Below are 56,256 nucleotides of genomic sequence, written 5' to 3' on the forward strand. Positions count from 1 at the left end.
GCACGATGGAGGAGTCTATCCAGGACATCCTGGACGGCAAGACCCAGCTCGCCGGCGCCGTTGTGGGCCAAGGCGAGGGTTGGATCACTGAGCTGGGCACCGAGGAGCTCGCCCAATTGATCAGTTACAGGGGGCAGAATGACTGAGAAGAAGAAGCGTCCGCAAGAAGACAACGTCATCTACGCCAACTTCGGCGCGCGCAAACGGGTGTCCAGCGCGGCCGAAACCGGTGGCGCAGAGATCAGCGCGTTCCGTCCGCGGTCGCTCTCGCCCGCGGCGATGATGATCTACAACGCCGCGGTGCGACAGACCGACGTGGGCCGGGCCAAGCGCGGCGCGGAGTACGCCGCCCGCGGGCACGTGGTGGAGCTGCAGGCGGTGCCCCACGGGGTGCGCGCGGAGGTGGTGGGCAGCCAGAACGACCCGTTCCGTGTGGCAATGTATCTTCCGCAGCGCCAGACGGACGACATCCGCCTCGCCACCAGCGCGATCGTGCGCGCGCCCGGCTCCATCGCTGCGGCGAAGGCCGGCACGCTCGCCGAGGACGTCCTGGAGATCCTGCTGTGCAAATCCCCGGGGGAAGTCACTTTCTACTGCGATTGCCCGGATAGCGCGGTTGTGTGCAAGCACGCCGTCGCCGTGGCGCAGCGCACTGCGGAGCTCATAGATAAGGATCCGAGCGTCATCTTCACCATGCGTGGGCTGCGCCTGGAGGAGCTGGAGAACCGCAAGCGCAACCAGGCGGACGACTTAGCCAGGGAAAACGCCGAGCCGGGCTCGGAATACTTCTGGCCCGGCCGCGAGTTGCCTGAGCTGCCGCGCCCGAAGGTGGCGCCGATGATCGAGGACTCGGACATTGATCTGCTCCACCGCGCGATGCAGACCGTGTCGTTTACCAACATCGACCAGCTGCGCGCCGTGGCGGACATTGAAGATCTCTACGACGAACTCACCCGTTAGATCATGTGTTCGAATGTTTGTGTTGGCGTGTCGGCTGCGGTGGTAGGTGTATAGGGCATGACGCACACCACCTTCATCCACACCTCCGACCTGCAGTTAGGCATGCGCCGAAAGTTTTTGTCGTCCGAGGCGCAGTCGCGTTTCGACGACGCACGCCTCCGCGCCGTCACCCGCTTGGGGGAGATAGCCCAGGACCGCGGCGCCGAATTCATCGTCGTGGCCGGCGACGTGTTCGAGCACAACTCTCTCGAGCCAACCACCCTCGGCCGCGCGCTCGAGGCGCTGCGCAAACTGCCCGTGCCGGTCTACCTGCTTCCCGGCAACCACGACCCGCTGGTGGCGGACAGCATCTTCCAGCGCACCGAAGGGATCGAAGGCGTCACGGTGCTCGCGGACTCGCATCCGATGGTCGTGCGCGAGGGCGTCGAGGTGGTGGGCGCCCCGCTGCTAACCAAGCACGCCTCGGAGGACCTCTGCGCCAAGGCCGTCCGCGGCCTGGAGCCGACGGAGGCGGTCCGCATCCTCGTCGGCCACGGCGCCGTGGAGGGCTTCGGGGAAGAGGAGGCGCATTCGCTTATCGACGTTGCTTCGCTCGACACCGCCATCGACCAGGGCACGATCGACTACGTCGCCCTAGGGGACACCCACTCCACCGCGGCACTGACCGCCTCGGAGCGGATCTGGTACTCGGGTGCGCCAGAGACCACGGACTACTTCGACCGCACCCCTGGTGTGGCCGGCGGCGAGGTGGATTCCGGCAACGCGCTGGTGGTCACCGTGGACAAGAGCAGCGGGCGCGCCGACGTTGCGGTGGAGAAGGTCCCGGTCGGTGCCTGGACGTTTGAGGCCCGCTTCTGGGAGGTCGCCGGAGCCGATGACGTGGCCGGGGTGATCGAGGACCTCAAGGCGTACCCGGAGAAGGACCGCACCGTGATCAAGTACGCGCTTTCTGGCACGCTCGGCCTGGAAGACACGCGCACCCTCGAGCGCGAGCTCGCCGAGCTCGAGCCGGTCTTTGCGGCGCTCTACCCGCGTGGTCGGCTGATGAGCCTGCACCTCGAACCCGACGACGAAGAGCTAGAAAACCTGCCGCTGACCGGCTTCGCCCAAGACGCAATGCGGGAGCTGATCGGCCAGGCTGCCGAGGACAAAGCCACCGCCCGCGATGCCGTGAACCTGCTGTTCCGCCTGTCCAAGGAGGTGGGCTAGACCATGCGCATCCACGACCTAGTCATCGACAACTTCCGCGCCATCGAGCACCTGGAGCTGCGCGACCTGCCGGATACCGGCGTGATTGTCATCCACGGCCAAAACGAGGCCGGCAAGTCCACCATCCTTGACGCCATCGGCACCGTGCTGCAGGAGCGCCACTCCGCCGGCGGCAAGAAAATCAAGGTGTTCGCCCCGGTCGGCCGCGACGCTTCCCCCGAGGTCACCATGACTGCGACGGTGGGGGAGACCACCTTCACAATCCACAAGCGCTGGCTGAAGGGCAAGCTCTCGGAGCTGGAGATCCTCTCGCCGGTGCACAAGAACTTCACCGGCCGCCAGGCGGACGACGAGCTCGCGCGCATCATCGCCGAGCAGATGGACACCAGTCTCGCCAAGACCCTGTTCCTGCGCCAGGGCGAGCTGGATCCCGGCATCGCCGCCGCCGGCATTCCGTCCATCTCCCAGGCCCTTGACGCGGAGGACGGCTCCGAGCGCTCGGGCGAGGAAGACACTGAGCTCATGGCCGCCATCGAGGCGGAGTACGCGCGCTACTGGACGGCCGCGACCCCGCCGAAGCCCAAAGCCTCCTTCAGCGCGAAGTCCGAGGCCGTGGACACCGCCCGCGAGACTCTGCGCGCCGCAGAGGCTGAGGTGCAGCAGCTCGCCACGTTTGTCGACGAGGTGGCCCGCCGCGAAGACGAAATCCGCGCGGTGGACGCGGAGCTGCCGCAGGCCCACGAAGAGCTCGCCGAGTGCGAGGCCGAGTTCGCCCAGGCCAGTCAACTCGCCGAGAAGGCCAAATCTGCGACCGAGCAGCTCGAGCGCGCGACCGTCGCCAGGAAGCGCGCCGAGCAGGACCTCGCCGAGCGCACCGCCCTTTCCGAGCGCGTGGCCAAGCTGCGCGAGGAGGAAAAGAACCTGCAGGCCGCGCTCACGCCGGCGCGGGAGGCGCGCGATGCCGAACGCGAGAAGGTCACGGAGCTGACGGCGCAGGTCGAGGAGGCGAAAACCCGCCTCGCCACCGTCCGCACCACCCTGCGCGGCGCCGAAAACGTCCGCGATCACGTGCGTGCTTCTCGACGCCTCACGGTCGTCACCGACCAACTCACCCTCATCGGCAAAGCAGAGGAGGCCTACGCAACCCTGCTGAAAAACGCCCCCGCCCTGCAGGTCACGGACGCGGACGTGCGCAAGCTGGAGAAGGCCGAAAGCGAACTGACCCTGCAGCGCCGCCTGCGCGAGGCGGCCTCCGCCAAGCTGGAGATCACCGCCGAGAAAAAGACCATCCAGGTCGACGGCGAAAGCGTGGTCGTGGACGGCACTGAGTCCCTCGCCGTCTACGAGGGCACGCGCCTGACCCTCGACGACTTCGACGTCGTCTTCCGCGCCGCGCAGGGCGCGGAGGATCCCCGCCGCGCTGTGGAGAAGGCCGAGGACGCCCTTGCCAGCCTGCTGTCCAAGCTGGGCAGCGCGGACGTCGACGAAGCCCGTGCCGCCCGCGACGCGTGCAAGGCGCACGACGCGGAGGTGAAGTCTGCCCGCCAACGCCGCGACGACGCGCTGGCCGGCACCGACGCCGACGAGCTTGAAGCCGAGCGCGACCGCCTGACCACCCAAATCGAGGAACTCGCCGAGGCGCTCGACATCGCCGAACTTCCCGACACCGAGCAGGCCGCGGAGGGAGCGGTAAAAGACGCGCAGAAGGCGCTGGATAAGGCGGAGAAGGACGTCGATGCCGCCGACGCCGCGCTCAAGCCCTACGCCGACCGCACGGCCGCTAGCGAGCTGACCGTCGTGCAGACCAAGCTCGAGGCGAAGCAGGCCGAGGCCAGCCACGCCGCCGACGAGCTGGCGCAGGCAGAGGCTACCTCGCCGAAAACGTCCCTCGAGGAAACTCTCGAATCCGCCCGCGAGCAGGAGCGCGAAGCCAACGAGGCGCACGTGGCACTTTCCGCCGAGCTCGCCGCCGCCGACCCGGAGATCGCCCAGCAGATGCTCGAGGGCGCGAAGGCGCGCCTGCAGAACCTGGAGAAGCGCCAAGCCGAGGCGAACAACCGCATCACCGAGCTGACCGGCCGCATCGAGATCGCCGCCGGCGCCGCCGAGAAGGCCGACCGCGCGGCCGCGGAGCTCGACGCCGCGGAGACCGAACTGGCCCGCACGACCCGCCGCGCCGAAGCGGTGCGCCTGCTGCGCGAGACCATGCACACCCACCGCGACGCCGCCCGCGCCCGCTACACCGCGCCGTTCAACGCCGCGATCCGCAACCGCGCACGCGTGCTGTTCGGCCCGACCGTGGACTTCAACTTCGGCGACGACCTCACCGTCACCGAGCGCACCGTCGACGGGGTAAGCGTGCCGCTGGACCAGCTCTCCGGCGGAACGAAGGAGCAGCTGGCCATCCTCACCCGCTTCGCCATCGCGGACCTGGTCACCGCCTCCGGCGAGACCACCCCGGTGCCGGTGGTGGTCGACGACGCCCTCGGCGCCACCGACCCGGAACGTCTCGCTCGCATGAACTCGCTGTTTTCGCAGGTGGGGAAGACGTCGCAGGTGCTGGTGTTGACCTGCTTCCCGCAGCGCTTCGACCGCGTCGCCGCCGCGCGCACGTACTCCATGGACGAGTTGAAAACCGGTTTCATGAGCTAAGATCTGCCGGTATGAGTACACAACCGCGGTGGCTTGACGATGAAGAACAGCAGTTATGGCGGTTGATCCTGAATGGGTTCAACAAGATCTCCCGCACGATCGACGAACGCCTTCAGGAAGGCAGCGACATCTCTTCGTCGGAGTTCTCCGTGCTGGCCGCCTTGTCGGAGGCGGAAGACCGCACCCTGCGCCTGCGAGAACTCTGCGAGGAGCTCGGTTGGGACCGCTCACGCGCATCCCACCAGGTCACCCGCATGAAGAAACGTGGCCTGCTCACCAAAAACAAGTGCCCCGGCGACGCCCGCGGCGTACTGGTCACCCTGACAGACCAAGGCATGTCCCACCTCGAAGATGCTGTGCCGGACCACGTGGAGACCGTGCGCCGCCTCGTCTTCGACCACCTCGACACGGACCGCGCCGACAAGATCAGCGAGTTCTTCACCGACGTAATCACCTCCAAGGATTTGCCCGCCAACCAGCTGTAACGGCTTTAACCCTTGCGCGCGGACACCTGCAGGGGTTGGATGGGGCCCACCAATTCCACGGACGAAAGGACCACCGAAATGTCCAGCCCCTACAACCCGCAGAACATCAACCCCGGCAACTCCCCGAAGCGCCTCGAGCGCTCCATGACCGACAAGTACATCGCCGGCGTCTGCGGCGGCATCGCCCAGTACCTCGGCGTGGACCCGACCGTCGTGCGCGTCATCTTCATCGTGCTCGTACTTGCCGGTGTGTTCCCGGGCTTGCTTGCCTATGGCGTGGCCTGGCTGATCATGCCGGCCGAGTTCTAGGGCCGGCTCCCGTCTAGGAACGTAAACCGCACCGCGTCGCCGCGCAGCTGTTCCAGCGCGCGTCGCACCCCAGGCCCCGTGCCCGAGGTGGGGTGGTTCATGTGCGCCAGCACAATCGCCCCGTCGGGGGCATGCATGATTGTCGACGCCACATGGCCCGCCGTGGCCGTCGCCCCGACGTCAGCGTTGACGCTGAAGCCCGCGATTTTTACCCCGCGCTCGCGGGCGATGTCGACGGCGACGTCGTCGTAGTGGGCCGTGCCTGAGCGAAACCACGCAGAATCCACCCCGTGCTCCGCCAGCAGCGCCCGGTTGCCGTCGATTTCCGCGATGGCCTCCGCCGGTGTCGCTGTGCCCGCAATGCCGTAGGCAACCGTGCCGTTGACGCTCAGCGGCAGGTGGCGCGTGCCGTGGTTTTCCAGGCGGAACAGGGGATCGGCCGCAAGCTTCCGCGTCGCCTCCGGGTTTGCCTCGATCCAGGTGGCGCTCAAAAACATCGTCGCGGGCACGGCATACTCGCGCAGCGCGTCTATCAGTCCCTGGTCCACTGCCGAACCGCTCGGCCCGCCGCAGGCGTCGAACGTCAGCGCAATCGCGCGCCTGCCCGGGGTGACCGGCACCGTCTCCACGATGCCGCGCATGGAGGTCCCAAACGCTTGCGGCGTCCGGCCCGCGTAGCGCTCCGGACCGGGATACGCCGTCACCGTCTCGCGGGCGGTGGTGGTAGCCGTCTCCGTCACTGTCGTGCCCCGCGGGCCGGCACACCCCACCAACGCAGAAAAGCCCGCCACTGCCGTGGCGGACATGAAGGTTTTCCTGCTCAGCACAGGCTGAGAGTCTAATGGGTGGGGGAGCGGAGTGCTCGTCGAGAAGCTACTGCTTGATCGCGGAACCCTCGATCTCGATGCCCACCTTTTCGCTGACCAGCATGCCGCCGGAGTTCAGCGGCGCCTGGAAGTCGATGCCGTACTCGCTGCGGTTGATGGTGGTGTGCGCCTCGAAGCCGAGACGGGTGTTGCCGAACGGGTCCTCCTCCACGCCGAAGGTCTCGACGTCGAAGGTGACCGGCTTGGTGGTGGTCTTGATGGTCAGGTCGCCGGTGACGGCGCCGTTGCCCTGCGCGTCCACGTCGAAGCTGGTGGCGGTGAAGGTCATCTCCGGGTACTGCTCGACTGCGAAGAAGTCCTCGCCGCGAACGTGTGCGTCGCGGTCGGCGTTGCGGGTGTCCACGCTGGCGGTGCGCACGGTGCCGGAAGCGGTGCTTGCGGACGGCTCCTCCGCGATAGTCACGGACGCGTCGAAGTCGGTGAACTCGCCGCGGACCTTGGTCACCATGGCGTGACGCACGGTGAAACCGATGGAGGAGTGGGCGGGGTCGAGGGTGTAGGTACCGGTCTGCATGATTGTCTCCTTCGAATCATGTTGATGAGTCAACAATGGAACGAAGGTAATGTTACGGCCGCTATGGTGACGTGTCAACAATGAGGGGAAAGATGAAGGGTTTTGCCACAGTATCTATGTGGCAAAACCCCTGTAAACGTGGTGTCCCCGACAGGATTCGAACCTGCGACCTTCGGTACCGGAAACCGATGCTCTAATCCACTGAGCTACGGAGACAATGCCGTCTAGGTTAGCACCCGGATCCACAGCCAACGAAATTGGAACGAACCCTAGGGCGACTCCCAGCTTCACCCCATGGATTTGCAACACCCATGTCGCATAATCATTGGTGCGCGCCGCGGGAACGGCGTGACACGGGAAACAATGACAGCGAAACGGCCGGCCCCGAAAGGGACCGGCCGCTTCGTTATTCCAGGCTAAGCGCTGGCTACTTCACAACCATCACGATCAGGTCGCGCGGGCCGTGCACGCCCTCGACGCGTACGAGCTCGATGTCGGAGGTCGCGGACGGGCCAGAGATCATGGTCGCTGGGCGCTCCGGGTCGATGCGGGAGATCATCTCCGGCACGCCGAAAACGACGGAGTCCGGGCGCACGATGCAGATGTGGCGGTCCGGCACCAGAGACAGTGCGCGGCGGCCGCACACGTCACCGGACTCCAGCACGATGGAGCCGGTCTGCGCGGAGGTCACCTTGGAGTCGGTGACTACGGCGTCGACGTCGGAAAGCTCGCGCGGGTCGGTGTCGTTGGAATCGGGGCGGGCGGTGCCAGCGAAGCCGTCGAAAAGCGAGGCGTCCAGGCCGGGGGCGTAGACGACCTCGTTGCACTTGCGGTCCGCGAGCACCTTGGCGATGTCCTCAGCGAGGGTAGCCTCGGTGGTCTCCACAACGTCCGCCTTGTAGTCCACGAGGCGGTCGATGAGGATCTCGCGCAGCTCGTCTCCGGAGATGTCGGAGGAGGTGTTGTAGTTGCGCACCACCTCAACGTGCTCCGGGGTGTTGGACAGCTGCTGCGCGTCGCGGATGCGCTTGAGGATCTCGCGCTTGGCGTCCTCGTTGCGGGCGTCGCGCGGGGCAGAATTACCGGTTACTCGAGTGGTCATTTACTTGTCCTCTTCCTCGAATCGCTTGCCGGCGACCTTCTGGCCCTCCGGGACGCCCTGCTCGCGGGCCTCGGCCAGCAGACGCTCGGCCTCCTCGGAGCCCCACCACTGGCGGAAGGACTTCTTCGGCGGCACCGCGACATCGCGGTACTCGGTCCAGCCGGAGATCGGCGGCGGCATGAGCTCGATCTTGCCGTTGAAGCCGCCGAGCACGCGGCCCAGAGCCACCATGCGCACCAGCTTGTCCCAGACGCCACTGCGGCCCCAGACCTGGGCCAAGGAAGCGAACGCTGCGCGTTCAACGTGGTTCGGCTCGTTCTTTGCCTTCTGGTAGCGCAGCTCCAGCAGAATGTCCGTGATCGGGATCTTCACCGGGCAGACCTCGTTGCAGCGGCCGCACAGGGACGACGCGTACGGCAGGGAGCCGTTCGGGTCGTCCGCGGAGTCGATGCCGGTCAGCTGCGGGGTGATGATCGCGCCGATCGGGCCCGGGTAGGTGGAGCCGTAGGAGTGGCCGCCGGCACGCTCGTAGACCGGGCAGACGTTCAGGCAGGCGGAGCAGCGGATGCACTTCAGCGCCTCGCGGCCGATCTCGCTGGACAGGGCGGCGGTGCGTCCGTTGTCCAGGAGGATGATGTGGAAGTTCTGAGGGCCGTCGCCCTCGGTCACGCCGGACCACAGGGAGGTGTACGGGTTCATGCGCTCACCGGTGGAGGAGCGCGGCAGCAGCTGCAGGAACACGCCGAGGTCCTCGAAGTTCGGCAGCAGCTTTTCAATGCCCATGACGGTGATCAGGGTCTCCGGCAGGGTCAGGCACATACGGCCGTTGCCCTCGGACTCCACGATGGAGACGGTGCCGGTGTCGGCGCAACCGAAGTTCGCGCCGGAGATGGCCACTTTGGCCTCCATGAATTGCTGGCGCAGGAACTTGCGGGCGGCCTCAGCCAGCTCCGCCGGGTCCTGGGTCAGGGTCTCGTCCGTGTTCGGCATCTTCGCGGCGAAGATGTCGCGGATCTCCGCGCGGTTGCGGTGGATCGCGGGGACGAGGATGTGGGAGGGGAAGTCCTCGCCGAGCTGCACGATGAGCTCAGCCAGGTCGGTCTCCTGCGCGAAGATGCCGGCCTTATCCAGCTCCTCGTTCAGGGCGATTTCCTGGGTGGCCATGGACTTGATCTTGACTACCTTGTCCTCGCCGGTGGCCTTGACCAGATCCTGGATGATCTCGTTGGCTTCCTTGGAGTCGCGCGCCCAGTGGACGTGGCCGCCGCGCTTGGTCACGTTCTCCTCGAACTGCTCCAGCAGCTCGGGCATGCGTGCGGCGACGTCGCGCTTAATGGTGGAGCCCGCCTCGCGCAGATCCTGCCAGTCGTCCACCTCGTCCACGACGTTCTGGCGCTTCACGCGGATGGTGGTGGTGGCGTACTGGTAGTTGCGGCGCTTGGTTACGTCGTTGAGCTCGTGGTGCGCAGCCTTCTGGAACTTCTCCTTGCCGCGCAGGTGGGAAGGGCCGCTCGCGTACGGCGGCATGGTGGGTTGACCGAGTGCGACCTTCACAGCATCTTCTCCTTCTTGTACGCCGCGGACGTCGGGGTCAGCGGGTGCTCCTTGGTGGAGGCGAGGATCTCCGCCATGTGCACAGCGCGGATGCCCTGGTGCTGGCGGGACATTGCGCCCGCGATGTTCATCAGGCAAGAGGAGTCACCGGCGGTGACGTACTCGGCCTGGGTGTCCTTGATGTGGCGGACCTTGTCGGAGACCATGGCGGAGGAGACCTCCGACATCTTCACAGAGAAGGTGCCGCCGAAGCCGCAGCACTCCTCGGAGTTCGGCAGGTCCACCAGCTCCAGGCCCTCGACGTGGCGCAGCAGCTTGGTCGGGCGGTCGCCGACCTTGAGGAAGCGCAGGGAGTGGCAGGAGGAGTGGTAGGTCACGCGGTGCGGGAAGAACGCGCCCACGTCGTAGGTGCCTGCGACATCCACGATGAACTCGGAGAGGTCGTAGGTTTTCTTCGACGCGGTCTTCGCGCCGTCGACAAGCGCCTTGGAACCGAAACGCTCCGCGAGTTCGACGTGCTGCTCGCGCACAGCGCCTGCGCAGGAGCCGGACGGGGCGACCACGTAGTCGATCGACGGATCCGAGAAGGCGTCGACGTAGGTTTCGATGATCGGAAGCGCCTGCTCCTTGTAGCCGGTGTTCACGTGCATCTGGCCACAGCAGGTTTGTTGTTCGGGGAAGACAACGTCGTAGCCCAAGCGGGAAAGCACAATGGCCGAAGCCTTGTGCGCGTCGGGGAAGAGGGCGTCGCCGATACAAGTAGAAAACAGCGCTACTCGCATGTTCGGACTCCTAAAAAGCGATGTGAGATCACAGGGAAATAATGAAAGCCCCCGCAGGCTGTGATGACCTCGAGGGCTCCGATATTCGGTTGTCAGTTACGGAACGACCGGCGCAAGTACGCTCAGAACGTTCGACTGAAGGAAGACTATCACGCACACAGCAACCAAGAAGCCGAAGCTCCAGCCGACCACCTTCTTGAAGATCTCGGACTCTTTGCCCTCCATGTTCACCGCGGTGGCGGCGATGGCGAGGGACTGCGGGGAGATCATCTTGCCCACCACGCCGCCGGTGGTGTTCGCGGCCAGCAGCAGGTCCGGGTTGAGGCCCAGGTTATTCGCTGCGGTGACCTGCAGGTTGGCAAACAGGGCGTTGGCGGAGGTGTCGGAACCGGTCACGGCAACGCCAACCCAGCCGAGCACCGGCGAGAAGAAGGCGAACGCCGGGCCGAGGTTGGCGAAGAACTCGCCGATGGTGACGGTTTGGCCGGAGTAGTTCATCACGTAGGCCAGCGCCAGCACGAGCACGATGGTCAGCGCGGACCAGCGCATCTTCCATACGGTGTCGGTGAACTCCTTGCCCACCTGGCCCCAGGTCAGGCTGTAGCGGCCGTTCTCGTTGAACACCATGTAGGCGACAGACACGATCAGGGCGGAGATGACCAGCAGCGTGCCCGGGTTGTTGATCCAGGCGAAGCTGTAGTCGCTGTTGACGGCCTCGCCGGCGGCGTCGAGAAGCTTGCCGTCCAATCCCGGCCACGGGAAGGAGATCTGGAACTTGTTCAGCCACTCCGGGATGGTGCTGCCCAGGTTGGCCAGGCCGAAGATGACCACCACGACGGCGTAGGGCATAAGTGCCATCCACACGCGGTGGCCCGGCAGTTCCGCGTCCTCCGTGTGCTCGGGCAGCTCGAGGCGCTCGCGCATCTCGTTGATGCCCTTCGGCTGCCAGAAACGCAGCAGCAGGAACGCCGCACCCAGGGCGACGATGCAGGCGACGACGTCGGTGAGCTGGTAGGCGAAGTAGTGGGAGGTCCACCACTTGGCCACGGCGAAGGTCAGGCCGATGGTGAATGCGGCCGGTGCGGTCTCGCGCACGCCGCGCTTGCCGTCGATGATCAGGGCGATGATGAAGGGGACGAAGAAGGCCAGGATCGGGGTCTGGTTACCGATGATTGCCGCGATGTTCTCGGTCTGCTCGACCGTGCGGCCGCCGACCTCGCCTGCGGTGGTGATCGGGATGCCCACGGCGCCGAAGGCGACAGGGGCGGTGTTGGCCAGCAGCACCACGGTGGCGGCCTTCAGCGGCGGGATGCCCAGAGCCAGGATCATGGTGGCGGTGATCGCCACCGGCGCGCCGAAGCCGGCGAGCGCCTCGAGCAGGCCGCCGAAGCAGAACGCGATGAGCATCGCCTGGATGCGTACGTCGCCGTTGCCCATCTTGTCGAAGACCAAGCGCAGGTCTTCGAAGCGGCCGGAGGCGACGGTGATCTGGTAGAACCAGATCGCTGTCAGGATCACAAAGACGATGGGGAACAGGCCGAACAGGCCGCCGCGGAAGGCGGCCGAGATGGCCATCGCGGTGGGCATGTGGAAGCCGAGGATGGCTACCAGCAGTGCGACAACGAGTGCGACGGCGCCGGAAGTGTGCGCTCGGGCCTTCAGACCCAGCAGCATGATGAAGAAGGTGAGCAACGGCAGGGTAGAAACCAGTGCCGAAAGGCCCACGCTGCCACCGATTGCGTCGGTGAACACTTGGAATTGATCCATGGGAGGCTCTTTCGAGTAGGTACGGGCAATGACTGGAAAACAATATGCCACTCACGCCAGTTCGTGACGAATGGAGGGGTATCGCTTTGGTGTGACCTATTGCACCGTGGTGCCTGTGGGCGCGCTGCATGCGGCGTCGGCGGGTGCTTTAGACTTGTGCCCCATGACGCCAGCTGAACTCGCAACCACCGTGAAAGAGGCCGCGACGCGCGTGCTCGCCGCCCACGAACTCGACGCCTCCGTCGTCCCTGAGACCGTGACCGTGGAGCGCCCCCGCAACCCCGAGCACGGCGACTACGCCACAAACATCGCGCTCCAGGTGGCCAAGAAAGCTGGCACCAACCCGCGCGAGCTCGCCACTTGGCTTGTCGACGACCTGTCGGCCAACCCCGCAATCGACTCCGCCGAGATCGCCGGTCCGGGCTTTATCAACCTGCGTCTCGCCGCCGGTGCTCAGGGCCAGCTCGTTGCAAAAGTGCTGGATGAGGCGGAGAAGTTCGGCCACTGCGACCTCTACGCGGACGAGAAGATCAACCTCGAGTTCGTCTCCGCCAACCCCACCGGCCCGATCCACCTCGGCGGCACCCGCTGGGCCGCGGTGGGCGACTCGCTCGGACGCGTGCTCCAAGCCGCCGGCGCGGAAGTAACCCGCGAGTACTACTTCAACGACCACGGCGGGCAGATCGACCGCTTCTCCCGTTCGCTCGTTGCCGCGGCGAAGGGCGAGCCCACCCCGGAAGACGGTTACGGCGGCGATTACATCCGCGAGATTGCCCAGGGGGTCGTCGATAAGCACCCTGATGCTCTCGACGGCACCGATGCCGAGGTGCAGGAGACCTTCCGTGCGGCCGGCGTGGAGATGATGTTCGCGCAGATCAAGCAGTCCCTGCACGAGTTCGGCGTGGACTTCGACGTGTACTTCCACGAGAACTCCCTGTTCGAGTCGGGCGCCGTGGACAAGGCCGTGCAGACGCTGAAGGACAACGGCAACCTGTACGAGAACGACGGCGCGTGGTGGCTCCGCTCGTCCGACTTCGGCGACGACAAGGACCGCGTCGTGCTCAAGTCCGACGGCGACGCCGCCTACATCGCCGGCGACATCGCGTACGTGGCCGACAAGTTCGACCGCGGCCACACCTTGGCTATCTACATGCTGGGTGCGGACCACCACGGCTACATCGCCCGCCTCAAGGCGGCGGCCCAGGCGCTGGGCTACAACGCGGACGCCGTCGAGGTGCTCATCGGCCAGATGGTCAACCTGGTGCGCGACGGCCAGGCCGTGAAGATGTCCAAGCGCGCAGGCACCGTGATCACGCTCGAAGACCTCGTGGACGCGATCGGCGTCGACGGCGCGCGCTACTCGCTGGTGCGCTCCTCGGTGGATTCCACCCTGGACATCGACCTGGACCTGTGGACGAAGCAGTCCTCCGACAACCCCGTCTACTACGTGCAGTACGCCCACGCTCGCCTGTGCTCCATCGGGCGCAAGGCGGAGGAAGCTGGCGTGTCCTTCGCCGACCCGGACCTGGCGTTGCTCACCCACGACAAGGAAGGTGACCTCATCCGCACCCTCGGCGAGTACCCGGCCGTGGTGCGCGCCGCGGCCGAGCTGCGCGAGCCGCACCGCATCGCCCGTTACACCGAGGAGCTAGCCAGCGCGTTCCACAAGTTCTACGACTCGTGCCAGATCCTGCCCAAGGCCGGCGAGGACGCCGAGCCGATCCACACCGCGCGCCTGGCCCTGGCGATGGCCTCGCGCCAGGTCATCGCGAACGCCCTCGGCCTGATCGGCGTGAGCGCACCGGAGCGGATGTAAATGACCGTTTTTGTCTCCACGCCTTACGAGAAAGACAGCGGCGACTTCAACGACCTGCCCGACCACGTCTGGCCACGCTGCGCCAAGCGCGAGGAGGACGGCGTGGTCACCATTGCCGGTGTGCCGCTTCCGGAGATCGCCGCGGAGTACGGCACCCCGGTCGTGGTCATCGACGAGGACGACTTCCGCTCCCGCTGCCGCGACATGGCTGCTGCGTTTCTGGCGCCCGGCAACGTGCACTACGCCTCGAAGGCGTTTCTGACCCGCCGCGTTGCCCGCTGGGTGGACGAGGAGGGCCTCGCCCTCGACGTGGCCAGCGAAAACGAGCTGCGCATCGCCCTGGCCGCGGACTTTCCTCCGGAGCGCATTACCGTGCACGGCAACAACAAGTCGGACGAGTTTCTGCGCCTGTGCGTGGAGTCCAAGGTCGGCCACGTGGTCATTGACTCGCATCAGGAGTTGGCGCAGCTCGAGGCCGTCGCTAAGCAAGCTGGCGTGAAGCAGGATGTCTTCATCCGCGTAAAGCCCGGCGTGGACGCGCACACGCACGAATTCATCGCCACCAGCCACGAGGACCAGAAGTTCGGCATCTCGCTCGCTACTGGCGACGCGCTGACGGCCGCCACCGCAGCCATCGCATCCGACTGGCTGGAGCTGACCGGGCTGCACTGCCATGTCGGCTCGCAGGTCTTCGACGCCGAGGGCTTCAAGCTCGCCGCCGAGCGCGTGCTGGGCCTGTACGCCGAGATCTGGAAGACGCAGGGCGTGGCGCTGGGCTACCTCGACCTCGGTGGCGGCTACGGCATCGCCTACATGCCGGGGGAGTCGCCCCTGGACGTCAACGCTGTGGCCCGTGACCTGCTCGCCGCGGTGCAGGAGGTCGCCGACGAGCTGGGCATCGCAGCGCCCACCGTGGTGGTCGAACCCGGCCGCGCGATCGCCGGCCCCTCCGCGGTGACCGTTTACACCGCCGGCGTGATCAAGGACGTGGATACTTCGTACACCACCTCGCGCCGCTACATCGCTGTCGACGGCGGCATGAGCGACAACATCCGCCCCTCGCTGTACGGCGCGCTTTACGACGCCCGCGTGGTCAACCGCTTCACCGACGGCGCCACCACAGACACGCGCCTGGTGGGGTCCCATTGTGAGTCCGGCGACATCCTGGTGGAGGATGCCTCCTGGCCCGAGGACATTGCCCCGGGCGACCTCATCGCACTCGCCGCCACCGGCGCCTACTGCTATTCCATGGCCTCGAACTACAACGCGTTCGGCCGCCCAGCGGTGGTGTCCGTGCGCGGCGGCGAGGTCACGCCGATGGTGCGCCGGGAGACCGTTGAGGATCTGATCGCCCGCGAATATTAATTGACCGGCAGTGTCATTTGCGCGATAGTAGACAAAGCGGTCCACCGCTGATCCCCGCAACGTACGACGAAGGAGCTACACGCATCATGACTTCCGCCACCGCCGAGGGATACAACGGCAACTACCCGGGCAAGGGCATCGGCACCCCCGTGGGTATCGCTGTGCTGGGCAAGGGCACCGTCGGCACCGAGGTGCTGCGCCTGCTGTCCGAGTTCTCCTCCAACCTGGAGAACCGTATCGGTGGCCCGATTGAGGTGAGGGGCGTTGCGGTATCGGACGTCGAGAAGCATAAGGACGCCCCTGAGGTCCAGGGCTTGTACTTGACCGACGACGCACGCGAACTGGTCACCCGCGACGACGTGGACATTGTGGTCGAGCTCATCGGCGGCATCGACTACCCGCGCGAGCTCGTGCTTGAGGCGCTCAAGGCCGGTAAATCGGTTGTCACCGCGAACAAGGCTCTCGTGGCCGCCCACAGCGCCGAGCTCGCTGACGCCGCCAACGCCGCCGGCGTGGACCTCTACTACGAGGCCGCCGTCGCCGCAGCCATCCCGGTGGTGGGCATGCTGCGCCGCTCGCTTGCAGGCGACCAGGTGCAGAGCATCTCCGGCATCGTCAACGGCACCACCAACTTCATCCTCGATGCGATGGCATCCACCGGCGCGAGCTACGAGGAAGCGCTGGCCGAGGCCACCCGCCTGGGCTATGCGGAGGCGGACCCGACCGCGGACGTGGAGGGCCACGACGCCGCCTCCAAGGCCGCGATCCTCGCGTCCATGGGCTTCCACACCCGCGTGACCTTCGACGACGTGTACTGCGAAGGCATCACCAAAATCACCGCTGACGACATCGAGGCCGCCAAGAAGTCCGGCCACACCATCAAGCTGCTGGCCATTTGCGAGCGGCTTGTCGACGATGCCGGCAACACCACCGGCGTCAACGCCCGAGTCCACCCGACCCTGGTGCCCAACGAGCACCCGCTCGCGTCCGTGGACAAGTCCTACAACGCCATCTTCGTCGAGGCAGAAGCAGCAGGTCGACTCATGTTCTACGGCAACGGCGCCGGCGGCGCCCCCACCGCATCCGCAGTGCTCGGCGACCTTGTCGGCGCCGCCCGCAACAAGGTCCACGGCGGCCGCGCCCCGGCCGAGAACCCCTACGCGGACTACCCGGTCGTCGCATTCGAGCAGGTGACCACGCGTTACACCATCAACATGACGGTCAACGACCGCGTCGGCGTGCTCGCCGACCTCACCGCCCGCTTCGCCAAGGCAGGCATTTCCCTGTCCGCGGTGCGCCAGGAGGAGTCCGGAGACGAAGCTCACCTGATCGTTGTCACCCACGCCGCACGCGAGGAGGACCTCAAGGCGATCGTGGAACAACTTTCCGGCCACGACGACGTCCTCGCCGTCAACTCCGTCATCCGCCTCGATTCCTAAGGTTTCCGTTTATGGCTATCGATTTGCAGCCCGGCCTGAAAGTCAAGGTCACCGTCCCCGGATCGTCGGCGAACCTGGGCCCCGGCTTCGACACCCTCGGCATCGCGCTGAGCATCTACGACACCGTTGAGGTCGAGGTCACCGAATCCGGCCACGAGGTGGAAATCTTCGGCGAGGGCGCCGACGACCTTCCCCGCAACAGCTCCAACCTCGTGGTCAAGGCCATCCAGTCCGGCCTCACCGCCGCCGACGTCTCCGCACCCGGCCTGCGCGTGGTGTGCCACAACACCATCCCGCAGTCCCGCGGCCTCGGCTCCTCCGCCTCGGCCGCCGTCGCGGGGGTGGTCGCCGCCAACGCGCTGGCAGGCTTCCCGCTGGACGAGGATGCGGTCGTGCAGCTGTCCTCCGAGTTCGAGGGCCACCCCGACAACGCCGGCGCGTCCGCCCTCGGCGGGGCAGTAGTGTCCTGGACGGACATCCCCGTCGACGGCCAGTCCAAGCCGTCTTACCGCGCCGTGCGCATCCCGGTGGACGAGTCAATCAAGGCCGTCGCCCTCGTTCCTGATTTCCACGCCTCCACCAACGCCGTGCGCAAGGTGCTGCCCAGCCACGTCACCCACACCGACGCACGCTTCAACGTCTCGCGCACAGCAGTGATGACGGCCGCGCTGCAGCATCACCCGCAGCTGCTCTTCGAGGGCACCCGCGACCGCCTCCACCAGCCGTACCGCGCCGACGTCCTGCCGGTGACGGCTGAGTGGGTCAACCGCCTGCGCAACCGCGGCCACGCCGCCTACCTCTCCGGCGCCGGCCCGACCGCGCTGGTGCTCACCACGACCGAGGTGGAGCCTTCGCTTCTCGACGAAGCCCGTTCCGCCGGCCTCCGCGTCATCGAACTCGACGTCGCAGGCCCAGCCACCGCGGAGCTCGTGCGCGACTAACTATTCCGCGAACGAGTCACCCGGCGTAACTGTGTCGCGCAGCGGACCAGTGTGGTCGCGCGTCCTCGTCGGCAGGGAGCGGTTCCTAGACACATACTGCGTTCCGTCCTGAAGTCGGAAGTACAGGTCAGGGCCGTGCGGCTGAATATAGGCGAGTCCGTGGCTAATCTTTGCGTGGCAGCTCGAGCACAGTGGGATCAGGTTGTCCATGTTCGTCTCGCCACCTTCTTCCCATTCCCGGATGTGGTGGATCTCGATGAAACGCTTGTGGTTGCAACCGGGCATCGCGCACTGGTGGCCCCAGGCCGTGAGCAAGGCGAGCACCTGGGCGTCCGTGGCGAAGCGGCGGGACCGGCCGACGTGGATAGTCAGTCCTTTCTTGTCTAGCAGGTGCAGCCGAACATTCGCGTTTGCGATGTAGCTTCGAACCTCCGCTGAGCGAGCCGAGGTGTTCTGCGGCATCCATGCCCCGCCGTCCTCCGTGAGCACAATATTGACGTGGGCGCCCGGTGCGCGCAGGGCGCTGACTGGGTTCGTACGCACCATCTCCATCATGGCAACAAAAGCGGGGTAGAGGTCCTTCCTTTCCGGATTGCCGTAGCGGGACGGGGGCCGCAAGATGCTGTCCATGTCCAACTTTGTCCGTGGGCGTTCTGTTTCCACCGTCTCGTCTGCAGGGCACGCCTCCGGTTCGTTTTCTACTGCGTCAATGAGCCTCTCTAGCTCCTCTGGGTCTGCAAGCTCGTCCACATCGGGGAGTTCTGCGCAGTAGTTCGCCAACTGCGCGATTTTCAGCGCGCAGAGCAGCGCCTGGCCCTGGACAGCCGGAAGCAGTGCGCGGAAATCGAGCATGCCGTCCGTGCGAAACTTCGCGGTGACCACTGGTTCCTCCGGCTCCCGTTCCTCGGCGGGATCGCTGCCGGCAAGGACCTGCTCGAGTTCGGAGTAACCGTGAATTAGAGCGAGGTCTACCAGTTCTTCCTCGTTCTGCTCGTGCATGTAGCGCAGCAGCAGGCGCATGGTGGAGTACGGCATGATGCCGGAGCGAAACGTCTCATACAGCAGGCGGAATCTGCGAAGACCCCGGGAGACGTGGACGTATTCGTAAGCCGTGGCCGTGGCAAGGTTGAGCTCGCGTTTGAGCCAGGTGGCGGTGGATGTCTCACCTCGCTGGGAGGCGATGTCGGCTTCATCGAGTTGGCCGAGGGCGTTAAGCATTTCGGCGCGGTGGAAGTGGGAATTGCGGTGGTGGTGCTTTAGCTCGTCGATAAGCAGAGATGTGCGCTCGGTTTCGATGGCTGCTGTCATGGCAGGTCCCCCGGGGATGGTTTGGCGGTTGCTGTTTGGCGTCGAGCGTAAACGCAAGAGTGTTCGATGTAAAGGATTTTTGTGTTCATTTTAGTGGACATCTGGGGGCGGATCCTGCAATTGCGGAACCATCTCAAGTGCACATTTAGGGAAATGTCCGATTGTGTCCGATCGTTCCGCAACTGCAGAATGGAAAATGGAAAACGGGGGTATGTTCGATATGTCCGGTTGTGTCCGAACGTTCTGCAATTGCGGAAACAGGCATAAAAACGGGCATAAAAAGGGGCCGCACGACAGCATCGTGCGGCCCCGGATCGCGCGAGCTTAGTGCTTCGCCTCGTACTTCTTCGGTTCCGGCAGGCCGCGCTCTTCGCGGACGCGGCGGGCGGTGTGCTCGAGGGTGATCAGCGCCTCGACAACCTGGGCCGGCTCGACCGGGAACGGCATGTTGTGGATGGTCTCCTCTTCGGCGGTCGCGGCCTTGGCAACAGCCTCGAGGACGTCGGTGTCCTCGGGGGACAGGCCCACCTCAGTCAGCGTGGTAGGCAGACCGACCTTGGTGGTGAACTCGATGAAGTCTTCGATCTCCTCGGAGTCGGCGCCCTCCATGATCAGCTGGGCGAGGGTGCCGATGTTGACCTTCTCGCCGTGGGAGAGGCCGTGGGTTTGCTCGGCGGCGGACAGGCCGTCGTGGATGGCGTGGGCCGCGGCCAAGCCGCCGGACTCGAAGCCGAGGCCGGACAGCAGGGTGTTCGCCTCCACCACGGCGTCAAGCGCCGGGGTGACTACGCCTGCGCGAACCGCATCGAGGGCGGCGAAGGAGTCCTTGCGCAGAATGTCAGCGCACAGCTCTGCAAGAGCAGCGCCTGCGCGAGTGGGGTGGCCGCCGTTCATGGTGGTGCCGTTGCCCCTTGCGGTCGCGCGTGCCTCCACCCAAGTAGCCATGGCGTCGCCGATGCCAGCGATGAGGAACTGCTCCGGGGCGCCGGCGACCAGCTGGGTGTCAATGAGCACCAAGTCGGGGTTGCGGGGGAAGAAGCGGTATTCGTCGAAGGCGCCGTCCTCGGTGTATATCACCGAAAGCGTGGAAGTCGGAGCGTCGGAAGACGCCGCGGTGGGCACCGAAGCCCAGCGGATGTCCGCCTCGAAGCCGGCGGCCTTCGCGGAGTCGATGGCGGAGCCGCCGCCGAGGCCGACCACCACGTCGTAGTTATTGTCCTTGATCAGCTTGACCGTGTCGTCGACACGCTCGGCGGTTGCGAAACCTCCGAACTTGACGCGGTTGACCGGGAGGCCTTCCTTTTCAAACCCGTCGGTGAGGGACTGTTCGACGAGGCCCCACACCGTGTCGTCGGAAAGCAGCAGCGGGTTCTCGCCGAGCTGCTTCAGGTACTTGCCCAGCTCGTGGATGGCATCTTTGCCCTGCACGTAGCGGGATGGACTGGAGAAAATGCTTGGCTTTGCTGTCATGCCCCTCCATCGTACCGTGACTTTTCGCTTTACGACGTCGCCTTCGGCCGGCTGCCGGGGCCGGGCAAGGCGATGATGTCGAACTCGTCTTTGGCGAGGTGCTTGCGCAGGTCCTTCTTGTCGAACTTGCCCACGGACGTCTTGTCGATGGAGTCCACGAACGTCCAGTATTCGGGCGCCATCCACTTCGGCAGCACGTCGGCGAGCCCGGCGCGCAGGCGGGCGGCGGTCTCCGCGGTGGGGGCGACCTCGGCGGTCAGCTTGGTCACCGCGAGGGGGCGCTCGCCCCACTTGTCGTCGGGAATGCCGATGACGGCGCACTCGATGACTTCCTCGGACTCCATGATCAGGTTCTCCACCTGGGCGGAGTAGATCCACTCGCCGCCGGAGCGGATGACGTCGCGGGCGCGGTCGTAGAGCGTGAGGAATCCGGCGTTGGTCACGGTGCCCACGTCGCCGGTGCGTAGCCAGCCGTCGGCGGAGAAGTGCTCGCGTTCGTCGTCGACATCTTCGCCGCGGAAGCGCGAGGCGATCTCGCCGGGCTCCTGGGTGGGCGAGTGGTAGTAGCTGGCGGCGACCATGTTGCCGCGCACCTGGATCTCGCCCTGGGTGAGGTCGGTGGGCGCCATGACTTGGCCGTCGTTGACCACGCGGTACTGCAGGGTGGGGGCGAAGCGGCCCTGGGAGACGCGGTAGGCCCAGCGGGCCTCACCCGACGCGCCCGACGGCGGCCGCGCCACGGTGCCGACGGTGGAGGTCTCGGTCATGCCCCACACGTGCACCACGTCCACGCCGTAGCGCTCCTCCCAAACCTTGATCAGTGCGGGCGGGGCGGGGGAGCCGCCAACGAAGATCTCCTGCAGGCTCATGCGCTCGGGCGGGTTGTGCAGGTAGTGCACCATCAGCTGGATCCACAGGGTGGGCACGCCGTGCGCCACGCGCGGGTGGGTGCCGGCGATGAGCTTGGCCAGGGTGGGCGCGGACATGTCCGAATCCGGCAGCACCAGCGGAGTGCCGGCCAAAAACGCGGCGAGCGGCACGCCCCAGCTGAGCACGTGGTAGATGGGGATGCAGCACAAAAAGGTCTCGCCGTGGGTCACGGCCAACGAGTCGGTCGCGCGCAGGCCCGTCGCCTCCAGCCACAGGGAGCGGTGCGAGTACGCCACGCCTTTCGGGGCGCCGGTGGTGGCGGTGGAGTACACCAGCGCGGCGGCGGTGTTTTCCGGCAGTTCGGGCCATGGGTAGGACGTCGGCCGGCCGTCGAGAAGCTGCTCGTAGCTGTACACCTGGACTGTATCGGGGAGGTGCGAAGCTGCGTCGTCAAGCGGGGCGATGCCTGTAAACGCCACCGCGCGCACGGTGGGGCAGTCCCGCAAGATTGCGCCGAGCTTCTCCGCCAGGCGCGGGTCCGCGACGATGACTTCGGACTCGGAGTGGTTGACCACGTACGCGATCTGATCCACCATGAGCTGCACATTCAACGGGTTGAACACCGCGCCCTTCGCGGCGACGGCGAACATCACCTCGATGTGCTCCGCGCAGTTGTACAGCAGGGTGGAAACGCGCTGGTCGCCGTCGATGCCCAGGTCGCTGTGCAGCGCGTGCGCAAAAGCCGCGGCGCGCGCGCCAATCTCGGCGAACGTAGTCTCCTCCGCGCCGGATGCGCGCCACGTCGTGCACTTCGTGTTGGCGTGGGCGGTGGTGCCGAACTCCAAAATCCTGGCGACGGAGAACGGCACCTCCTGCATCGTTGAAAGCATGCAGGCCATGTTAGCGCGGGCCTGATTAGCGCAGGGCCTTCTATGCGCTACACTCTTGCGTGGATCGTGCGAATTGCACCCGTCCCGGAACTTTTCCGGTCGAGGGTGCTGGCGGAGCAACCGGGAGGAACGTTTCCCCGGGCCCGCGGGATCCGTAAGACCGCACACGACCGCTACCGGTGTATGCAAACGCGAATATCTGCGCGAATAAGCAGCTGGCTTAGCGACGAAAGGAAACACGTGACCGAAACCGGCACCGCGGCCGACCTCGCCGCAATGAAGATTCCGGAGCTGCGCAAGCTCGCCGCCGAGAAGGGACTCAAGGGGATCTCTGGGCTCCGCAAGGGGGAACTCATCCAGGCCATCGCCACCGGGCAGGTGCCGCGCAAGGCCGCCGCCGCAGAGAAGCCGGTGGAGAAGCCGGAGAAGGCTGAGAAGGCTGCTGAGCCAGCTGAGCAGCAGCAGCCTGGCGACGACGACGAGTCCCGCGGGGCGTCGCGCTCCGCGGCACGCCGCGCCCGCCGCAACCGCGCCCGCTCGCAGCACGACGAGCAGCAGGGCGGCGAAAACCGGGACAACCGGGACGAGCAGGACAACCGCGACGAGCAGGACGGCAACCAGGAGCGCGGCAACAACGACCGTGGCGGCCGCAACAACCACGGCGGCAACAACAACCACGGCGGAAACAACAACGACGACCACCACGGCGGGGGCCGCCGCGGCCGCCGCGGGCGCCGCAACCGTAATCGCAACCGGGACCACAACCACGGCGGTGGCAACCACGGAAACAACGGCAACAACAACGACAACCAGAACTTCAACCCGGAGGACCTGCAGGATGTCGCGGGTATCGCGGACGTGCAGGACAACGGCTCCGCGTTCATCCGCACCACCGGCTACCGCCAGTCCAACGCGGACGTCTACGTGCCGCAGAAGCTGGTGCGCCAGTCGGGCCTGCGCTCCGGCGACGCGGTGACGGCCCAGGTGCGCGCGAACGGCCAGTCCCACTCGCAGGGCAACGGCCGCAACCGCCGCAGCTACAACCAGGTTGTGCGGGTGGATGCCATCAACGGACAGACCACTGAGGCGGCGAAGGCGCGCAAGGAGTTCCACAAGCTCACCCCGCTCTACCCGAACCGCCGTCTGCGTCTGGAAACTGAGCCGAAGATCCTCACCACCCGCGTGATCGACCTGGTCATGCCGATTGGTAAGGGTCAGCGCGCGTTGATCGTCTCCCCGCCGAAGGCCGGTAAGACGACGATTCTGCAGAACATCGCCAACGCGATCGCCACCAACAACCCGGAGTGCTATCTCATGGTGGTGCTGGTGGACGAGCGTCCGGAGGAAGTCACGGACATGCAGCGCAGCGTCAACGGCGAGGTCATTGCCTCCACGTTCGACCGCCCGCCGTCAGAGCACACCGCCGTGGCCGAGCTGGCTATCGAGCGCGCGAAGCGCCTGGTGGAGATGGGCCAGGACGTGGTGGTCCTGCTGGATTCCATTACCCGCCTGGGCCGCGCGTACAACAACTCCTCCCCGGCGTCCGGCCGCATCCTCTCCGGTGGTGTGGACTCCAACGCGCTGTACCCGCCGAAGCGCTTCCTGGGCGCCGCCCGCAACATCGAGGAGGGCGGCTCGCTGACGATCATCGCCACCGCGATGGTGGAGACCGGCTCGGCCGGCGACACGGTGATCTTCGAGGAGTTCAAGGGCACCGGCAACGCCGAGCTCAAGCTGGACCGCAAGATCGCGGAGCGCCGCGTGTTCCCGGCTGTGGACGTCAACCCGTCCGGCACCCGCAAGGACGAGCTGTTGATGAGCCCGGAGGAGGCGCGTGTGATGCACAAGCTGCGCCGCATCCTTTCTGCGCTGGATCCGCAGCAGTCCATTGACATGCTGATCAAGCAGCTGAAGAAGACGAAGACCAACGGCGAGTTCCTCATCGGCGTGGCCAACTCCGCGCCGATGGCGCAGACGGAAAACGATGAGGAGGACTACTCCTAATGGCAGACAAGACGCAGGTTTCGCTTGTCGACGACTACGTTGCCGAATACCAGGGCATCCAGGCCCAAATGGGCGACCCGGAGGTTGCGGGTGACCAGGACCAATTCCGCAAGCTGTCCAAGCGCTACGCGGAGCTGCAGCCGATCATCAACGTCTACAACGACCTGACCCAGGCACAGGAGGACCACGAGGCCGCGGCCGAGATGGCCAACGAGGACAAGGAGTTCGCCGAGGAAGCCAAGCGCCTCGAGGGTGAGATTGTCCGCCTGGAGGAGGAGCTGGCCGACCTGCTCGCTCCGCGCGACGAGCACGACGGCGACGACATCATCATGGAGCTCAAGGCCGGCGCCGGCGGCGAGGAAGCCGCGCTGTTCGCCGGCGACCTGGCGCGCATGTACCAGAAGTACTGCGAAAAGCACGCCCTGACCTGGGAGGTCCTCGACGTCGCAGAGTCCGATCTGGGCGGTGTGAAGGACATGACCGTCGCGGTCAAGTCCAAGAACCCGTCGCGCGACGGCGCCTGGTCCAAGCTGAAGTTCGAGGGCGGCGTGCACCGCGTGCAGCGCGTACCTGTCACCGAGTCCCAGGGCCGCATCCAGACCTCTGCCGCCGGTGTGTACGTCTTCCCGGAAGCCGACGAGATTGAAAGCGTCAACATCGACGACAAGGACATCCGCGTCGACGTGTACCGCTCCTCCGGCAAGGGCGGCCAGGGCGTGAACACGACTGACTCGGCCGTGCGCATCACCCACCTGCCCACCGGCATTGTGGTGACCTGCCAGAACGAGCGCTCCCAGATCCAGAACCGCGCCCGCGCCATGCAGGTGCTGCAGGCCCGCCTGGACCAGCTCGAGCGCGAGAAGCAGGAGGCCGAGGAGGCCGAAGGCCGCGCGTCGCAGGTGCGCACCATGGACCGCTCCGAGCGCATCCGCACCTACAACTGGCCGGAAAACCGCATCTCGGACCACCGCATCAACTACAAGTCCAACAACTTGGACTCGGTGCTGGACGGCAACATGGACGACCTCATCGGCGCGCTGCAGACGCACGAGCGCCAGGAGCGTCTTGAAGCGGAGTAACGTTCGCTCCCACATCGCGAGCGCCGCAAACACGCTGCGCGAGGCGGGCGTCGACTCCCCTGAGGTGGACGCACGCCTGCTCGCCGCGCACGTGCTCGGCGTCGCGCCGCTGCAGCTGATGTTCGCCGACGCTCCGGCGGACTTCGGCGAGCGCTACACCGAGCTCGTCGCCCGCCGCGCCGCGCGCGAGCCGCTGCAGCACATCATTGGCACCGCCCCGTTTTACGGCGTCGACCTCGCCGTCGGCCCCGGCGTGTTCATCCCCAGGCCCGAGACTGAGATCCTCGCCGAGTGGGCGGTGCGAAAGCTTATCGACGCACCTCCGGCCCCCACCGTCGTCGACCTCGGATCCGGCACCGGAGCCTTAGCCATCGCGGTGGCCCGCGCCAGGCCAGACGCGAACGTCTACGCCGTGGAACGCTCGGAGGCGGCGCGCGCCTACCTGCAGCGTAACGTCGAGAAGCTTGCGCCCCAGGTCAACGTGGTGGCGGGGGACATGACCGACCCGGAGCTGCTCGCCGGGATCGGCGCGGACGTGGTGGTGACCAACCCGCCGTATGTGCCGGAGACGCCCGAGCTGCAGGCGGAGGTCTACGCGGACCCGCATGAGGCAGTGTTTTCGGGCGCGGACGGGATGGCGGCGATTCGCGGGCTCGTGCCCGTCGTCAAGCAAATGCTCAAAGATGGGGGCGCGGTGGGCATCGAGCACGACGACACCACCTCCGAGGCTGTGCAGGCTGAGCTGCGCGCCGGCGGTTTCGCGGACGTGCGCGCGCTGGAGGACATGACTGGGCGGGCCCGGTTTGTCACGGCGAGTAAGCTAGCCCGGTAACTGCCCGACGGCCAAGGAGCGAACATTGAGGGAAACGTACGACTGCCTCGACCCGCAGAAGCGCATCGAAGGCGTGCGCGCGGCCGCCGACGCCGTCCGGGCCGGCCGCTGCGTCGTGCTGCCGACGGACACCGTGTACGGCATCGGCTGCGACGCGTTCAACAACGACGCCGTGGAAACGCTGTTGGCCACCAAGCGCCGCGGGCCCGACATGCCGGTGCCGGTGCTGGTGGGCTCCTGGGTGACCATCCAGGGGCTCGTGCGCGAATTCACCGAAACCGCCAAGACGCTGGTCGAGGCGTTTTGGCCGGGTGGGTTGTCCATCGTCGTGCCCGAGGCACCCAGCCTGCCATGGAACCTGGGCGACACGCGCGGCACCGTGCTGCTGCGCATGCCGAACCAGCCGCTGGCGCTCGAGCTTTTGCAGGAGACCGGGCCGATGGCCGTGTCCTCCGCCAACATCTCCGGCAACCCGCCGGCGACCACCGCCACCGAGGCGCGGCAGCAGTTCGGCGACGAGGTGCCCATCTACCTCGACGGGGGCACGGCGGAGATCGGGGAGCCGTCCACAATCATCGACATTTCCGGGCCCGCGCCGCGGATCTTGCGTGAGGGGGCGATTTCCGCCGAACGCATTGGTCAGGTCTTAGGACTTGACCCGGAGAGCTTGCGGAGGAAGTAGCCGCCGATGAACGCCTCCGGTGTTCCGCTGCGTGAGCTGGGACTTGTCCTGCTCGTGGCGGCCGCAGTCACGTACCTGGCCACCGGGCCGGTGCGGTCCATGCTCGTGCGCACGGGCAGGGTGGCGGAGATCCGCCAGCGCGACGTGCACACGCAGCCGACCCCGTCGCTAGGCGGGCTGGCCATGTTCACCGGATTCTTGGCTGCCTACGGGCTCGCGCAGCAGTTGCCGGCGCTGACCCGCGGGTTCGCCCCAGTGACCCCGGAAATGACTGCGGTACTGGTGGGCGGGCTCGCCATCGTGCTCGTCGGCGTGGTGGACGACCTGTACGAGCTGCGCGCGCTGACCAAGCTAATCGGGCAGTTCGCCGCCGCGATCATCATGACCGCGCTGGGCATTATCTTCACCGTGTTCTATCTGCCGTTCGGGGAGGGCACCACGCTCATCCTGGATCAAGCCCAGGGCATGGTCTTGAGCGCGCTGTTTACGGTGCTGCTCATCAACGCAGTGAACTTCGTCGACGGCATCGACGGGCTCGCCGCCGGGCTGGGCATGATCGCGGGCTCTGCGATCCTGATCTACTCGCTGGCGGTGCTCCACGACCAGGGCGGGGCAGTCTCCGCCTACCCGCCGGCGATCATCTGCGCGATCCTGGTGGGGATCTGCGCGGGATTTTTGCCCCACAACTTCGAGCCCGCGCGCATCTTCATGGGCGACTCCGGGGCGATGCTGATCGGGCTGCTGCTCGCGGCGGCGTCCATCTCTGCTTCCGGCAAGATCAACATGTCGCTCTACGGCGCCGCCGACCTAGTGGCGCTGGTCAGCCCGATCATCGTTGTGCTGGCCGCGATCGCGCTGCCAGTGCTGGACCTGGTGTGGGCCGTGATCCGCCGCACCGCGCGCGGGCAGAGCCCGTTTGCCGCGGACGCAGGGCACATCCACCACCGCCTACTTCGGCTCGGGCACACGCACCGCCGCACCGTGCTGGTGCTCTACATGTGGGTCTCCGCCGTCGCCTTCGGTGCAGTGAGCTTTTCCGTGGTGCCGTTCAAAGTCGCGGCGTCGTTAAGCGTGGCGGCGCTGCTGGTTGCGTTTTTGCTCACGCTGGTGCCCTTGGCCAAGGGAAAGATCGGCCCGGCGGGTAGGATGACGCAGCGTGAAACCGCTTGAAGTCAACGACGCTAACGCCATGACCGACCACCGCAAGCCTCTCGTGCGCGCGCTGAAGGTGGCCAGCTGGGCGCTCGTGGTGCTCACTGTGGTCGCGCTGATGGGGTGGGGCGCCGCCCGCGACCTGCCCGGCATCTGGGCCGCGCTGATGGGCGTCGCAGTGGGCGGAAGCTTCGTGCTGCTCACCGCCGCAACCGTGCTGGCCACCTCGAACTCCACCCCGAACGCCACGATGGCGATCGTGCTCGGCGGCTGGCTGCTCAAGATGGGTGTGCTGGTGCTGTTTTTCCTGTGGATCCGCGGCTTCGACTTCTACGACCACCAGGCGTTCGGCATCACCACGATGGCGGCGCTAGTTGTCGCCCTGGGTGCCGAAACCTGGGGTCTGATTACCACCCGCACCACCTACCTGGATTAGAGGTACGCGCAAGCTGTGACAGACCTAACAGCAGGGCGGAAAAGCGTCCGAGCTGGGTAGTTGCCCGGTTTCGTGGGTTGGGGTGGTGCGTCGGGGGGACAACTACACAGGTAAAACCTACTTTGCGCGGACGGCCTGTTAGGATTACCGCTGGGTTTGTTCCGAGTCGATATTAACCCTCGTAAGCAGGGGAAACCGGCGCAAGAACGACATCCCCTGCCCCCGCGGAAGCAGATGTGCGACGGAGTCCGCCGCGGAGGCAGTCTTTGTTGAAGACGTCCATCGCACCGCGCGCCGAGCGCATCGGAGCGCGGCCCGAGAACGGGAGAGAACGCTGAGCGTTACAACTTTGGCCATGAAGGGTGAATTCCACGCACCTTCGCTTGGTCCAGAATTTTTCCCGGGGCAGACGTACGGCCAGCTCATTGGCGAAGACTTCGCTAATGGGTGGTTCGCACTCGATCGCATCATGCTCGTCCGCCTGTTCATGGCGGCGATTTTGGTGCTCCTCTTTGTTATTGCCTTCCGGAACCCGAAGCTGGTTCCCAAGGGCTTGCAGAATGTCGCCGAGATCGGTGTCGATTTCGTCCGCGTGAACATCGCGGAGGACACGCTGGGGAAGAAGGACGGCAAGCGGTTCCTGCCGCTGCTGTGCACCATTTTCTTCACCACGCTGTTCATGAATGTCGCAACGATCATTCCGGGCCTGAACATCTCGCCTAACGCACGTATCGGCATGCCGATCGTCATGGCGGTTGCGGCCTACATCGCGATGATCTACGCCGGCGTGAAGCGCTACGGCATCGCATTTTTCAAGCACTCGACCGTGATTCCCGGCCTTCCGCCGCTGCTCCACCTCCTGGTGGTGCCGATCGAGTTCTTCTCGACGTTTATTCTGCGTCCGGTCACCCTGGCTCTTCGTCTTATGGCGAACTTCCTGGCTGGCCACATCATTCTCGTCCTGCTGTACTCCGCCACGAACTTCTTCTTCTGGCAGCTGAACGCATGGACGGCAGTGAGTGGCCTGACCCTCATCGCAGCGCTGCTGTTCACCGCATACGAGTTGATCATCATCTTCCTGCAGGCGTACATCTTCGCTCTGCTGACTGCGGTTTACATCGAGCTGTCGCTGCACGCGGATGCGCACTAACAAAGCGCGACCACACGGCCAACTGAATAACCCCACCATCTGTCACTCGCTCACCCGCACCCCGCGGGAGAGCACCTAGAAAGGGAACGACTTTCACATGAACGACATCATTCTTGCTCAGGCAGCGGAGACCGTGAACCGCTACGAGGGTCTCGGCACCATCGGCTACGGCCTCGCAACCATCGGCCCGGGCATCGGCATCGGCATGCTCGTCGGCAAGACCGTCGAGGGCATGGCTCGCCAGCCGGAGATGGCTGGCCAGCTGCGCACCACCATGTTCCTGGGTATCGCCTTCGTTGAGGCGCTTGCCCTGATCGGCCTCGTCGCCGGCTTCCTGTTCTAAAAAACACGAACGAGTAACCCGTACATTTTTTAGATCAGGAGCAACCAATGACTGACGTCACTGCATTCCTCGCTGCCGCAGAGGCCAGCGAGAAGCTGCCGCTGGAGAAGGAACCTTCCATTCTTCTGCCGGCAGCGTACGACGTGGTTTGGTCTCTTGTCGTTTTCATCATCGTCGGCCTACTTTTTGCGAAGTACGTCATTCCGAAGTTCCAGGAAGTGCTGGCGGAGCGCGAAGACCGAATCAAGGGTGGCATCGAGCGTGCTGAGGTCGCCCAAAAAGAAGCCAAGGCTGCCCTGGAGAAGAACAACGCCGAGCTTGCGGAGGCGCGCCACGAGGCCGCTGAGATCCGTGAAGCCGCCCGCACCCGCGGCAAGGAAATCGAGGCTGAGTCTCGTGCCCGCGCCGAGGAAGAGGCCCGCCGCATCATCGAGTCCGGTGAGAAGCAGCTGCTGGCCTCCCGCGAGCAGGTTGTCGCTGAGCTGCGCAACGAGATGGGCCAGAACTCCATCTCGCTGGCTGAGCGTCTGCTGGGCACCGAGCTGTCGGATTCGACCCGCCGCTCGAACACGATCGACGAGTTCCTGAGTGAGCTCGACCGCGTGTCGACGAGGAAGTAGGCGAGATGAAGGCAGCTAGTCGCGAAGCACAGTCGCACGTTACGGGCAAGCTTGAAGAGCTGATCCGGAACGCCGACAACTCCGTCGCCGTGGCTGCGCAGATCGGTACCGAACTGTTCCTCACCGTGGACCAGCTCGACACCGAGCGCGCACTGCGTATCGCCGTGGCCGACACGTCGCTGGAGTCCTCGCAGCGCGAGGGCATCGTCCGCGACGTTTTCGGCAACAAGGTTGCGGAGCCCACCTTGAGCATCCTCACCGCTGCAGCGCAGCAGGAGTGGTCGACTCCGCGCGAGTTCCGCGCCGGATTGGTCAACCTCGGCCGTCGCGCGCTGGAGCTGGGTGCCAAGGAACAGGGCCAGCTGGAGCAGGTGGAAAACGAGCTGTACCAGCTCTCTACGCTGCTCGAGGGGGAGAAGGAGCTGACTCAGCTGCTCTCCGACCGCACCGCAACCCCGGCGCAGAAGCGCGGACTGTTGGCTAGCGTGATTTACGGCAAGGTGACGATGTTCACCGAGGCACTGGCATTGCAGGTTATCGGCCGCCCCCACCACAACCCCGTCGACGACTTGGCCGAGCTGGCCGCGGGCGTCGCGGAGCTGCGTGGCAAGGCTGTCGCACGCGTGAAGTCCGCTGAGACGCTCAGCGACACCCAGCGCGATGCACTGGCCCGCAAGCTGGAGCAGATTTACGGTCGCGAGATGGCCATCCACTCTGAGGTTGACCCCAGCCTCCTCGGCGGAATGGTTGTCCGTGTGGGCGATGAGGTCATCGACGGTTCGACGCGCGGGAAGATTAACCGCCTGCGCACCGACATGGCGGCCCAGGCGACCAAATAGAAAACAACATGCTGGAAGAAACTACCGAGAGCAGGAAGAACATGGCGGAGCTGACGATCTCCTCCGATGAGATCCGTAGCGCGATAGCGAACTACACCTCGAGCTACTCCGCGGAGGCCTCCCGTGAGGAGGTCGGCGTGGTGACTTCGGCTGCAGATGGTATTGCCCAGGTTTCCGGGCTGCCAGGTTGCATGACGAATGAGCTGCTCGAGTTCCCGAACGGCGTCATTGGCGTCGCACAGAACCTCGAGACCGACTCCATCGGTGTCGTGGTGCTGGGTAATTTTGAGACCCTTTCCGAGGGCGACGAAGTCAAGCGAACGGGCGAGGTTCTCTCGATCCCGGTCGGCGAGAACTTCCTCGGCCGCGTGATCAACCCCCTGGGCCAGCCGATTGACGGCCTGGGCCCCATCGAGTCCAACGAAGAGCGTGCCCTGGAACTCCAGGCCGCAGGCGTGCTCGACCGCCAGCCGGTCGAGGAGCCGCTGCAGACCGGCCTGAAGGCGATCGACGCCATGACGCCGATCGGCCGCGGCCAGCGCCAGCTCATCATTGGCGACCGCAAGACCGGCAAGACCGCAGTCTGCATCGACACCATCCTCAACCAGAAGGAATTCTGGGAGACCGGTGACCCGTCGAAGCAGGTGCGCTGCATCTACGTCGCCGTCGGCCAGAAGGGCTCCACCATTGCTGGTGTGCGCCAGACTCTGGAGGAGGCCGGTGCACTGGAGTACACCACCATCGTGGCAGCTCCGGCGTCCGACTCCGCCGGCTTCAAGTGGTTGGCGCCGTTCTCCGGTGCCGCCCTGGGCCAGCACTGGATGTACCAGGGCAAGCACGTCCTGGTGATCTACGATGACCTGACCAAGCAGGCCGAGGCATACCGTGCCATCTCCCTGCTGCTGCGCCGCCCGCCGGGCCGCGAGGCATACCCGGGCGATGTGTTCTACCTGCACTCCCGTCTGCTGGAGCGTGCCGCCAAGCTCAACGATGAGCTCGGCGCTGGCTCCCTGACCGCGCTGCCGATCATCGAGACGAAGGCGAACGACGTGGGCGCCTTCATTCCGACCAACGTCATCTCGATTACCGACGGCCAGGTCTTTCTGCAGTCCGACCTCTTCAACCAGGGCGTGCGCCCGGCTATCGACGTGGGTATCTCCGTGTCCCGTGTTGGTGGTGCCGCGCAGACCAAGGGCATGAAGAAGGTTGCCGGTAACCTCCGTCTGGACCTCGCCGCATACCGCGACCTGGAGGCTTTCGCGGCCTTCGCGTCCGACCTCGACGCCGCTTCCAAGAAGCAGCTCGAGCGCGGCCAGCGTCTGGTGGAGCTGCTGAAGCAGTCCGAGAACTCTCCGCAGGCAGTCGAGTACCAGATCGTGTCGATCTGGTCCGCGAACGAGGGCGTTTTCGACGTCGTTCCCGTCGAGGACGTTCGCCGCTACGAGGCAGAGCTGCACGAGGCCATCCGCGCCAACGCTCCGCAGGTCTACGACCAGATTGCGGGCGGCAAGCAGCTTGACGACGACTCCCAGGCCGCGATCCTGCGCGTCAACGAGGACCTGGCCCGCAACTTCCAGGCTTCCTCCGGCGAGCGCATCGTCCGCGAGGCCGAGGCGGAGCCGCTCGACTCCAAGCACGTGGCCAAGAACCAGCTCAACGTCAGCCGCTCCTAGTGCGCGTGAAACGCGACTAGGACTACTACATAAAGGAAGGGAGGAAACACCATGGCAACGCTTCGCGAATTGCGCGACCGTATCAGGTCCGTCAACTCAACGAAGAAGATCACGAAGGCCCAGGAGCTGATCGCCACCGCGCAGATCACCAAGGCCCAGCAGCGCGTCGAGGCGGCTAAGCCGTACGCCGACGAGCTGAAAGACGTCATGGAACGCCTCGCGTCCGCGAGCTCCCTGGCCCACCCCATGCTCCACGAGCGTGAGAACGGCCGGGTCGCGGCAATCCTCGTGGTCACCTCTGACCGCGGTATGGCCGGCGGTTACAACCACAACGTCCTGAAAAAGGCGGCGCAGCTGGAGCGCATGCTCACCGATGCCGGGTACGAGGTAGTCCGCTACGTCACCGGCAACAAGGGTGTCACGCACTTCAGGTTCCGCGACATGGACGTTGAGGGTTCTTGGACCGGGTTCTCGCAGCAGCCGTCGTGGGATGACACCCACGGCGTGCGCCACCAGATCATCGACGGCTACATGGCAGGCTCCGAGTCCTCGGTGCCGCTGCGTGTCGACGGTGCCGAAGCTGGTTCCGTGCGCGGCTTCGACGTCGTGCACGTTGTCTACACCGAGTTCGTCTCCATGCTGTCGCAGGAGGCGCGGGTCACCCAGCTCCTGCCGATTGAGCCGGTGCTGGAGGAGTTCAAGTACGAGCAGCAGGACATGCTGACCACTTCCGGCGATGTCCGCCCGGACATGAACTTCGAGCCCGACGCCGACACGCTGATGGAAGAGCTGCTTCCGGTGTACGTCTCCAGGTTGCTCTACTCGATCTTCCTGGAGTCCGCTGCAGCGGAATCGGCATCGCGCCGTACGGCTATGAAGAACGCGACGGACAACGCTACGGAGCTGGCTAACGACCTGTCCCGTGAAGCTAACCAAGCCCGTCAGGCAAAGATCACCCAGGAAATCACCGAGATTATCGGCGGCGCTGGCGCGCTGTCCGGTAGTGGAGAAAGTGACTAAATCATGACTACTGCTCACTCTTTTGATGAGCGCAACGACGAGCTGGCGGGTGCGGCTTCTGAGACCGACACCGCACCGGCTCAGGTCGAGAACACTCAGAACCCGCGCGGTTCTGAGAACGGCCGCGTCGTTCGCGTCATCGGCGCAGTCGTCGACGTGGAGTTCCCGCGTGGCGAGCTGCCCGCTCTGTACAACGCGCTCGAGGTCGACATCGACCTCGGCGAGATGTCCAAGACCATCGTGCTCGAGGTCGCCCAGTTCCTGGGCGACAACCTCGTGCGCACCATCGCCATGGCGCCGACCGACGGCCTCGTCCGTGGCGCCAAGGTGGCGGACTCCGGCAACCCGATCTCCGTGCCGGTGGGCGACCAGGTGAAGGGCCACGTGTTCAACGCGCTCGGCCAGTGCTTGGACGACCCGTCGGTGGGCGAGACCGGCGAGCGCTGGGGCATCCACCGCGAGCCGCCGGCATTCAAGGACCTCGAAGGTAAGACCGAGATCCTGGAGACCGGTATTAAGGTCATCGACCTGCTCACCCCGTACGTCAAGGGCGGCAAGATCGGCCTGTTCGGTGGCGCTGGTGTGGGCAAGACCGTGCTGATCCAGGAGATGATTACGCGTATCGCGCGCGAGTTCTCCGGTACCTCGGTCTTCGCCGGCGTCGGCGAGCGCACCCGTGAGGGCACCGACCTGTTCCTCGAGATGGAGGACATGGGCGTGCTGCCGGATACCGCGCTTGTCTTCGGCCAGATGGATGAGCCGCCGGGGGTCCGTATGCGCGTGGCCCTGTCCGGCCTGACCATGGCGGAGTACTTCCGCGATGTGCAGAACCAGGACGTGCTGCTGTTCATCGACAACATCTTCCGCTTCACCCAGGCGGGCTCCGAGGTGTCGACCCTGCTGGGCCGCATGCCTTCCGCCGTGGGCTACCAGCCGACCCTGGCCGACGAGATGGGTGTGCTCCAGGAGCGCATTACCTCGACCAAGGGCCGTTCGATTACGTCGCTGCAGGCCGTCTACGTGCCGGCGGACGACTACACCGACCCGGCTCCGGCCACCACCTTCGCCCACCTCGACGCGACCACCGAGCTTTCCCGTTCGATCGCGTCGAAGGGCATCTACCCGGCCGTGGACCCGCTGACCTCCACGTCTCGTATCCTCGAGCCGGGCATCGTCGGCGAGCGTCACTACGCGGTCGCGCAGAAGGTGATCGGTATCCTGCAGAAGAACAAGGAGCTGCAGGACATCATCGCCATCCTCGGTATGGACGAGCTGTCCGAGGAAGACAAGATCACCGTGCAGCGCGCGCGTAAGATCCAGCGCTTCCTGGGCCAGAACTTCTTCGTCGCAAAGAAGTTCACCGGCGACGAGGGCTCCTACGTGCCGCTCGAGGAGACGATCGACGCGTTCGACCGTCTCTGCGAGGGCGAGTTCGACCACTACCCGGAGCAGGCCTTCAACGGCCTTGGCGGTCTGGACGACGTCGAGGCTGCGTACAAGAAGCTGCAGGCGTAGGAGGGTAGAAGATGGCTGAACTTACCGCTCAACTGGTCGCGGTCGACCGCATGCTCTGGAAAGGCCAGGCAAGCATCGTCACCGCCCAGACCACGGAGGGTGAGATCGGCATCCTTCCTGGCCACGAGCCGCTCCTTGGCCAGCTCAAGGACAACGGTGTGGTGACCATCCGCCCGGTGGACGGCGAGCGCATCGTCGCCGCCGTCCAGGGTGGGTTCCTGTCCGTTGTGGGCGACAAGGTGACCATCTTGGCCGACTACGCGATCTTCGCCGACGAGGTTGACACCGCTGACGCGGAGTCCCACCTCCACGACGAGGACCGCGTTGTCAAGGCACGTTCCGAGGCGGAGCTCGCCGCGGTTCGCCGCCAGAGCCAGTAAAAGTCTCTGGCAAGGAAGGCATAGACGCCGACCGCCACGAACGCACCCCTTCCCGGGAAACCGGGAGGGGGTGTTTCGCATTTGTGCGATATGATCACTGGCAAATGTCTATCCAGCGTGGTCGAGGAGGTTGGGCCGGGATGATGGTCGTCGCAAGTGTTGCAGCGCTAGTCCTGGTAGTCCTCGCAGCGGCCGCGGGGTGGCGCTTTGCCATGGTGCGCAACTCCGGCGCGCGAGCGATGATGCGCGAGCTGCCGGCTGAGGGGATCCACGGCTGGCGGCATGGCGTGCTGCGCTACGACGGCGAGCGGCTGCTGTTTTTCAAGCTGCGCTCGCTGACGTTCCACCACGACGTGGAGCTGGATCGCCGCGGGGTGGAGTTCGAGGGGTTCAGGGACGTGACCGAGGGCGAACGCGAGTTCATGCCGGAGATCGGTCACGTCCTCCGCTTTACTGGCCCGCAGGGCGATTTCGAGTTCGCGGCGGACCGCCACACGGAGATGGGGCTGGTGTCGTGGGTGGAGGCGGCACCGGATGTGCGCCAGGAGCGTATCGACGTACGTTCGCTGGCCCAGCGCGCGCAGCGCGATGCAAACCAGCGTTAAGGGCGGCTGTACCCTGACAGGCATGCGTCTAGTCATAGCCCGTTGCTCTGTGGATTACGTCGGCCGCCTGGATGCGCACCTGCCTGAGGCAATGCGTCTGATCTTGGTCAAGGCGGACGGTTCTGTCTCCATCCATGCGGACGCCCGCGCCTACAAGCCCCTGAATTGGATGACGCCGCCGTGCACCACCCGCGTGGAGCAGGTGGTGGACGTGGACGGCGAGGACACCGGCGAAGAGCTGTGGATCGTGGAGAACCCAAAGGGCGAACAGCTGCGCATCACCATTTCTGAGGTGCTGCTGGACGAGACGAAGGTGCTCGGCGAGGACCCCGGCCTAGTCAAGGACGGGGTGGAGTCGCACCTGCAGGAACTTTTGGCGGAGCACATCACCACGCTCGGCGACGGCGTGACCTTGGTGCGCCGCGAGTACCCGACTGCGATCGGGCCGGTGGACATTCTGGCGCGCGACCCGCGAGGAGGCACGTTGGCGGTGGAGGTGAAGCGACGTGGCGGCATCGACGGTGTGGAGCAGCTCAGCCGCTACGTGGAGCTGCTCAACCGCGACGAGTTGCTGCGCCCAGTGCGGGGCGTGTTTGCGGCGCAGGAAATCAAACCGCAGGCACGCACGCTGGCGGGCGACCGCGGCTTCGAGTGCGTGACCCTGGATTACGACGAGCTGCGCGGCATCGAGTCCGCGGAGCTGCGACTGTTCTAATGCCGCGCAGGAACCGCCGGCAGCACCAGGCTCCCCGGTACGTGCTGCCCAAAGACGGCTCCACGTTCATCGGCACCCAAGAGATGGAGGGGCCGAGCTGGACTAACGGGGAGATCTTCAAGGTCCGCCAGATCGGGTCGGCGGCCGCGACGAAGTACTACATCTGCCCGGGCTGCAACCAGAACATCCCGCCCGGGGTGGCACATGTGGTGGCGTGGCCGCGCGACACCGGCCGCCGCGCGGACGACAGGCGGCACTGGCACAAGCACTGCTGGCAGCGGCGCTAGTATTGGCCGCATGATTGCAGCGTTTTCTGTGGCACCGACCATGACCGAAAACTCCAACGCGGAGATGTCCGACATTGTCGCCAAGGCGGTGAAGGTGGTCCGCGAGTCGGGCCTGCCGCACGAGACCACGGCGATGTTCACCACCGTCGAGGGGGAGTGGGACGAGGTCATGGACGTGATCAAGCGGGCGACGCAGGCCGTGGAGGAGGTCTCCCCGCGTGTGTCGCTGGTGGTCAAGGCGGATATCCGCCCCGGCTACGAGAACATGCTGCAGCAGAAAGTCGAATCCCTGAACAAGCACTTGGAGGCGTAACATGACCAACCCGCAGTTCACCGGCGGCGCGATCGATCTGGGCGCGCTCGCGGACCGCAAGGAAGCGGCGCAGTCCGGCTTCGAGCCGTTCATCACGGTCACCGAGGCCAACGTTGAAAAGGACATCTTCGAGCGCTCCATGCAGATCCCCGTGGTGGTGCTCATCGGCACGCCGCGCAGCCCGGATTCGGAGAGCCTGAAGGCGCAGTTTGCAAAGCTTTCGGCGGGCCAGCGGGCCTTCATGGTCGGCTACGTCGACGCGGATTCCACCCCGCAGGTCGCCCAGGCGATGGGCGTGCGTGTGCTGCCCACGGTGGTCGCGCTCGCGGGCGGGCGTCCGGTGGCCAACTTCGAGGGCAACCAACCGGCTGACGAGCTCAAGCAATGGGTGGGTGCCCTGGTGAGCCAGGTGGGCCCGCAGCTGCAGGGGCTTGCCGACGACACCACGCCGGCCGAGGAGGCCGAGGACCCCCGCCTGGACCGCGCGACGGAGGCGCTCAACGCGGGCGACTTCGACGCCGCCACGGCGGTCTACGACGAGATCCTCGCGGACGATCCGAACAACGCCGACATCACACAGGCGAAGGCGACCGTGGCTGTGCTCAAGAGGGTGCAGGGACAGGGCGAACCGGAGGGTGACGTCGAGAAGCTGCTGTGGCTCGCGGACAAGGAGTTTGTGGCGGGCGACCCGGAGGCGGCCTTCGACCGTCTGTTGGAGCACGTCAAGGCCGAGCCGCGCGCGAAGGAGCGGCTGCTGGAGCTGCTGACGCTTTTGGAGCCGGGTGATGAGCGCGTGATCGCGGCGCGCACCCGGCTTGCCAGCGCGCTGTTCTAGCGGCGCAGGATGTAGTACTGCGCGCTCATCGCTGGCACGTGCAGTTCGGCGGACTGCTCGAAGCGGTCCCACTCGGTCGGCTCGGTGGAAAGCACCTGCGGCAGGTCGTTGCCGGCGCCGCCGTAGACAGCGTCGTCGGTGTTGACCAAAAGCTCCCACTCGCCGGCCTCGGGAAGTCCCAGGCGGTAGTTGGGCTGGGAGGCGCCGGAGAGGTTCACCACGGCGAGGACCGGGGTGGCGTCCACGCCCCAGCGGATGTAGGCGAGGATGTTGTTCGAGGCGTCGTCGCCCTTGACCCACTGGAAGCCCATCGGAGTGTTGTCCTGCGAGTACAGCGAGGGGGTGTCGCGGTAGACGCGGTTTAAATCGCGCACGAGGCGCTGAATGCCGCGGTGATAGCCGTGGCCCCAATCGTCGGCAATGTTGTCCCAGTTCACGGAGTGCGCCTCGTCCCACTCGGTGGTCTGGCCCCACTCGCAGCCCATGAACAACAGCTGCTTGCCGGGGTGCGAGAACATGTAGCCGTAGAGGGCGCGAAGGCCGGCGGCCTTGTTCCAGTCGTCGCCGGGCATGCGAGTCCACAGCGAGCCCTTCCCGTGGACCACTTCGTCGTGGCTAAAGGGCAGCACGTAGCGCTCGGAGAACGCGTAGACCAGCGAGAACGTGATCTCGTTGTGGTGGTAGGAGCGGTGGATGGGATCCAGGGAGAAGTACTCCAAGGTGTCGTTCATCCAGCCCATGTTCCACTTCAGCGAAAAGCCGAGTCCGTCGGCGTCGGTCTGCGCGGTCACGCCCGGCCAGGCGGTGGATTCCTCGGCGATGGTGAGTACGCCGGGGTGCTCGCGCTGCACGGTGGCGTTCATTTCCTGGAGGAACTGCACCGCCTCCCAGTGCTCGCGGCCGCCGTACTGGTTGGGCAGCCACTCGCCGGGTTCGCGGGAGTAGTCCAGGTAGAGCATGGAGGCCACGGCGTCCACGCGCAGGCCGTCCAAGTGGAACTCCTCGCACCAGTACAGGGCGTTGGCCACCAGGAAGTTGCGCACCTCGCGGCGGCCGAAGTCGAAGACGTAGGTGCCCCAGTCCTTCTGCTCGCCGCGGCGCCAGTCGGGGTGCTCGTAGAGCGCGGAGCCGTCGAAACGCGCGAGCGCGAAGTCGTCTTTGGGGAAGTGGGCGGGCACCCAGTCCACCAGCACGCCGATGCCGTTGGCGTGCAGGGTGTCCACGAGTTTGCGGAACTCGTCCGGGCTGCCCCAGCGCGCGGTCGGGGCGTAGTAGCCGGTGACTTGGTAGCCCCAGGAGCCGCCGAAGGGGTGCTCCGCCACGGGCAGAAACTCCACGTGGGTGAAGCCGTTTTCCACCAGGTAGGGCACGAGCTCCTCGGTCAGCTGGGCGTAGTTGGAGCCCTGCTTCCAGGACCCGATGTGGCACTCGTAGACGCTCATAGCGGAGTTGGTGGCGTCGATGCCGGCGCGCGCGGTCATCCACTCTTCGTCGGTCCACTCGAACTCGCTCGGCGCGGCCACCACGGAGACGGTCTCCGGCGGGGTGAGCGTGCGTTTGGCCAGGGGGTCGGCCTTGTCCACGCGGGTGCCGTCGGCGGTCTGGATGGCGTATTTGTAGGTCGCGCCGTCGCCGATGCCGGGGATGAAAACCTCCCACACACCGGAGGAGCCGAGGGAACGCATGGGGTACTGGTTCGGGTTCCACTCGCAGAAGTCGCCGATGACGGCCACGCCCTGGGCGTTCGGCGCCCACACGGCAAACGAGGTGCCGCGGACCTCGCCGAGCGAGGTCTCGTAGGAGCGCACGTTCGCGCCGAGGACCTCCCAGAGGCGCTCGTGGCGGCCCTCGTTGATCAAGTGCAGGTCCAGCGAGCCCAGGGTGGGCAGGAAGTGGTACGCGTCCGCCACAATGCGCGGTTCGGCACCCGGGTAGGTGACGCGGAAGCGGTAGTCGGGCGCGTGCTCGTCGTCAAGCGAGATTGCCCAGATGTCGTCGCCGATGAGCTCCATGGCGCGGGCGCCGTTGTGGATGAGCAGCTCCACGCGCTCGGCGCCGAGGAAGCGGGTGCGCACGACGGATCCTGCGCCCACGCGGTGCCAGCCGTAGAAATCGTGGGGCGCGTGGTGCTTGCACTCGATGAGGCGCTGGCGGTCGCCTTCGGGGATGAGCAGGTCGGTGTTCATGAGCTTCCTTAGGGACGGTAGTCGTGGTCTGAGATCTGACGGTACGCAAGTGCTTCTCGACGAACCGAAGGCACCTCCGGCAACCGGAAAATATGCGCGACATTCTTCTCGGGGGCGAGGCGGATGAAGTTGCCGGTCTCGGCGGTGGTCCAGGTGTAGCGTTCGCCGGTGATCTGGTCGTGGACTTCGAAGGTTTCGCCGTCGTTGAGGCCGACCGCGGAGGCGTCGACACGCAGCATGCCCTCCTGGGTGGACGAAGGATCCAGGTTGACCACCACAAGCACCGCGTTGCCGGTCTCCGCATCGACCTTGGAGTAGGCGATGATGTTGTCGTTGGCGATGTCGTGGAAGCGGATCTGGCGCAGCTGCTGCAGCGCCGGGTTGTCGCGGCGGATGGTGTTGAGCAGCGTCAGGTACGGCTCGAGCGATTTACCCTGTTCCAGCGCGGCGGCGAAGTCGCGGTGGCGCAGCTGGTACTTCTCGCTGTCGTGGTACTCCTCGCTGCCTGCGGCGACGGGGCGGTCTTCGTAGAGCTCGTAGCCGGAGTAGACGCCCCACAGCGGGCTCATGGTTGCGGCCAGGGTGGCGCGCAGCGCAAACGCCGCCGGGCCGCCCTGCTGCAGCGAGGCGTGCAGGATGTCGGGGGTGTTGACGAAGAGGTTGGGGCGGGAGACGTCGGCGACGTCCACGAGCAGCTGGGCGAAATCGGTCAGCTCCGCCTTCGTGGTCTTCCAGGTGAAGTGGGTGTAGGACTGCGAGAACCCGGCCTTGGACAGCCCGTACATGCGCGGCGGGCGGGTGAACGCCTCCGCCAGGAAGATCACGTCCGGGTCCGTCTCGTGCACCTTCGAAATCAGCCAGTGCCAGAAATCCACCGGCTTGGTGTGGGGGTTGTCCACACGGAAGGTGGTCACGCCCAGATCCACCCAGTACATGAGCACCCGGTAGATCTCGGCGTAGAGCTTCTCCGGGGCGTTGTCGAAGTTCAGCGGGTAGATGTCCTGGTACTTCTTGGGCGGGTTCTCGGCATAAGCAATGGTGCCGTCGGCGAGCACGGTGAAGAACTCCGGGTACTCTGTCGCCCACGGGTGGTCGGGGGCGGCCTGCAGGGCGAAGTCGAGGGCGATTTCCAGGCCCAGCTCGTTGGCGTGGTCCATCATGTCCAGGAACTCGTCCTCGCCGCCTAAGTTCGGGTCGAAGGCGTCGTGGCCGCCGTGCTTGGAGCCGATCGCCCACGGCGAGCCCACGTCGCCGTCCTCCGGGGTCAGCGTGTTGTTGCGGCCCTTGCGGTTGACCTCGCCGATGGGGTGGATCGGCGGGAAGTACACGGTGTCGAAGCCCATGTCGGCCACGCGCTGCAGCTGGTCCGCGGTGGTGGCCCAGGTGCCGTGGACGGGGTTGCCCATCGCGTCCACGCCGCCGGTGGAGCGGGGGAACAGCTCGTACCAGGAGTTCACCAGCGCCTCGCGGCGCTCCACCAGGATGTCGGCCACGGGACCGCGGGTGACCAGCTCGCGCAGCGGGTACTCGGCCAGCACGTCGCGCACCTCACTTGAGACGCAGGGGGCGATGCGGTCGGCGAGCGGCAGCGTGTCGTCGAGAAGCAATGTGCGAGCGTTTTCCAACACCTGTGGCGAGGGGGTCTGGGCGATGGCCGCAGCGAACAGGTCCGCGCCATGGGCGATGTCGTTGGCTAGTTCCCTCTCCGTCTGTCCCGCGGCGAGCTTCTTCTCCACCGCGTTGCGCCACGTGGCCATCACGTCGCTCCACGCGTCCACCCGGTAGCGCCACAGCCCCTTTTCGCGGGGGATGAAGATGCCGTGGACGTAATCCGGGCGGTAGACCTCCTGGTGCATCGGCACCGAGAACTGCTCGCCGGAAGGCGACACCAGCACCAGCGTCGCCGCGATGGCGTCGTGGCCCTCGCGCCACACCAGCGCCGAAACAGGCACCACCTCGCCGACCACCGCCTTCGCGGGCAACGTGCGACCGGAAACCTGGGGGCGCATATCGTCGATGCCAAAGCGAGCAACCATTTTTCAGACCCTCTCAACCTGCCTGCATTCCATCAGCCAGGGTAGCGCGGGCCTCCCACACACGCGGGCCGAAATAGGTAAAGATGGATGCGTGAATGCGAGTGAGGAATTGGTGACAGACCCGGACCTGCTGGTGGACATGCGCGACGTGGAGTTCATCCGCGGCGGCAACACCCTTGTAGGGCCCGTGACATGGCAGGTGGAGCTGGACGAACGGTGGGTGGTCATCGGCCCCAACGGCGCCGGCAAGACCACCCTGATCCGCATGGCCTCGGCCCAGGAGTTCCCGTCCAAGGGCACCGTGTTCATCATCGGCGAGCGCGTCGGGGCCACCGACATGCGCGACCTGCGCGCGGCGATCGGTTTGACGTCCTCTGCGGTAGCCCAGCGCGTGCCGGACAACGAAAAGGTGGGCGACCTGGTGGTCTCCGCGGGCTACGCCATTTTGGGCCGTTGGCGCGAGGACTACGACGAGATGGACTACGAGCAAGCCCTCGAGGTGCTCGAGCAGGTCGGCGCGATCCACCTGATCGACCGCACCTGGGGCACCCTGTCCGACGGCGAGAAGAAGCGTGTGCTGGTCGCGCGGGCGGTGATGACCAACCCGGAGCTTCTGATCCTGGACGAGCCGGCCGCAGGCATGGACCTGGGCGGGCGCGAGGACTTGCTGGCCTACCTGGGCGATCTGGCCATGGACCCGGACGCCCCGGCGATTGTCATGATCACCCACCACCTGGAGGAGATTCCGGCTGGCTTCACCCACGCCATGCTGTTGGACGAGGGAGAGGTGGTCGCCCAGGGGCTCATCGACGACGTGCTGACCTCCGAGAACGTCTCTCGCGCCTACCACCAGCCCATCGAGGTCACGGTGGACGAGGGCCGCTTCACCGCGCGCCGGGCTCGCGCCAAGCGCGGGGGTGCGCACCGGGCGTAAGCCTGGGGGGTTTCGGCCATGCCCACGCAAAGGAATCGCACCCAGGGCGTGCTGACGCACGACGTCGGCGACACCATCGACGTCCACGAGCGCAGCGGGTTTCAAGGTGCCCGCCTGTCCGCGACGGTGATGCTGCTTCGCGACGGTGCGGACGGGCTCGAAGTGTGGATGCAGGAGCGCGTGTTATCCATGCCGAATTACCCCGGCATCACCGTCTTTCCCGGCGGCGGGGTGGATTCGCGCGATTTCCCGCCGCGCGCGTGGGACGACGGCGAGCTGTGGCTCGGCCGCTCCGCCATTTCCTTGGCCCGCCAGCTGGGCGTGACCAAGTACAAGGCGCACGCGCTGCTGTTCGCGGCGGTGCGCGAGCTGTTTGAAGAGACCGGCACGCTGCTCGCGGTGGACGACGACGGCGTGCTGCTGGGCGACGCACGCCCCTTCCACGAGCAACGCCTGAAGTTGGAATCACATGAGCTTTCGCTTACCGACGTGCTCCGCGAGTCCAACCTCAACGTCTGCGCCGACCTGCTGAAACCGCTCGCACGCTGGGTGGGGAAGTCTGAAAGCGGCAACTGGTTCGACACCTTCACCTTCGTCGCCGCCAACCCGGAGGGCCAGGAGCCGGACGCAAACACTGACGAGGCGGACGACGCCAACTGGTTTCCGCCGCAACTGATCTTGGAGGGGTGGCGCCACGGGCTGGTGCGGCTGGCCCCGTCGACGTGGGCGCAGCTGACCGAAGTGGCGCGGTTCAACGACGCGGAGGAAGCGCTGGCCGCCGCGTGGCGCGCGGACTTGTCGCCGGTGGTGGGCGACCCGGTGGACGACCTGCGCTACCACGACTTCTTCTCGTTCACGCCCATAGACAGGATTGGACGCCGCGGTGGGATTTAGCGTTGCAGAAGCCCGCTTTCTGGCGGCGCACGCTGGGGAGATCGCGGACGTTGCGCCGGAGGTGGCGCTGACTAAGCAGTCGGTGTTCGCGGACCGTGCGGTACTCGATGCCCGCTTCGGCGAGTACGCCCGCGCTGTCAGCGTGCTCATCTCCTCCCAGCGCGCCGCAGCGGGGAAGTTCCCGGAGGATTGGCTCACCGATGCCGACGCTGTGCAGCAGGCCACCCCGGCGCGCGTGGCGCGCGTGCGGTCGCAGCGGATCGCGGCGGCAGGGGTGGAGTTTGTCCACGACGTGACCTGCTCGGTGGGCTCGGAGGCGCCGGCCTTTTGTGATGCTGGCGTAACGTGGCTCGGCTCCGACCTGGACGCCGCTCGCCTGGTCATGGCCCGCCACAACCTTGGGCCGGACGCTTGGCTGGCCCGCGCCGACGCGCTCGCGCCGGTGAGCACGGGCGGGGCAGTGGTGGCCGACCCGGCGCGCCGGGCGGGCGGCAAACGGATCACCGACCCGGCGAAGCTCCTGCCGCCGCTGCCGGACCTGCTGGCCGCGCACGCGGGCCGTGAGATGGCGGTCAAGTGCGCGCCGGGCATCGACTACTCCGGCTGGGACGGCCTGGTCAGCGTGGTCTCCGTGGACGGGGGAGTCAAAGAGGCGTGCCTGTACACGCCGGGGTTGGCGGGCGGAGCACGCAGAGAAGCAGTAGTGCTCCGGGACTTCGAGGAGCGCGTCACCGACGCCGAGCCGGACGAGGTGGAGATCACCGAGCCGCGCAGGTGGATCATCGAGCCGGACGGGGCGGTGGTGCGCGCCGGGCTGGTGCGGCAGTGGGCGGCGCGCCACGGGCTGAGCATGCTGGACGAGCACATCGCCTACACCACAGGCGACGCAATCCCGGCCGGCTACAGTGGCTTCGAGTTCATCGAAGCGGTGCCACTGCGCGCGCTGAAGAAGACGCTCGCCGGCCACGGCGCGGGCAGCGCGGAGATCCTCGTGCGCGGGGTGGACGTGGACCCGGACCAGCTGCGTAAGAAGCTGAAGCTGCGCGGGGACAGGCAGATGGGTGTGGTGATCGCGCGCGTGGGCAACGACGCGGTGGCGCATGTGTGCGGCGCTCGCGTGCACGCCTAACCTGTGGGGCATGGTCTACCTCGATCACGCAGCCACTACTCCCATGCGCCAAAGCGCCATCGACGCGTGGGTGGAGCACGCGGGCGCCTTGAACGCTGGCAGCCAGCACGCCGCCGGGCGCAAGGCGAACGCGGTGCTTGCCGGCGCCCGCGAGCGCATCGCCACGGCACTTGGCGCGGACCCGGTGGAGGTGGTGTTCACCGGGTCCGGCACCGAGGCGAACAACATCGGGGTGCGCGGGCTTCACGGCGCCTCCGGCGGCGGCCGCGTGGTGTCCACCCCGATCGAGCACCCTGCAGTGCTCGAAGTCGTCAAGTCTCTAGGCCAGACCGAATGGCTGCCGGTGGGGCGAGACGGCGTGGTTTCGGACCTGTCGGCGTTGGATACCCCGGCCGCGGTGGCGGCGGTGATGTGGGCGAACAACGAGACCGGCGCGATCCAGCCGGTACGCGAGGTGGTCGCGCGGGCGGCGGCCGCCGGTACTCCGGTGCACGTGGACGCGGTGCAGGCGGTCGGACACATTCCGGTGGACTTTCACGAGCTCGGCGCAGCCACACTTGCGGCCAGCACCCACAAGTTCGGCGGCCCGCGCGGGATGGGCCTGCTTCTAGCGCGTCGTTCGCCGGCGCCCAAGCCGGTGATCCTGGGCGGCGGGCAGGAGCGCGACATCCGCTCCGGCACGGTGGACGTGGCTTCGGCCGCGGCCACGGCGGCGGCGCTGGAGGAGGCTGTCGCCGAAATGGGGCGGGAGCAACAGCGGATCGCGGACTTGCGCGATGCGGTGATTGCGGGGGTGAAAGAGGCGGTGCCGGAGGTGATCGTCGCAAAGCATGAGCCCTGTCTTCCGGGGCACGCGCACTTCATGTTCCCGGGCGCGAACGCGGACGCGCTGATCATGCTGCTGGACGCGCAAGGCATCCAGGTTTCGGCCGGGTCGGCGTGCGCCAGCGGTGTGCTGCGCATGAGCCATGTGCTGGAGGCAATGGGCTTTTCTGAGCGCGAGGCGATGGGCGCGCTGCGCGTGACGGTGGGGCGGACGAACACGCGCGAGGACGTCGACGAGTTTGTCGCCGCGATTCCGGAGGTGGTGGAACGGGCGCGGGCCGCCGGCGCCCTGTAACTTGCGTGTCGCGTGTGGTGCATGTGACTCGAGTGGTTTAGTGTGTCGGTCATGCAGATTTCTCGCCGCATCCGTACCGCAGCCGCCGCCGTGACCGCGCTCGCCTTGGGCCTGAGCGTGATCAACCCGGTGACCGGGCCCGCAGACGCCCAGTCCATCCCGGGCGTGGTCTCCGGCGTGGACGTGGCGGGCCACCAGCGACCGGGCGGCGCCGCCATCGACTGGCGCTCTGTGAGCACCGTCGGCGGCCAGGACTTCGCCTACGTGAAGGCCTCCGAGGGCGACGGCTGGAAGAACGATTTCTACGACGAGGACGCGAAGGCCGCAGCTGACGCCGGGCTGAAGGTGGGCGCCTACCATTACGCGCGCCCGGCGGAGGACCCGGTGGCGCAGGCGCGCTACTTTGCCTCGGTGGTCAACGACGGCCCGGCGACCCAGCTGCCGCCGGTGCTGGACCTCGAGGTCGACGAAGGCCTGGGCCCGGTGCAGCTGGCGGGTTGGACGCAGGCGTTCCTCTCCGAGCTGGAGGCGCGCACAGGCAAGCGCCCGATGATCTACACCTACCGCTACTTCTGGTACGAGCGCATGAACGATACCCGCGCCTTCACCTCGTACCCGCTGTGGCTGGCGGCTTACCAGAACCGCCCGCCGGCCCCGGTCGGCGGCTGGGACAAGCTTTCCTTCTGGCAGCGCAGCGATTCCGGCCGAGTGGTGGGCATCAACACGCCGGTGGACATGAACATCTTCAACGGCAACGCCGCGCAGCTGGGCCAGTTCGCGGCCGGTGACCTGCGCGCCGGCGGCGGCGTGCTCGAGCAGTTCCAGGTGCAGGACTCCGGCGAGCTGAAGGTGCTCGAGCAGGACAGCACCAAGCTCGTTGTGGCCATCCTCGCGCTCGCCGCGGGCGGTCTGGGTACGCAGCAGCTTATCGACGCCGCCCGCCTCGCCGGCTTCGACCCGACCGACGCGGACAACATCGCAAACCTCGTCCGCGCGCTGGCGGGCCAGGGCGAGCTGCCGATCGAGGACCTGCAGAAGATGATGGTCGGCGACTACCAGATCGGCGACCTGCTCATCCTGCTGGACAACGCCGCGAAGGAAGCGAACCGGGGCTAGTCGTGGCGAGGTTGCGTCGCTAAGCGGCGGCACCAGGCCTCGTCTTTGAACTGCGCCGGCACCCCGCCCTTGAGCAGGTTGCGGGTGAGCGCGTCGCTCGCCTGGAGCGGTGAGTTCGCGCCGATGAGCACGATGTTGCCGTAGCGGCGGCCTTTCAGCATCGGTGGGTCCGCGATGGCCGCGACGTGCGGGAACACCTCCAACATCCCCGCCAGCTCCTCTTTGGCCTCCTTGAGGTCCGAGTGCGAGCCGCAGTTGGCCACGTAGAAGCCGCCTTCGCTTAACGACGTCCACGCCGCAGCGTAAAACTCCACCGTCGTCAGGTTGCGCGGGGTGGTGGCGGAGGTAAACACGTCGCGGATGATCACGTCGCGGGTCGCTGGCTTGAACGCGTCGGTGACCTCGCGGGCGTCGCCGACGCGGATTTTCACGGTGGGGGACCGGGGGACGTCGAAAAGCTCGCGCGCAAGGACGGTGAGCTCCGAATCGATCTCGACGACCGTGCTGCGCGAGCCGGGCCACGCGGCGGCGAAGTAGCGGGCGAGGGTGCACGCGCCGCCGCCGAGGTGCGTCAGGCGCGACTTGGCCCTCTTTGTCTCCGGGTAGGCGTCGTTGAGGAAATCGGCCATCCAGCGCATGTACTCGAAATCCAGCCGGGTCGGCTCGCCGGGGACGACGTGGGAGCTGGGCACGCCGTTGACCAGCAGCACCATGGAGCCGTCGGGTTCGTGCAGAACTTCGGCGACGCCGGTGTCGATCTCGTGAAACTCACTTTTGGCAGCCATGGCTGGTGAGGTTACTAGAGGCGCGCGTCGGTCCCGCGCAGGTAGGCCACCGAGGCGGCCCAGCCGGCTGCGGCGAGTGCGGCCGAGGCGAGCACCACCGTCAGAACGGTCCCGGCGTCGATAGCGCCGGCGTCGGCGACGGCAGTGCTGCCCAGCCACAGCGTTTCCGACAGCAGCGCCGGCGCCGAGACGAACCGCACGCCGGGCATGCCGGAGGCGAGCGCGCCGAAGGAGATGAGGCTGGCCACCACGGCGATGCCGATGGGGGCCGCGAAGCTGCGGATGACCATGGACAGCAGCGACTGCCAGGCCGCCACCGCCACTATCGGCGCCAGCGACAGGAACGCGGCGGCGAGGAGGTGGACGGGGATCTCGCCCGGCACGCCGAGCACCAGTCCGACTGCGAGCGCGAGGATCACCAGCACCGCGTGCATGGTTGCGGCCGCGATGCTGATCGCCGCAATCTTGGAGGCAACCAGGCTGCTGGTGCCGCGAGTGGAGGTGAGCATGGTCAGCCAGTTGTGTCCCCGGTGCTCCACGCGCCAGGCGTAGGCGGCCAGCACGGCGATTCCGGCGGTGCAAAACAGCAAGCCGTAGAAGAGCATGATCTGGGAGAAGTAGCTGTCCCAGCCCGTAGACAGTGTCTCGGAATTGGCGGAGTAGTTGCTGGCGCCGATGCCGACAGCGATGAGCGGCACGAGCACCACCACCGCCCACATGTGGGAGCGCTTGAACTTCAGCAGGTCGTTTGTGATCAGATGCATGGTTTAGATTTCCTTCCGGTCCAGGGCCTTCGAACCTGCGGTGAACACTGCGGCGGCGAGGACAAGGTATGCGGCCCACAGCAACCAGCCGGGCTGGGTTGGAGTGACGCCCGACTCAGTGAAGCCGAACGGCAGCAGCACGGCGTAGTAGCCGAAGGGGTTGATCGCTGCGAGCCAAGACGGGGAGAGCAGTGCAGCGATGCCCAGGAACCCCCCGACGATGCCGACGCCGAGCACGACGATCTGGGAATCGACCACCGCCGCGAGCAGCAGCATCACGGCCAGCAGCGCAATGCTGGTACCCACGGCGCCGAGACCGAAGCGCAGCCACGTGGAACACATCGCCGCGTCAGGTGCGGGTGCGCCCATCGCGACGGGCAGTGCGAGGGTCGCGGCGAATTCGAGTGCGATGAACACGACCACGATCAGGCTGGCAACGCCGAACTTGCGGGTGAGCAACGTTCCCGGCCTCGTACCGGCAATCGCGTTGAGCCGCCACCCGCCGCTCGCGTGCTCCGTGTCGACGATGCGGCTGGCCACCAGTGCCAGCTGCAGGGGAGTGAGAAACGCCAGGGCCATGTCCAGCCCGACGAGGTGGCTCGCCCACTGGGTGTGCGGGTCGGCCTGGAAATCGGCAATGAGATCGCCCGCGAACAGGTTCATGCTGGTAAACAGCACGATGCCGGCGCACATGAGCAGGCACAGCCACACAATCTTGGTGCGCTTGAGCTTGGCAAATTCGACCATCATGCACCCATCACCTCCTTGCCCGTCAGGCCGATGAAGACGTCTTCCAGGCTGCGGCGCTTGCGCACCACCTGGTGCAGCGCCACGCCGTGGGAGACGAGGTGGGCGCAGGTCTCGGCGACCTGGGCGTCGCTAAGCCCGGAAAGCTCCAGGCCACCCTCGACGAAGGTGGGATGAAGTGCCCGCAGCACCTCGGCGGCGGCATCGGGGTGAGGGGTTTGGATGAACACGTCCGGCAGTTGCGCGCTGTAGAGCTCGTCCTGCGAGCCCTGAAACACCAGCTTGCCGTGGTTGATGATGGTCAGATCTGAGGCCATCTTCTCAATCTCGGACAACAGGTGGCTAGACACCAGCACGGTGCGGCCGTGGTCGCGGGCGAGGCTGATGATCAGCTCGCGGATCTCCTCGATGCCGGCGGGGTCGAGGCCGTTGGTCGGCTCGTCCAGGATCAGAAGCTGCGGGTCGCGCACCAGCGCCATCGCGATGCCGAGGCGCTGCTTCATGCCCAGCGAGTAGTTCTTCACCAGCTTGTCCATGTGGTTGTCCAGGCGCACCAGCTTCACCGCGTGGCGCGCCTGCTCCTTGTCGGTGCCGAGCAGGCGGGTGACAATGCGCATATTCTCCCCGCCGGTTAAGTGCGGGTAGGCGGCCGGCGCCTCAATGAGCGAACCGACGCCCGAGAGCACCTCCGCCCGGTTGGCGCGGGTGATCGGCTGGCCCAGCATCGTGATCTCGCCGCCAGTCGGCGCGATCAGCCCGAGGAGCATCTTCATGGTGGTGGACTTGCCGGAGCCGTTCGGCCCTAGCAGCCCGTGCACCACGCCCGGCTGGACTTCGAGGTCGAGGTCGTGGACAACGTCTGTGCTTCCGTAGGTCTTGGTCAGACCCCGGGTGTGAATGATCGGTGTTGCCATGCGTTCAAGGTTCGCGCATGGCAGGGGGTAAACGCGTCGGCGCAGGGCACGATTTTGGGCGTGATACCCAGGTATGACGCGGCTTAGGAATCCAGCAGGTCCGCCCGCGAGACCAACCCGGTGCGGTACGCGAAAAGGGCCGCGTGCACCCGGTCGCGCGACTGCGTCTTCGCCAGCACCCGGCCCACGTGCGTCTTCACCGTGGGCATGGAAATGAACATCCGCTCCGCGATCTCGCAGTTGCTCCAGCCCCGGGCAATCGCGACGAGCACCTCGCGCTCGCGCTCGGTGAGCTCGCCCAGCGCGAGGCGGTCGGTGGGGGACAAGGCCACCGCATCTTCAGTCGGGGCAGCAAGCTTTGCGACGATCCGGTTCGTCGCCCTCGGCGAAATCACCGCGTCACCGCCTGCAACCGTGCGGATCGCGTCCAGCAGCGCCTCCGGTTCAGCGTCTTTGAGCAAGAACCCGCTCGCGCCCGCGCTGATCCCGCCGAGCACGTAGTCCTCGTCGTCGAACGTGGTCAGCACGATCACCTTCGTGTCCGGGTGGTGTTGGGTGATGCGCCGGGTGGCGGCGATGCCGTCGAGGACGGGCATCTGCACGTCCATAAGCACTATGCCCACCGGATCGCTGGCGCATACCTGCACTGCCTCCTCGCCGTTAGCGGCGAGCCAGCGGACCTCCATGTCCGGCTGGGAGTCCAGCACGTTGCGGATGCCGTGGAGAAACAGCGCTTGGTCGTCTGCGAGTCCGAGAGTGATCATGAGTTCAGCGGGATCCTTGCCGTTGTGGTCCAGGTGCCGGTGGGGTTGGCCGATGCGGACACCGTGCCGCCGGAAAGCGCTGCGCGTTGCCGCATCCCCTCCACGCCGTGGCCCGGACGCGTGGCCGCGCCGGGAGCGACCGGGTTCGTCGTTTCTACCACGACGTTATCTGCGCCCCAGCGCACCGCGAGCTCGGCGCGGCCGGTGCCGTGCTTCATGGCGTTGGTCAGGGATTCTTGCATGATGCGCTGCACGGTCAACGCGGTTGCCGGGGCCAGGTCCTCGGGAGGGGCGCCCTGGGCGGTGTAATCAACGTCGAGACCGCCTGCGCGGCTGGTGGCGACCAGGCCGTCGATGTCCAATTCCGTCGCTGGTTCCAGGGGGCGCTGCTCGGCGCTTCGCAACAGCTCCACCACGCCGCGCATCTGGCGCAGCGAGTCGCGGCCGACGCCGCCGATGGTGTGCAGCGTCTCGTCCTTCGCCTCCGGGGTGGCGGCGAAGCGCGCGCCGTCGGCCTGCGCGACAATGACGGTCAGCGAGTGGGTGACAATGTCGTGGATCTCGCGCGCGAGGTGGGCGCGCTGCTCCTGGGCCTCGCGCTCGAACTGCTCGCGCTGTCGGGCCAGATCCTTCTCCGCGGTCTCCTCGGCCCGGCGGCGTAGCTCTCCGAACAGCAGCGCCACGGTCAGCAGAATGATGCTCCAGAAGACGTAGGGGAGCCGCTCAACCGGCTCGAGTGCGGTGAGCGCGGGGACGACGAACGCGGTGGCTGCGGCGTCGCCAAGCAAAAGTGCAGCCGTGGCGATGTCGCGGTGCGGGGCAGGCAGGTGGCGCCTGGCGATGTAGGCGGCGAAAGGCGCCACGGCGATCGTGCCGACCGGGAGTGTGTCGCAAAACGCCGTGGGAATGAGCACCGCGACAATCGCAGCGAACGTTTCCAGGGGCCAGCGCCAGCGGGTAAACGGGGCCACAACGGCGCAGGCCAGCAGTGCGAGCCCGACGACCAACTGCCGCGAATCCGGCAGCAGCCCAACTAGGCAGGGGACCAGCATGAACGCTGCCATGCTCGCATTGCGGATGCGCACTGCGCGGGTGGTGGAAAAGTTCATGGCCGTCCACGCTACTTGCCGCCGCGAGCAGTCGCGTCGTACCGCGGTATGACGTTTAGGACTTCACCATTCGCGCGATTGCGGCGGACGCCTCTTCGATCTTGGCGTCGGCTTCCTGCCCGTCGCTGATCGCATTGGCAACACAGTGCTTCAAGTGGTCGTCCAGCAAACCCAGTGCTACGCCCTTCAGCGCCGCGTTGACCGCACTGATCTGGGTGAGGATGTCAATGCAGTAGGCGTTTTCGTCGATCATGCGGTGGATACCGCGGGTTTGCCCCTCGATTCGTTTGAGCCGGGCGAGGTAGCGGTCTTTATCGCTGATGTAGCCGTGGTCGTTCATCATGGGCCTCCTGAGTGGTGTGGACGGTGCCGGGTCACTTGGACCGGTTAAGCATCCGGTCGGTGCTGCTCTGCGGGGTGAGGTCGAGGCGGCGGAGCAGCTGCGCATTGAGGGCGACGACGACGGTCGAGGCCGACATCAGAATTGCGCCGACGCTCATCGGCATCACGAACCCGATTGGGGCGAGGATACCGGCAGCCAGCGGAACGGACAGCAGGTTGTAGCCGGCCGCCCACCACAGGTTCTGCTTCATCTTCCGGTAGGTCGCACGGGAGAGCTCGATGACCGAAAGCACCGATCGCGGGTCGGAGCTTGCCAGGACGACGCCCGCCGAGCCGATGGCCACGTCTGTGCCGGCACCGATCGCGATGCCGACATCGGCCTGGGCCAGCGCGGGGGCGTCGTTGACGCCGTCGCCGACCATGGCGACCTTGTGGCCCTCGCCTTGCAGTTCCTTGACTTTCGCGGCCTTGTGCTCGGGACGCACACCCGCGAAGACCCGGTCAATGCCCAGATCCTTGGCTACGGTGTCCGCGACGGCCTGCGCGTCGCCGGTGATCATCACGACTTGAGCACCCACAGAGTGCAATGCGTCGACGGCGTCGCGGGACTCGGGGCGGATCTCGTCGGCAAGCCGGAGTGCTCCGATCACTTCGCCGTCGGCGAGGACGTGGAGAATGATCGCGCCCTCCTTTCGCCACTCGTCTGCGATGGGGAGCTCTTCGGCGGAATGCTTCTCAAGCAGGTAGGGGCCGCCGACCTCGATTACCTCACCGTCAACAGTTGCCTTCACGCCCACGGCTGGCGACGAGGAGAAGTCGCTGGCACTCGGCACAGCCACGTCACGGGTCTCCGCCGCACCGGTGATGGCGCGAGCGAGTGGGTGCTCACTGTCCGCCTCGGCGGCCGCTGCCAGCGCGAGCACGTCTGCTTCCTCATATCCGCTGATGGTGTCGATCGCGGTGACGGTGGGTTCGCCTTTGGTGAGGGTGCCGGTCTTGTCGAACAACACGGCGTCGACGGTGCGCATGGATTCGAGAGCGAGCCGATCCTTGATCAGTACCCCACCGCGGGCGGCGCGCTCAGTCGCAATCGAGACGACCAGCGGGATTGCAAGACCTAGGGCGTGAGGGCAGGCGATGACGAGCACCGTAATGGTGCGCACTACGGCGTCGTTTGGCATGCCGACGACGGTCCAGACCACGGCGGTCAGAATGGCGGCGCCGAGGGTGAACCAGAACAACCACGCGGCGGCCTTGTCTGCGAGGCGCTGCGCCCGCGATGACGATTCTTGCGCATCGGTGACGAGCTTTTGAATGCCGGCCAACGCGGTGTCGCCACCCGTGGCTGTGACCTCGATGCGCAGACCCGAGTCTGTCGCGATGGTGCCAGCGACCACGTGCTCGCCTTCACCGCGGCGCACCGTTTTCGACTCACCGGTGACCATCGACTCGTCCATGCTGGCGCTGCCGTCGACGATTATGCCGTCGGCAGGCACGGACGCGCCGGGCCGCACGATCACGACATCGCCGACCTCAAGATCCGCCGGGGTGACCTTCACTACTTCGTCGCCGTCGATCTTCTCGGCCTCGTCGGGCAGAAGTGCGGCGAGCGAATCCAGGGCCGAGGTGGTCTGGGCGAGGGAGCGCATCTCGATCCAGTGCCCCAGCAGCATGATGACCACCAGCAGCGCCAGTTCCCACCAGAAATTCAGCCCACGGTCCAGCAAGTTCAGGCTCGCACCCCAGGAGGAGACGAAAGCGACCGTGATCGCCAGGGCGATCAGCAGCATCATGCCGGGTTTTCGTGAGCGGATCTCGGAGACAGCACCCGTCAAGAACGGGCGACCTCCCCAGAAGTAAATGACCGTGCCCAAGAGCGGCGAGATCCAGCGGGTCCATTCCGCGTCAGGCAGCTGGTAGCCGATGAGGTGGGTGAAGGTTTCGTTAAATCCGACGACCGGGATCGCGAGAACCAGCATGATCCAGAAGAGCCTGCGGAACTGGGCTACGTGATCGCCGTGGCCTGCGTGGCCCGCGTGGCCATGGCCTCCATGTTCTCCGTGGCCCGCGTGCTCTGTGTGGTTGTGGCCGGCATGGCCTCCGTGGTTGCTGTGTTCGTGATGGCTGGCGTGCCCACCGGGTTCGGTGCCGGAGTGGGCGTGTCTGTCGTTCATGGTTCGGTCCTCTCGGTGCAGTTCATCGTTGTGGTCGGTTCGGCCGTGCCGGGCGGCCTAGCACGACGGCCGTCTTCCACCTTAATACCCCAGGGGGGTATATGTCGAGGGGGTGTTTCCACGTGACCAGCCGGACGTTTCACCTTTCGCCTTCACGGGACTACACTGCGCCGACATGCGAGTATTGGCGGCCATGAGCGGGGGAGTCGACTCCTCTGTCGCTGCTGCGCGCCTTGTGGAGGCGGGCCACGACGTCGTCGGTGTGCACCTGGCGCTGAGCAAGGACGCGCAACAGACCCGCGAGTCCGCCCGCGGCTGCTGTTCCCTGGAGGACTCCGCCGACGCGCGCCGCGTGTGCGACCACCTGGGCATCCCGTTTTACGTGTGGGACTTCTCTGACCGCTTCAAAGAAGAGGTCATCGACAACTTCGTGTGGTCCTAC

The 56,256-nt window shown here is 66.2% G+C and carries 54 protein-coding genes and 1 tRNA gene (2 of these 55 cut by a window edge); 35 read left to right on the top strand and 20 right to left on the bottom strand.

Features of this window, described 5'->3' with window-relative positions; all coding sequences use genetic code 11:
- The 6 genes from HMPREF2791_RS01885 to HMPREF2791_RS01910 all read left to right on the top strand — a co-directional run.
- Positions 1-146: the 3' end of a DEAD/DEAH box helicase gene (locus HMPREF2791_RS01885; protein WP_070844058.1), read on the top strand. The gene continues 2,959 nt to the left of window position 1, outside the view; the window shows 146 of its 3,105 coding nt (coding positions 2,960-3,105); its start codon lies beyond the left edge, outside the window; it ends in the stop codon at positions 144-146.
- Complete coding sequence (locus HMPREF2791_RS01890; RefSeq protein WP_070844060.1) at positions 139-960, top strand: SWIM zinc finger family protein; 822 nt, start codon at positions 139-141, stop codon at positions 958-960. The genes HMPREF2791_RS01885 and HMPREF2791_RS01890 overlap by 8 nt, the downstream gene beginning before the upstream one ends.
- Positions 961-1,017: 57 nt before the next feature.
- Entirely contained in the window at positions 1,018-2,169 is a 1,152-nt protein-coding gene (locus HMPREF2791_RS01895; RefSeq protein ID WP_070844061.1) for a metallophosphoesterase family protein, read from the top strand.
- 3 nt (positions 2,170-2,172) lie between these two features.
- Complete coding sequence (locus HMPREF2791_RS01900; protein WP_070844063.1) at positions 2,173-4,821, top strand: AAA family ATPase; 2,649 nt, start codon at positions 2,173-2,175, stop codon at positions 4,819-4,821.
- Positions 4,822-4,832: 11 nt separating this feature from the next.
- A complete protein-coding gene (locus HMPREF2791_RS01905) occupies positions 4,833-5,306 on the top strand; it encodes a MarR family winged helix-turn-helix transcriptional regulator (protein ID WP_070844065.1) in 474 nt (157 codons plus the stop codon).
- A 78-nt stretch (positions 5,307-5,384) separates the two neighbouring features.
- A complete protein-coding gene (locus HMPREF2791_RS01910) occupies positions 5,385-5,615 on the top strand; it encodes a PspC domain-containing protein (RefSeq protein ID WP_070474829.1) in 231 nt (76 codons plus the stop codon).
- Here the strand turns inward: HMPREF2791_RS01910 and HMPREF2791_RS01915 are convergent.
- The 7 genes from HMPREF2791_RS01915 to HMPREF2791_RS01945 form a co-directional block, all read right to left on the bottom strand.
- Positions 5,612-6,442, bottom strand: coding sequence for a polysaccharide deacetylase family protein (locus tag HMPREF2791_RS01915; RefSeq protein ID WP_246825306.1), 831 nt, complete (start codon positions 6,440-6,442; stop codon positions 5,612-5,614). The genes HMPREF2791_RS01910 and HMPREF2791_RS01915 overlap by 4 nt on opposite strands.
- 46 nt (positions 6,443-6,488) lie before the next feature.
- Positions 6,489-7,016, bottom strand: a complete 528-nt coding sequence (locus HMPREF2791_RS01920) for a YceI family protein (protein WP_070474830.1) — start codon at positions 7,014-7,016, stop codon at positions 6,489-6,491.
- Positions 7,017-7,155: 139 nt separating this feature from the next.
- Positions 7,156-7,232, bottom strand: a tRNA-Arg gene (locus HMPREF2791_RS01925).
- A gap of 211 nt (positions 7,233-7,443) precedes the next feature.
- Positions 7,444-8,118 carry a LutC/YkgG family protein gene (locus HMPREF2791_RS01930; RefSeq protein ID WP_070474831.1) on the bottom strand — a complete coding sequence of 225 codons (675 nt, stop codon included), beginning with the start codon at positions 8,116-8,118 and terminating at the stop codon, positions 7,444-7,446.
- Complete coding sequence (locus HMPREF2791_RS01935) at positions 8,119-9,672, bottom strand: LutB/LldF family L-lactate oxidation iron-sulfur protein (RefSeq protein ID WP_070844070.1); 1,554 nt, start codon at positions 9,670-9,672, stop codon at positions 8,119-8,121.
- Entirely contained in the window at positions 9,669-10,454 is a 786-nt protein-coding gene (locus HMPREF2791_RS01940) for a (Fe-S)-binding protein (protein WP_070474833.1), read from the bottom strand. Before HMPREF2791_RS01940 ends, HMPREF2791_RS01935 begins: the two co-directional genes overlap by 4 nt.
- 96 nt (positions 10,455-10,550) lie before the next feature.
- Positions 10,551-12,221 (bottom strand): L-lactate permease, encoded by a 1,671-nt coding sequence (locus HMPREF2791_RS01945; RefSeq protein ID WP_070474834.1) that lies wholly within the window; start codon positions 12,219-12,221, stop codon positions 10,551-10,553.
- A 163-nt stretch (positions 12,222-12,384) separates the two neighbouring features.
- Here HMPREF2791_RS01945 and argS point away from each other — a divergent pair, with 163 nt between their 5' ends.
- From argS to thrB, 4 genes are all read left to right on the top strand, one after another.
- A complete protein-coding gene (gene argS, locus HMPREF2791_RS01950) occupies positions 12,385-14,037 on the top strand; it encodes an arginine--tRNA ligase (RefSeq protein WP_070474835.1) in 1,653 nt (550 codons plus the stop codon).
- A complete protein-coding gene (lysA, locus tag HMPREF2791_RS01955) occupies positions 14,038-15,402 on the top strand; it encodes a diaminopimelate decarboxylase (protein ID WP_070844072.1) in 1,365 nt (454 codons plus the stop codon).
- Positions 15,403-15,488: 86 nt separating this feature from the next.
- Positions 15,489-16,841 (top strand): homoserine dehydrogenase, encoded by a 1,353-nt coding sequence (locus tag HMPREF2791_RS01960; RefSeq protein WP_070844074.1) that lies wholly within the window; start codon positions 15,489-15,491, stop codon positions 16,839-16,841.
- 11 nt (positions 16,842-16,852) lie between these two features.
- A complete protein-coding gene (gene thrB / locus HMPREF2791_RS01965; protein WP_070844076.1) occupies positions 16,853-17,782 on the top strand; it encodes a homoserine kinase in 930 nt (309 codons plus the stop codon).
- On the opposite strand, the gene HMPREF2791_RS01970 is transcribed toward thrB, so the two are convergent.
- The 3 genes from HMPREF2791_RS01970 to HMPREF2791_RS01980 form a co-directional block, all read right to left on the bottom strand.
- Positions 17,783-19,090: an HNH endonuclease signature motif containing protein gene (locus tag HMPREF2791_RS01970; RefSeq protein ID WP_070474839.1), complete on the bottom strand. Its 1,308-nt coding sequence runs from the start codon at positions 19,088-19,090 to the stop codon at positions 17,783-17,785.
- Between the two features lie 324 nt (positions 19,091-19,414).
- On the bottom strand, positions 19,415-20,560 hold the full coding sequence (locus HMPREF2791_RS01975) for a glycerol dehydrogenase (RefSeq protein WP_070844077.1): 1,146 nt from the start codon (positions 20,558-20,560) through the stop codon (positions 19,415-19,417).
- Positions 20,561-20,589: 29 nt separating this feature from the next.
- The gene (locus HMPREF2791_RS01980) at positions 20,590-22,320 is read right to left on the bottom strand and encodes a long-chain fatty-acid--CoA ligase (protein WP_070844171.1); all 1,731 of its coding nucleotides are present in this window, start codon (positions 22,318-22,320) and stop codon (positions 20,590-20,592) included.
- 240 nt (positions 22,321-22,560) lie between these two features.
- Here HMPREF2791_RS01980 and rho point away from each other — a divergent pair, with 240 nt between their 5' ends.
- From rho to HMPREF2791_RS02075, 19 genes are all read left to right on the top strand, one after another.
- Positions 22,561-24,324 (top strand): transcription termination factor Rho, encoded by a 1,764-nt coding sequence (gene rho, locus HMPREF2791_RS01985; RefSeq protein WP_256380995.1) that lies wholly within the window; start codon positions 22,561-22,563, stop codon positions 24,322-24,324.
- Positions 24,324-25,403 carry a peptide chain release factor 1 gene (prfA, locus tag HMPREF2791_RS01990; protein WP_070844081.1) on the top strand — a complete coding sequence of 360 codons (1,080 nt, stop codon included), beginning with the start codon at positions 24,324-24,326 and terminating at the stop codon, positions 25,401-25,403. Before rho ends, prfA begins: the two co-directional genes overlap by 1 nt.
- Complete coding sequence (gene prmC / locus HMPREF2791_RS01995; protein WP_070844083.1) at positions 25,390-26,235, top strand: peptide chain release factor N(5)-glutamine methyltransferase; 846 nt, start codon at positions 25,390-25,392, stop codon at positions 26,233-26,235. The genes prfA and prmC overlap by 14 nt, the downstream gene beginning before the upstream one ends.
- A gap of 25 nt (positions 26,236-26,260) precedes the next feature.
- Positions 26,261-26,917, top strand: a complete 657-nt coding sequence (locus tag HMPREF2791_RS02000) for an L-threonylcarbamoyladenylate synthase (protein ID WP_070844085.1) — start codon at positions 26,261-26,263, stop codon at positions 26,915-26,917.
- Positions 26,918-26,923: 6 nt separating this feature from the next.
- Entirely contained in the window at positions 26,924-28,087 is a 1,164-nt protein-coding gene (locus HMPREF2791_RS02005) for an MraY family glycosyltransferase (protein ID WP_070844087.1), read from the top strand.
- A gap of 19 nt (positions 28,088-28,106) precedes the next feature.
- A complete protein-coding gene (locus HMPREF2791_RS02010) occupies positions 28,107-28,505 on the top strand; it encodes a Cg1360 family ATP-synthase-associated protein (protein ID WP_070844173.1) in 399 nt (132 codons plus the stop codon).
- Between the two features lie 355 nt (positions 28,506-28,860).
- On the top strand, positions 28,861-29,655 hold the full coding sequence (atpB, locus tag HMPREF2791_RS02015) for a F0F1 ATP synthase subunit A (protein ID WP_034999809.1): 795 nt from the start codon (positions 28,861-28,863) through the stop codon (positions 29,653-29,655).
- A 97-nt stretch (positions 29,656-29,752) separates the two neighbouring features.
- Positions 29,753-29,998: an ATP synthase F0 subunit C gene (locus tag HMPREF2791_RS02020; RefSeq protein ID WP_034999811.1), complete on the top strand. Its 246-nt coding sequence runs from the start codon at positions 29,753-29,755 to the stop codon at positions 29,996-29,998.
- A gap of 47 nt (positions 29,999-30,045) precedes the next feature.
- Positions 30,046-30,618: a F0F1 ATP synthase subunit B gene (locus HMPREF2791_RS02025; protein ID WP_070844089.1), complete on the top strand. Its 573-nt coding sequence runs from the start codon at positions 30,046-30,048 to the stop codon at positions 30,616-30,618.
- 5 nt (positions 30,619-30,623) lie between these two features.
- Positions 30,624-31,457: a F0F1 ATP synthase subunit delta gene (locus tag HMPREF2791_RS02030; protein WP_070844091.1), complete on the top strand. Its 834-nt coding sequence runs from the start codon at positions 30,624-30,626 to the stop codon at positions 31,455-31,457.
- 8 nt (positions 31,458-31,465) lie between these two features.
- Positions 31,466-33,130: a F0F1 ATP synthase subunit alpha gene (atpA, locus tag HMPREF2791_RS02035; RefSeq protein ID WP_070844093.1), complete on the top strand. Its 1,665-nt coding sequence runs from the start codon at positions 31,466-31,468 to the stop codon at positions 33,128-33,130.
- 51 nt (positions 33,131-33,181) lie between these two features.
- Positions 33,182-34,150 (top strand): F0F1 ATP synthase subunit gamma, encoded by a 969-nt coding sequence (locus HMPREF2791_RS02040; protein WP_070844094.1) that lies wholly within the window; start codon positions 33,182-33,184, stop codon positions 34,148-34,150.
- 3 nt (positions 34,151-34,153) lie between these two features.
- Positions 34,154-35,665 carry a F0F1 ATP synthase subunit beta gene (gene atpD / locus HMPREF2791_RS02045; RefSeq protein WP_246825308.1) on the top strand — a complete coding sequence of 504 codons (1,512 nt, stop codon included), beginning with the start codon at positions 34,154-34,156 and terminating at the stop codon, positions 35,663-35,665.
- A gap of 11 nt (positions 35,666-35,676) precedes the next feature.
- On the top strand, positions 35,677-36,045 hold the full coding sequence (locus HMPREF2791_RS02050) for a F0F1 ATP synthase subunit epsilon (protein ID WP_070474849.1): 369 nt from the start codon (positions 35,677-35,679) through the stop codon (positions 36,043-36,045).
- Positions 36,046-36,185: 140 nt separating this feature from the next.
- Positions 36,186-36,650: a DUF2550 domain-containing protein gene (locus HMPREF2791_RS02055; RefSeq protein WP_070474850.1), complete on the top strand. Its 465-nt coding sequence runs from the start codon at positions 36,186-36,188 to the stop codon at positions 36,648-36,650.
- Between the two features lie 22 nt (positions 36,651-36,672).
- On the top strand, positions 36,673-37,365 hold the full coding sequence (nucS, locus tag HMPREF2791_RS02060; RefSeq protein ID WP_070844096.1) for an endonuclease NucS: 693 nt from the start codon (positions 36,673-36,675) through the stop codon (positions 37,363-37,365).
- On the top strand, positions 37,365-37,652 hold the full coding sequence (locus HMPREF2791_RS02065) for a hypothetical protein (RefSeq protein ID WP_070474852.1): 288 nt from the start codon (positions 37,365-37,367) through the stop codon (positions 37,650-37,652). The genes nucS and HMPREF2791_RS02065 overlap by 1 nt, the downstream gene beginning before the upstream one ends.
- 10 nt (positions 37,653-37,662) lie before the next feature.
- Positions 37,663-37,965, top strand: a complete 303-nt coding sequence (locus tag HMPREF2791_RS02070) for an MTH1187 family thiamine-binding protein (RefSeq protein ID WP_070474853.1) — start codon at positions 37,663-37,665, stop codon at positions 37,963-37,965.
- 1 nt (position 37,966) lies between these two features.
- Entirely contained in the window at positions 37,967-38,800 is an 834-nt protein-coding gene (locus tag HMPREF2791_RS02075) for a tetratricopeptide repeat protein (protein ID WP_070844098.1), read from the top strand.
- Here the strand turns inward: HMPREF2791_RS02075 and glgB are convergent.
- Both glgB and HMPREF2791_RS02085 read right to left on the bottom strand, forming a co-directional pair.
- Positions 38,797-40,986 carry a 1,4-alpha-glucan branching protein GlgB gene (glgB, locus tag HMPREF2791_RS02080; protein WP_210400146.1) on the bottom strand — a complete coding sequence of 730 codons (2,190 nt, stop codon included), beginning with the start codon at positions 40,984-40,986 and terminating at the stop codon, positions 38,797-38,799. The two genes, HMPREF2791_RS02075 and glgB, sit on opposite strands and share 4 nt — an antisense overlap.
- A gap of 8 nt (positions 40,987-40,994) precedes the next feature.
- The gene (locus HMPREF2791_RS02085) at positions 40,995-43,022 is read right to left on the bottom strand and encodes a maltotransferase domain-containing protein (RefSeq protein WP_070844100.1); all 2,028 of its coding nucleotides are present in this window, start codon (positions 43,020-43,022) and stop codon (positions 40,995-40,997) included.
- A 139-nt stretch (positions 43,023-43,161) separates the two neighbouring features.
- Between HMPREF2791_RS02085 and HMPREF2791_RS02090 the strand changes: the two genes are divergently transcribed.
- Genes HMPREF2791_RS02090 through HMPREF2791_RS02110 form a run of 5 tightly spaced genes read left to right on the top strand, consistent with a single transcriptional unit; the run spans position 43,162 to position 48,215 of the window.
- Positions 43,162-43,956, top strand: coding sequence for an ABC transporter ATP-binding protein (locus HMPREF2791_RS02090; RefSeq protein ID WP_070844178.1), 795 nt, complete (start codon positions 43,162-43,164; stop codon positions 43,954-43,956).
- An 18-nt stretch (positions 43,957-43,974) separates the two neighbouring features.
- Complete coding sequence (locus HMPREF2791_RS02095) at positions 43,975-44,850, top strand: NUDIX hydrolase (protein ID WP_141741360.1); 876 nt, start codon at positions 43,975-43,977, stop codon at positions 44,848-44,850.
- Positions 44,840-45,979: a THUMP-like domain-containing protein gene (locus tag HMPREF2791_RS02100; protein WP_070844180.1), complete on the top strand. Its 1,140-nt coding sequence runs from the start codon at positions 44,840-44,842 to the stop codon at positions 45,977-45,979. Before HMPREF2791_RS02095 ends, HMPREF2791_RS02100 begins: the two co-directional genes overlap by 11 nt.
- 10 nt (positions 45,980-45,989) lie before the next feature.
- A complete protein-coding gene (locus HMPREF2791_RS02105) occupies positions 45,990-47,099 on the top strand; it encodes a cysteine desulfurase family protein (RefSeq protein WP_070844102.1) in 1,110 nt (369 codons plus the stop codon).
- A 51-nt stretch (positions 47,100-47,150) separates the two neighbouring features.
- Complete coding sequence (locus HMPREF2791_RS02110; RefSeq protein ID WP_070844104.1) at positions 47,151-48,215, top strand: glycoside hydrolase family 25 protein; 1,065 nt, start codon at positions 47,151-47,153, stop codon at positions 48,213-48,215.
- Here HMPREF2791_RS02110 and HMPREF2791_RS02115 read toward each other — a convergent pair.
- From HMPREF2791_RS02115 to HMPREF2791_RS02150, 8 genes are all read right to left on the bottom strand, one after another.
- A complete protein-coding gene (locus HMPREF2791_RS02115) occupies positions 48,212-49,000 on the bottom strand; it encodes a spermidine synthase (protein ID WP_070844106.1) in 789 nt (262 codons plus the stop codon). The genes HMPREF2791_RS02110 and HMPREF2791_RS02115 overlap by 4 nt on opposite strands.
- A 14-nt stretch (positions 49,001-49,014) precedes the next feature.
- Positions 49,015-49,764 carry an ABC transporter permease gene (locus HMPREF2791_RS02120; RefSeq protein ID WP_070844108.1) on the bottom strand — a complete coding sequence of 250 codons (750 nt, stop codon included), beginning with the start codon at positions 49,762-49,764 and terminating at the stop codon, positions 49,015-49,017.
- 3 nt (positions 49,765-49,767) lie between these two features.
- Positions 49,768-50,514, bottom strand: a complete 747-nt coding sequence (locus HMPREF2791_RS02125) for an ABC transporter permease (RefSeq protein ID WP_070844110.1) — start codon at positions 50,512-50,514, stop codon at positions 49,768-49,770.
- Positions 50,511-51,425: an ABC transporter ATP-binding protein gene (locus tag HMPREF2791_RS02130; RefSeq protein ID WP_070844112.1), complete on the bottom strand. Its 915-nt coding sequence runs from the start codon at positions 51,423-51,425 to the stop codon at positions 50,511-50,513. The genes HMPREF2791_RS02125 and HMPREF2791_RS02130 overlap by 4 nt, the downstream gene beginning before the upstream one ends.
- Positions 51,426-51,508: 83 nt before the next feature.
- The gene (locus HMPREF2791_RS02135) at positions 51,509-52,189 is read right to left on the bottom strand and encodes a response regulator (protein ID WP_070844114.1); all 681 of its coding nucleotides are present in this window, start codon (positions 52,187-52,189) and stop codon (positions 51,509-51,511) included.
- Positions 52,186-53,298, bottom strand: coding sequence for a sensor histidine kinase (locus tag HMPREF2791_RS02140; RefSeq protein WP_070844116.1), 1,113 nt, complete (start codon positions 53,296-53,298; stop codon positions 52,186-52,188). Before HMPREF2791_RS02140 ends, HMPREF2791_RS02135 begins: the two co-directional genes overlap by 4 nt.
- 55 nt (positions 53,299-53,353) lie before the next feature.
- Positions 53,354-53,641 carry a metal-sensitive transcriptional regulator gene (locus HMPREF2791_RS02145; RefSeq protein ID WP_070844118.1) on the bottom strand — a complete coding sequence of 96 codons (288 nt, stop codon included), beginning with the start codon at positions 53,639-53,641 and terminating at the stop codon, positions 53,354-53,356.
- Between the two features lie 31 nt (positions 53,642-53,672).
- Positions 53,673-55,814, bottom strand: coding sequence for a heavy metal translocating P-type ATPase (locus HMPREF2791_RS02150; protein WP_083327855.1), 2,142 nt, complete (start codon positions 55,812-55,814; stop codon positions 53,673-53,675).
- A 175-nt stretch (positions 55,815-55,989) separates the two neighbouring features.
- On the opposite strand from HMPREF2791_RS02150, the gene mnmA reads away from it, so the two are divergent.
- Positions 55,990-56,256 carry the 5' portion of a tRNA 2-thiouridine(34) synthase MnmA gene (mnmA, locus tag HMPREF2791_RS02155; RefSeq protein ID WP_070474865.1) on the top strand. Its footprint extends 813 nt past the window's final position, so only the first 267 of its 1,080 coding nucleotides appear in the window; its start codon is at positions 55,990-55,992; its stop codon lies beyond the right edge, outside the window.

This window comes from Corynebacterium sp. HMSC034A01 (genome assembly GCF_001838175.1).
Classification (GTDB): domain Bacteria; phylum Actinomycetota; class Actinomycetes; order Mycobacteriales; family Mycobacteriaceae; genus Corynebacterium.

Coding starts and splice junctions, on each gene's coding strand:
- HMPREF2791_RS01890 (WP_070844060.1), top strand. CDS start 139: ATGACTGAGAAGAAGAAGCGTCCGCAAGAAGACAACGTCATCTACGCC.
- HMPREF2791_RS01895 (WP_070844061.1), top strand. CDS start 1,018: ATGACGCACACCACCTTCATCCACACCTCCGACCTGCAGTTAGGCATG.
- HMPREF2791_RS01900 (WP_070844063.1), top strand. CDS start 2,173: ATGCGCATCCACGACCTAGTCATCGACAACTTCCGCGCCATCGAGCAC.
- HMPREF2791_RS01905 (WP_070844065.1), top strand. CDS start 4,833: ATGAGTACACAACCGCGGTGGCTTGACGATGAAGAACAGCAGTTATGG.
- HMPREF2791_RS01910 (WP_070474829.1), top strand. CDS start 5,385: ATGTCCAGCCCCTACAACCCGCAGAACATCAACCCCGGCAACTCCCCG.
- HMPREF2791_RS01920 (WP_070474830.1), bottom strand. CDS start 7,016: ATGCAGACCGGTACCTACACCCTCGACCCCGCCCACTCCTCCATCGGT.
- HMPREF2791_RS01930 (WP_070474831.1), bottom strand. CDS start 8,118: ATGACCACTCGAGTAACCGGTAATTCTGCCCCGCGCGACGCCCGCAAC.
- HMPREF2791_RS01940 (WP_070474833.1), bottom strand. CDS start 10,454: ATGCGAGTAGCGCTGTTTTCTACTTGTATCGGCGACGCCCTCTTCCCC.
- HMPREF2791_RS01945 (WP_070474834.1), bottom strand. CDS start 12,221: ATGGATCAATTCCAAGTGTTCACCGACGCAATCGGTGGCAGCGTGGGC.
- argS (WP_070474835.1), top strand. CDS start 12,385: ATGACGCCAGCTGAACTCGCAACCACCGTGAAAGAGGCCGCGACGCGC.
- lysA (WP_070844072.1), top strand. CDS start 14,038: ATGACCGTTTTTGTCTCCACGCCTTACGAGAAAGACAGCGGCGACTTC.
- HMPREF2791_RS01960 (WP_070844074.1), top strand. CDS start 15,489: ATGACTTCCGCCACCGCCGAGGGATACAACGGCAACTACCCGGGCAAG.
- thrB (WP_070844076.1), top strand. CDS start 16,853: ATGGCTATCGATTTGCAGCCCGGCCTGAAAGTCAAGGTCACCGTCCCC.
- HMPREF2791_RS01970 (WP_070474839.1), bottom strand. CDS start 19,090: ATGACAGCAGCCATCGAAACCGAGCGCACATCTCTGCTTATCGACGAG.
- HMPREF2791_RS01975 (WP_070844077.1), bottom strand. CDS start 20,560: ATGACAGCAAAGCCAAGCATTTTCTCCAGTCCATCCCGCTACGTGCAG.
- HMPREF2791_RS01980 (WP_070844171.1), bottom strand. CDS start 22,320: ATGCTTTCAACGATGCAGGAGGTGCCGTTCTCCGTCGCCAGGATTTTG.
- prfA (WP_070844081.1), top strand. CDS start 24,324: ATGGCAGACAAGACGCAGGTTTCGCTTGTCGACGACTACGTTGCCGAA.
- HMPREF2791_RS02005 (WP_070844087.1), top strand. CDS start 26,924: ATGAACGCCTCCGGTGTTCCGCTGCGTGAGCTGGGACTTGTCCTGCTC.
- HMPREF2791_RS02010 (WP_070844173.1), top strand. CDS start 28,107: ATGACCGACCACCGCAAGCCTCTCGTGCGCGCGCTGAAGGTGGCCAGC.
- atpB (WP_034999809.1), top strand. CDS start 28,861: ATGAAGGGTGAATTCCACGCACCTTCGCTTGGTCCAGAATTTTTCCCG.
- HMPREF2791_RS02020 (WP_034999811.1), top strand. CDS start 29,753: ATGAACGACATCATTCTTGCTCAGGCAGCGGAGACCGTGAACCGCTAC.
- HMPREF2791_RS02025 (WP_070844089.1), top strand. CDS start 30,046: ATGACTGACGTCACTGCATTCCTCGCTGCCGCAGAGGCCAGCGAGAAG.
- HMPREF2791_RS02030 (WP_070844091.1), top strand. CDS start 30,624: ATGAAGGCAGCTAGTCGCGAAGCACAGTCGCACGTTACGGGCAAGCTT.
- atpA (WP_070844093.1), top strand. CDS start 31,466: ATGCTGGAAGAAACTACCGAGAGCAGGAAGAACATGGCGGAGCTGACG.
- HMPREF2791_RS02040 (WP_070844094.1), top strand. CDS start 33,182: ATGGCAACGCTTCGCGAATTGCGCGACCGTATCAGGTCCGTCAACTCA.
- atpD (WP_246825308.1), top strand. CDS start 34,154: ATGACTACTGCTCACTCTTTTGATGAGCGCAACGACGAGCTGGCGGGT.
- HMPREF2791_RS02050 (WP_070474849.1), top strand. CDS start 35,677: ATGGCTGAACTTACCGCTCAACTGGTCGCGGTCGACCGCATGCTCTGG.
- HMPREF2791_RS02055 (WP_070474850.1), top strand. CDS start 36,186: ATGATGGTCGTCGCAAGTGTTGCAGCGCTAGTCCTGGTAGTCCTCGCA.
- nucS (WP_070844096.1), top strand. CDS start 36,673: ATGCGTCTAGTCATAGCCCGTTGCTCTGTGGATTACGTCGGCCGCCTG.
- HMPREF2791_RS02065 (WP_070474852.1), top strand. CDS start 37,365: ATGCCGCGCAGGAACCGCCGGCAGCACCAGGCTCCCCGGTACGTGCTG.
- HMPREF2791_RS02070 (WP_070474853.1), top strand. CDS start 37,663: ATGATTGCAGCGTTTTCTGTGGCACCGACCATGACCGAAAACTCCAAC.
- HMPREF2791_RS02075 (WP_070844098.1), top strand. CDS start 37,967: ATGACCAACCCGCAGTTCACCGGCGGCGCGATCGATCTGGGCGCGCTC.
- glgB (WP_210400146.1), bottom strand. CDS start 40,986: ATGAACACCGACCTGCTCATCCCCGAAGGCGACCGCCAGCGCCTCATC.
- HMPREF2791_RS02085 (WP_070844100.1), bottom strand. CDS start 43,022: ATGGTTGCTCGCTTTGGCATCGACGATATGCGCCCCCAGGTTTCCGGT.
- HMPREF2791_RS02090 (WP_070844178.1), top strand. CDS start 43,162: ATGCGCGACGTGGAGTTCATCCGCGGCGGCAACACCCTTGTAGGGCCC.
- HMPREF2791_RS02095 (WP_141741360.1), top strand. CDS start 43,975: ATGCCCACGCAAAGGAATCGCACCCAGGGCGTGCTGACGCACGACGTC.
- HMPREF2791_RS02105 (WP_070844102.1), top strand. CDS start 45,990: ATGGTCTACCTCGATCACGCAGCCACTACTCCCATGCGCCAAAGCGCC.
- HMPREF2791_RS02110 (WP_070844104.1), top strand. CDS start 47,151: ATGCAGATTTCTCGCCGCATCCGTACCGCAGCCGCCGCCGTGACCGCG.
- HMPREF2791_RS02115 (WP_070844106.1), bottom strand. CDS start 49,000: ATGGCTGCCAAAAGTGAGTTTCACGAGATCGACACCGGCGTCGCCGAA.
- HMPREF2791_RS02120 (WP_070844108.1), bottom strand. CDS start 49,764: ATGCATCTGATCACAAACGACCTGCTGAAGTTCAAGCGCTCCCACATG.
- HMPREF2791_RS02125 (WP_070844110.1), bottom strand. CDS start 50,514: ATGATGGTCGAATTTGCCAAGCTCAAGCGCACCAAGATTGTGTGGCTG.
- HMPREF2791_RS02130 (WP_070844112.1), bottom strand. CDS start 51,425: ATGGCAACACCGATCATTCACACCCGGGGTCTGACCAAGACCTACGGA.
- HMPREF2791_RS02135 (WP_070844114.1), bottom strand. CDS start 52,189: ATGATCACTCTCGGACTCGCAGACGACCAAGCGCTGTTTCTCCACGGC.
- HMPREF2791_RS02140 (WP_070844116.1), bottom strand. CDS start 53,298: ATGAACTTTTCCACCACCCGCGCAGTGCGCATCCGCAATGCGAGCATG.
- HMPREF2791_RS02145 (WP_070844118.1), bottom strand. CDS start 53,641: ATGATGAACGACCACGGCTACATCAGCGATAAAGACCGCTACCTCGCC.
- HMPREF2791_RS02150 (WP_083327855.1), bottom strand. CDS start 55,814: ATGAACGACAGACACGCCCACTCCGGCACCGAACCCGGTGGGCACGCC.